This is a genomic window from Streptomyces sp. BK239, assembly GCF_004217285.1.
Taxonomy (GTDB): Bacteria; Actinomycetota; Actinomycetes; order Streptomycetales; family Streptomycetaceae; genus Streptomyces.
This window is the reverse complement of the sequence record NZ_SHKS01000003.1, coordinates 113,937-159,160: the sequence shown is the minus strand read 5'-3', so window position 1 is coordinate 159,160 and position 45,224 is coordinate 113,937. Positions and strand designations below refer to the sequence as shown.

The 45,224-nt window shown below is 71.4% G+C and carries 37 protein-coding genes, 1 tRNA gene and 1 pseudogene; 23 read left to right on the top strand and 16 right to left on the bottom strand.

The window, feature by feature from the left end; all coding sequences use genetic code 11:
- Positions 1–654 precede the first annotated feature (654 nt).
- Positions 655–2,202, top strand: coding sequence for a serine protease (locus EV567_RS10625; RefSeq protein WP_242620749.1), 1,548 nt, complete (start codon positions 655–657; stop codon positions 2,200–2,202).
- 235 nt (positions 2,203–2,437) lie between these two features.
- Positions 2,438–4,198 (top strand): S8 family serine peptidase, encoded by a 1,761-nt coding sequence (locus EV567_RS10620; protein WP_130439507.1) that lies wholly within the window; start codon positions 2,438–2,440, stop codon positions 4,196–4,198.
- Between the two features lie 295 nt (positions 4,199–4,493).
- Here the strand turns inward: EV567_RS10620 and EV567_RS10615 are convergent.
- Positions 4,494–4,567, bottom strand: a tRNA-Pro gene (locus tag EV567_RS10615).
- Positions 4,568–4,713: 146 nt separating this feature from the next.
- Positions 4,714–5,640, bottom strand: a complete 927-nt coding sequence (locus EV567_RS10610; RefSeq protein WP_130438558.1) for a metallophosphoesterase — start codon at positions 5,638–5,640, stop codon at positions 4,714–4,716.
- A 142-nt stretch (positions 5,641–5,782) separates the two neighbouring features.
- On the opposite strand from EV567_RS10610, the gene EV567_RS10605 reads away from it, so the two are divergent.
- Positions 5,783–6,247, top strand: coding sequence for a GatB/YqeY domain-containing protein (locus tag EV567_RS10605; protein WP_130438556.1), 465 nt, complete (start codon positions 5,783–5,785; stop codon positions 6,245–6,247).
- 191 nt (positions 6,248–6,438) lie between these two features.
- On the opposite strand, the gene EV567_RS10600 is transcribed toward EV567_RS10605, so the two are convergent.
- The gene (locus EV567_RS10600) at positions 6,439–8,739 is read right to left on the bottom strand and encodes a transglycosylase domain-containing protein (protein ID WP_130438554.1); all 2,301 of its coding nucleotides are present in this window, start codon (positions 8,737–8,739) and stop codon (positions 6,439–6,441) included.
- A gap of 409 nt (positions 8,740–9,148) precedes the next feature.
- Here EV567_RS10600 and wblA point away from each other — a divergent pair, with 409 nt between their 5' ends.
- A complete protein-coding gene (gene wblA / locus EV567_RS10590) occupies positions 9,149–9,487 on the top strand; it encodes a transcriptional regulator WblA (protein WP_207228732.1) in 339 nt (112 codons plus the stop codon).
- Positions 9,488–9,503: 16 nt separating this feature from the next.
- Here the strand turns inward: wblA and EV567_RS10585 are convergent, their stop codons facing one another.
- Both EV567_RS10585 and EV567_RS10580 read right to left on the bottom strand, forming a co-directional pair.
- Positions 9,504–10,916 (bottom strand): ArsA family ATPase, encoded by a 1,413-nt coding sequence (locus EV567_RS10585; protein WP_130438552.1) that lies wholly within the window; start codon positions 10,914–10,916, stop codon positions 9,504–9,506.
- A complete protein-coding gene (locus tag EV567_RS10580) occupies positions 10,913–11,890 on the bottom strand; it encodes an ArsA-related P-loop ATPase (RefSeq protein ID WP_130438550.1) in 978 nt (325 codons plus the stop codon). Before EV567_RS10580 ends, EV567_RS10585 begins: the two co-directional genes overlap by 4 nt.
- A 173-nt stretch (positions 11,891–12,063) precedes the next feature.
- Between EV567_RS10580 and EV567_RS10575 the strand changes: the two genes are divergently transcribed.
- The 4 genes from EV567_RS10575 (at position 12,064) to EV567_RS10560 (ending at position 14,491) form a co-directional block, all read left to right on the top strand.
- Positions 12,064–12,222: a DUF4177 domain-containing protein gene (locus tag EV567_RS10575; RefSeq protein WP_003967454.1), complete on the top strand. Its 159-nt coding sequence runs from the start codon at positions 12,064–12,066 to the stop codon at positions 12,220–12,222.
- Complete coding sequence (locus tag EV567_RS10570; protein WP_130438548.1) at positions 12,219–12,686, top strand: RidA family protein; 468 nt, start codon at positions 12,219–12,221, stop codon at positions 12,684–12,686. The genes EV567_RS10575 and EV567_RS10570 overlap by 4 nt, the downstream gene beginning before the upstream one ends.
- A gap of 84 nt (positions 12,687–12,770) precedes the next feature.
- On the top strand, positions 12,771–13,664 hold the full coding sequence (locus EV567_RS10565) for an NUDIX domain-containing protein (RefSeq protein WP_130438546.1): 894 nt from the start codon (positions 12,771–12,773) through the stop codon (positions 13,662–13,664).
- Positions 13,661–14,491 (top strand): MBL fold metallo-hydrolase, encoded by an 831-nt coding sequence (locus EV567_RS10560; RefSeq protein ID WP_130438544.1) that lies wholly within the window; start codon positions 13,661–13,663, stop codon positions 14,489–14,491. The genes EV567_RS10565 and EV567_RS10560 overlap by 4 nt, the downstream gene beginning before the upstream one ends.
- Positions 14,492–14,509: 18 nt before the next feature.
- Here EV567_RS10560 and EV567_RS10555 read toward each other — a convergent pair whose 3' ends face one another.
- Both EV567_RS10555 and EV567_RS10550 read right to left on the bottom strand, forming a co-directional pair.
- Positions 14,510–15,337, bottom strand: coding sequence for a nucleotidyltransferase domain-containing protein (locus EV567_RS10555; RefSeq protein ID WP_130438542.1), 828 nt, complete (start codon positions 15,335–15,337; stop codon positions 14,510–14,512).
- A 122-nt stretch (positions 15,338–15,459) separates the two neighbouring features.
- Complete coding sequence (locus tag EV567_RS10550) at positions 15,460–16,134, bottom strand: Crp/Fnr family transcriptional regulator (RefSeq protein ID WP_010031945.1); 675 nt, start codon at positions 16,132–16,134, stop codon at positions 15,460–15,462.
- 275 nt (positions 16,135–16,409) lie between these two features.
- Between EV567_RS10550 and nth the strand changes: the two genes are divergently transcribed.
- From nth to EV567_RS10535, 3 genes are all read left to right on the top strand, one after another.
- Positions 16,410–17,270, top strand: a complete 861-nt coding sequence (gene nth / locus EV567_RS10545) for an endonuclease III (RefSeq protein WP_242620748.1) — start codon at positions 16,410–16,412, stop codon at positions 17,268–17,270.
- Between the two features lie 139 nt (positions 17,271–17,409).
- Positions 17,410–18,105: a CoA pyrophosphatase gene (locus EV567_RS10540; RefSeq protein ID WP_130438538.1), complete on the top strand. Its 696-nt coding sequence runs from the start codon at positions 17,410–17,412 to the stop codon at positions 18,103–18,105.
- A gap of 93 nt (positions 18,106–18,198) precedes the next feature.
- Entirely contained in the window at positions 18,199–19,398 is a 1,200-nt protein-coding gene (locus EV567_RS10535; RefSeq protein ID WP_130438536.1) for a MarP family serine protease, read from the top strand.
- Positions 19,399–19,490: 92 nt separating this feature from the next.
- On the opposite strand, the gene EV567_RS28090 is transcribed toward EV567_RS10535, so the two are convergent.
- From EV567_RS28090 to EV567_RS10505, 6 genes are all read right to left on the bottom strand, one after another.
- Positions 19,491–19,670: a hypothetical protein gene (locus EV567_RS28090; protein ID WP_130438534.1), complete on the bottom strand. Its 180-nt coding sequence runs from the start codon at positions 19,668–19,670 to the stop codon at positions 19,491–19,493.
- A 127-nt stretch (positions 19,671–19,797) separates the two neighbouring features.
- Complete coding sequence (locus tag EV567_RS10525; protein WP_130438532.1) at positions 19,798–20,748, bottom strand: alpha/beta fold hydrolase; 951 nt, start codon at positions 20,746–20,748, stop codon at positions 19,798–19,800.
- Positions 20,745–21,233, bottom strand: coding sequence for a phage holin family protein (locus tag EV567_RS10520; RefSeq protein WP_130438530.1), 489 nt, complete (start codon positions 21,231–21,233; stop codon positions 20,745–20,747). The genes EV567_RS10525 and EV567_RS10520 overlap by 4 nt, the downstream gene beginning before the upstream one ends.
- Before the next feature lie 111 nt (positions 21,234–21,344).
- Positions 21,345–22,778 (bottom strand): Na+/H+ antiporter NhaA, encoded by a 1,434-nt coding sequence (gene nhaA, locus EV567_RS10515; protein ID WP_130438528.1) that lies wholly within the window; start codon positions 22,776–22,778, stop codon positions 21,345–21,347.
- A 187-nt stretch (positions 22,779–22,965) separates the two neighbouring features.
- Positions 22,966–24,921 (bottom strand): acetate--CoA ligase, encoded by a 1,956-nt coding sequence (acs, locus tag EV567_RS10510; protein WP_130438526.1) that lies wholly within the window; start codon positions 24,919–24,921, stop codon positions 22,966–22,968.
- A 282-nt stretch (positions 24,922–25,203) separates the two neighbouring features.
- Positions 25,204–27,915 carry a SulP family inorganic anion transporter gene (locus tag EV567_RS10505; RefSeq protein WP_130438524.1) on the bottom strand — a complete coding sequence of 904 codons (2,712 nt, stop codon included), beginning with the start codon at positions 27,913–27,915 and terminating at the stop codon, positions 25,204–25,206.
- Positions 27,916–28,250: 335 nt separating this feature from the next.
- Between EV567_RS10505 and EV567_RS10500 the strand changes: the two genes are divergently transcribed.
- Entirely contained in the window at positions 28,251–29,558 is a 1,308-nt protein-coding gene (locus EV567_RS10500; RefSeq protein WP_130438522.1) for a hypothetical protein, read from the top strand.
- 66 nt (positions 29,559–29,624) lie between these two features.
- Here EV567_RS10500 and EV567_RS10495 read toward each other — a convergent pair whose 3' ends face one another.
- Positions 29,625–30,605, bottom strand: a complete 981-nt coding sequence (locus tag EV567_RS10495; protein ID WP_130438520.1) for an ATP-binding protein — start codon at positions 30,603–30,605, stop codon at positions 29,625–29,627.
- 101 nt (positions 30,606–30,706) lie between these two features.
- Between EV567_RS10495 and EV567_RS10490 the strand changes: the two genes are divergently transcribed.
- On the top strand, positions 30,707–31,531 hold the full coding sequence (locus tag EV567_RS10490) for a Fic family protein (protein WP_130438518.1): 825 nt from the start codon (positions 30,707–30,709) through the stop codon (positions 31,529–31,531).
- A gap of 410 nt (positions 31,532–31,941) precedes the next feature.
- Here the strand turns inward: EV567_RS10490 and EV567_RS10485 are convergent, their stop codons facing one another.
- The gene (locus EV567_RS10485) at positions 31,942–32,775 is read right to left on the bottom strand and encodes an HAD family phosphatase (RefSeq protein WP_130438516.1); all 834 of its coding nucleotides are present in this window, start codon (positions 32,773–32,775) and stop codon (positions 31,942–31,944) included.
- Between the two features lie 579 nt (positions 32,776–33,354).
- On the opposite strand from EV567_RS10485, the gene ssd reads away from it, so the two are divergent.
- The 7 genes and pseudogenes from ssd to EV567_RS10450 all read left to right on the top strand — a co-directional run bounded on the left by ssd (position 33,355) and on the right by EV567_RS10450 (position 38,872).
- Entirely contained in the window at positions 33,355–34,458 is a 1,104-nt protein-coding gene (gene ssd, locus EV567_RS10480) for a septum site-determining protein Ssd (RefSeq protein WP_130438514.1), read from the top strand.
- The gene (locus EV567_RS10475; RefSeq protein WP_130438512.1) at positions 34,455–35,681 is read left to right on the top strand and encodes a TadA family conjugal transfer-associated ATPase; all 1,227 of its coding nucleotides are present in this window, start codon (positions 34,455–34,457) and stop codon (positions 35,679–35,681) included. Before ssd ends, EV567_RS10475 begins: the two co-directional genes overlap by 4 nt.
- Positions 35,665–36,534, top strand: coding sequence for a type II secretion system F family protein (locus EV567_RS10470; protein ID WP_407071580.1), 870 nt, complete (start codon positions 35,665–35,667; stop codon positions 36,532–36,534). The genes EV567_RS10475 and EV567_RS10470 overlap by 17 nt, the downstream gene beginning before the upstream one ends.
- Before the next feature lie 183 nt (positions 36,535–36,717).
- Complete coding sequence (locus tag EV567_RS10465) at positions 36,718–37,515, top strand: type II secretion system F family protein (protein ID WP_130438510.1); 798 nt, start codon at positions 36,718–36,720, stop codon at positions 37,513–37,515.
- A gap of 202 nt (positions 37,516–37,717) precedes the next feature.
- Entirely contained in the window at positions 37,718–37,927 is a 210-nt protein-coding gene (locus tag EV567_RS10460) for a DUF4244 domain-containing protein (protein WP_130439498.1), read from the top strand.
- Positions 37,914–38,285 (top strand): annotated as a pseudogene (locus EV567_RS10455) (TadE family type IV pilus minor pilin); the annotation flags it as partial. The gene EV567_RS10460 and the pseudogene EV567_RS10455, both read left to right, overlap by 14 nt.
- A 41-nt stretch (positions 38,286–38,326) precedes the next feature.
- Positions 38,327–38,872, top strand: a complete 546-nt coding sequence (locus EV567_RS10450) for an Rv3654c family TadE-like protein (protein WP_407071579.1) — start codon at positions 38,327–38,329, stop codon at positions 38,870–38,872.
- Positions 38,873–39,076: 204 nt separating this feature from the next.
- Here the strand turns inward: EV567_RS10450 and EV567_RS10445 are convergent, their stop codons facing one another.
- Complete coding sequence (locus EV567_RS10445) at positions 39,077–41,554, bottom strand: DEAD/DEAH box helicase (RefSeq protein ID WP_165430343.1); 2,478 nt, start codon at positions 41,552–41,554, stop codon at positions 39,077–39,079.
- Positions 41,555–41,635: 81 nt separating this feature from the next.
- Between EV567_RS10445 and bldG the strand changes: the two genes are divergently transcribed.
- The 3 genes from bldG (at position 41,636) to EV567_RS10430 (ending at position 45,208) form a co-directional block, all read left to right on the top strand.
- Positions 41,636–41,977, top strand: a complete 342-nt coding sequence (bldG, locus tag EV567_RS10440) for an anti-sigma factor antagonist BldG (protein WP_009189842.1) — start codon at positions 41,636–41,638, stop codon at positions 41,975–41,977.
- 115 nt (positions 41,978–42,092) lie between these two features.
- Positions 42,093–42,521, top strand: coding sequence for an ATP-binding protein (locus EV567_RS10435; RefSeq protein WP_130438502.1), 429 nt, complete (start codon positions 42,093–42,095; stop codon positions 42,519–42,521).
- 284 nt (positions 42,522–42,805) lie between these two features.
- Positions 42,806–45,208 carry a sodium-translocating pyrophosphatase gene (locus EV567_RS10430; protein WP_130438500.1) on the top strand — a complete coding sequence of 801 codons (2,403 nt, stop codon included), beginning with the start codon at positions 42,806–42,808 and terminating at the stop codon, positions 45,206–45,208.
- The last annotated feature ends 16 nt before the right edge of the window (positions 45,209–45,224 follow it).

The following is a 45,224-nucleotide window of genomic DNA, read 5'->3' as shown; positions in this document are numbered from 1 at the left end:
GTGGGGGGGGGGGGGGGGGGGGGGGGGGGGCGGGGGGGGGGGGGGGGGGGGGGGGGGCGGGGGGGGGGGGCGGCGGCGCCCGCCCCCCCCCCCCCCCCCCCCCCCCACGCCGTGCCCCTCCGGCTGCGGCCGCCGCCGGAGTCAGTCGCCTCACGCCCCGGAAAGGGCCCCTTGCTCTCCTTACGCAGACGCCGAAGAACCTCACGCCTCATGGCCCTCGCCGCCGGAACCGCCCTTGCCCTGGGAGCAGGGCAGAGCCTGGCCGGAGCCCAGCCTCAGGATGCCACGCCGGCACCCAGCCCCTCCCTCGCGACGGTGGCGTCCGGTGAACCCTCACCCGGAACCGAGCCGACTCTCTCCGCCGGTCCCGCGCCCTCCGGCGACGCGGAAAGGCCCTCGGCCTCCGCGTCGGCATCACCGAGCGCGAGCGGAACCTCGTCCTCCGCACCGGCTCCGACTGCGGCCCCGGGCGCGAGCGGGTCCCCCGGCACGGAAGCCGGGGAGGACGATTGGTCGGACGCGGACGCGCTCCGCTTCTGGACGCCCGCACGGATGGCCTCGGCCACCGACCCCGCCCCGCTCCCGCAGACGGCCGCTCCGAGCGCCGGCTCCGGGCCGCCGCGGGCCGCCGCAGCCGGTTCCGCGGCGGCCGACATGCCTACCGCGGAGCACGTCCTCGGGCTGAAGTCCGTAGGAACGATCTTCACCTACACGACGGAACCGGACACCGACCGGATGCACGCCCACAAGTGCTCCGCCAGCGTGGTGGAGAGCCCGGGCCGCAATCTGATCCTGACCGCCGCGCACTGCTCCGGCGGGAAGGCCGTCTTCGTCCCGATGTACGCCGCGGAACTCACGCTGGACAAGCAACCGTTCGGCTTCCACCGGATCTCCGACTGGTTCGTCGACAACCGGTACGTGCACAACAGCAAGAAACCTGTCTCCGACCTCGACTTCGCCTTCGGCCGGCTCGAGCCCTCGAAGGGCGGCAGGCAGGCGCAGGACGTCGTGGGCGCGAACAAGCTGGTGCGCACGCCGGGTTATCTGAACAAGGTGACCATGGTCGGCTACCCCTCCAGCCACAACCCCGAGGACCACGCGGTGCGCTGCCCGACGCGGACGGAGGCGCTGCCCGGCTTCTACCAGATCCAGGCCAAGTGCCGCGGGATGTGGGGCGGTGTCTCCGGCGGCCCCTGGTTCTCCCAGGTCGACTGGGCGAAGGGCACCGGTGAGATCATCGGGAACGTCGGCGGCTACAACGGCGGCGGCAACGACGAGCAAGCGGACTGGCTCACCTACAGCCCCATGCACGGCGACTGGTTCTTCCGCCTGTACGACGAGGCGAAGAACGATCAGCACGTCTCGCACGGCGCCTCCTACGACCAGCCGCGGCTGCCGTACTCCATGGGGAGTGGTGAAACCTGGTCCCACGCCAAGTTGCTGGCCTCGGGTGAGTACACCGGTGACGGCAAGGGCGACCTGATCGTGGTGTGGACCGACGGCGAGGTCACCCTCTACACGGGCGGCGGCGACGGCGGTTTCGTCGGCGAGCGCCGGCTGGCCGCGCCGGACGGTGTCTGGAAGGGCGTCAAAACCCTCACAGGCGGGGATTTCTCCGGTGGAAACGGCTCGGACCTGCTGGTGGTGTTCGAGTCCGGGGAGGTCAGAATACTTCCCGACGTCGGAACCAAGGGCCTGGGCGACGGGATCAGGCTGGCTGAAGCCGGTTCCATCTGGAGCCACGCCGACCAGGTCGTCGGGGGCGGCTTCGGGACCGCGAAGTACGTCACCGACCTGCTGGTGCGCTGGAGCGACGGCGAGGTGACCGACTACACCGCCGTCGGCGACAAGGGGTTCGGGACCGAACACCAGTTGCTGAAGCCGAACGAAGACTGGGAGAAAGCCACTTTGGTGACCGCGGGCGACTTCACCGGGGGCGCCAACTGGGACACCCTGGTGCGCTGGTCCGACGGCAGGGTCGTCCAGTACCAGGAGACCGGCCCCGGCGGCCTCGGCCAGGAGGTCAGGATGGCCGCGGCCGACAGCATCTGGTCCCACGACGCGGCGATGACGGCAGGCAGCTACGACACCAACGGCTGGCCGGACGACCTCGTCGTCCGCTGGTCCGACGGTGAGACGAGCATGTACCTGCACACGGGCGCGACGTTCGGCGAGGAACGCATGCTCGTCGCCCCGAAGTAGCCCCCTGGGAGACCTCTCGGTGGATCCCGATCCCCGATGCCCGGACTACGTCTGCTTTCAGCCATGCCTCTATGACGCTCCTGCGCGGAAAGGTACTTCCCCGCAAGAGCATGCACCTGACATCTTGCATCCACCACTCGTTTCGTACGGCCCGGCCGGTGCCCTCAGCACGGCCGGGCCGTCTCCGGAGGACGCATTGATACCCCACATATCCAGCCGCCCCAGACGCACGCTGGTGCTGGCGGCCACGCTCGGTGCCGCCCTCGCCTTCGGCGCCCCGGGAGCCCTCGCGGGCACGCTCCCCGTCGTCCCCTCCACCGCGCCGGCCGCCAAGGCCCACGCTCCTGCCGCCGTGCCGGCATCCCGGAGTGCGACCTGGGTGGCCGGGACGCGTGCCTACCTCGTGATCACCGCCCCCGGTGACAGTTCGGCGGTCCGCTCGGCGATCACGGCCAACGGCGGCACCGTCTTCTCGAACTTCGACGCCATCGGCGTGATCGTCGCCCACTCGGCGTCCAGCACCTTCGCCGGCACCATGCGCGGCGTCGCCGGCGTGCAACAGGTAGGCGCCACGCGTACCTCGGACGTCCCGGCCGACGCCTACAACCCGGCGCTCCCGGCCAATCCGGCCCAGTCCTCGACCCCGGCCGGAGAACCGGTCCGGGCCGACATGAGCCAGATCAAGGCCGACCAGGCCTGGGCCGTGAACCCGGGCTCCGCCTCCGTCACGGTCGGCATCCTGGACACCGGTGTGGACGACCAGCACCAGGACCTGGCGCCCAACTTCGACGCGGCCGACTCGGTCTCCTGCGCCTACGGCAAGCCCGACACCCGTACCGGCGCGTGGCGGGACGTCGACACGCACGGCACGCACGTGGCGGGCACCGTCGCCGCGGCCAAGAACGGCAAGGGCGTCGTCGGCGTGGCCCCCGGGGTGAAGATCGCCGCGGTCCGGGTCGCCGAGCCGGGCAACTCCTTCTTCTTCGCCGAGAACACCATCTGCGGCTTCGTCTGGGCCGGTGACCACGGCTTCAAGGTCACCAACAACAGCTATTACACGGACCCGTGGCAGTTCAACTGCCCGGACAACGTCGACCAGGCCGCCATCATCGAGGGCGTCAAGCGCGCCCAGGAGTACGCCGAGGGCAAGGGCTCCCTCCAGATCGCCGCCGCGGGCAACGAGAACTACGACCTCGCCCACAAGACGACCGACTCCGCGAGCCCGAACGACTCGACGCCGGTCACCCGCACCATCACCAACGCCTGCCTCGACATCCCGACCGAGCTGCCGGGCGTGGTCACGGTCGCGGCCAACGGCACGGGCGTCACCAAGGCCTCGTTCTCCAACTACGGTCAGGGCGTCATCGACGTCGCGGCGCCGGGCAGCAACGTGTACTCCACCGTCCCCGGCGGCGGCTACGGCAGCAAGAGCGGCACCTCGATGGCCACCCCGCACGTGGTCGGCGTCGCGGCACTCCTCGCCAGCGCCAACCCGGGCATCACCCCGGCGCAGATCCGCGCCAAGCTGGCCGGGCAGGCCAACGACATCGCCTGCTCCTCGGACAGCCGCTGCACGGGCACGACGGCCAGCAACTCGTTCTTCGGCGAAGGACAGGTGGACGCCCTCAAGGCCGTCGGGACCACCCCGCCGCCCGGCAAGTACTTCGAGAACCTCGCGGACTTCGCCGTCAACGACAACGCGACCGTGGAGAGCCCGATCGCCGTGACCGGTGTGACCGGCAACGCCCCGGCCACCCTCAAGGTGGGTGTGGACATCAAGCACACCTACATCGGTGACCTGAAGGTCGACCTGGTGGCACCGGACGGCACCGTCTACACACTGCACAACCGCGCCGGCGGCGGCGCCGACAACATCGCCCAGACCTACACCGTGAACGCCTCCTCGGAGGTCGCGAACGGCACCTGGAAGCTGCGCGTCAACGACAACGCCGCTTCCGACACAGGCAAGATCGACGCCTGGAACCTGACCTTCTAGCGCAGGGCCGGGCAACGCCCGCGTACAGCACGCACAGCGCCACGACAGCTCCCCGCCCGCGGCGAACAAGGCGGGCTGCGGTCTGTTCGCCCAGGGCTGCGAACTGCGGGGCGGGCAGAGGGCACACGGGCCCCGGCGGCGGTGCACACCGCGGACGGGGCCCGTGTGCCGAACGCCGTGAGCTGCTCCAGGGCCTGGCGTGCGAGGGGAAGCGGGCGCGCACCAGATAGTCACGCGGCAACGTCAGAGGGCCCTTACCGATCCGGTAAGGGCCCTCTGACCTGCTACTCAGCTGTCGGGGTGGCGGGATTTGAACCCACGACCTCTTCGTCCCGAACGAAGCGCGCTGCCAAGCTGCGCTACACCCCGATGTCACTGCTGTCGCGGTGACGTCGTTTACTTTAGCCCACTGGTGGCCGGAGACGAAATCCGGTTTTGCGGTGGTGCCGCAGGGGGCCGGGGACGTTGCCGGCGAGCCGGGGGCGGGGCGCTCTGCGTCCCGGTCGGGGCCTCCGCTACTCCTTTTCGATCAGCGTCAGCAGCGTCGCCTCCGGCGGGCAGGCGAAACGTACCGGCGTGTAGCGGCTCGTGCCGCAGCCGGCCGAGACGTGCAGGTACGACGTGCGGCCCTCCACCGTGTGCGTGGACAGCCCCTTCACGCGGTCGGTGTCCAGGTCGCAGTTGGTGACGAGGGCGCCGTAGAAGGGGATGCACAGCTGGCCGCCGTGGGTGTGGCCGGCGAGGATCAGCGGGTAGTCGTCCGCCGTGAACGCGTCCAGCGTCCGCAGGTACGGAGCGTGCACCACGCCCATCGAGAAGTCCACGCCGTTCGACGGGCCGCCGGCCACCCGCGCGTACCGGTCCCGCTTGATGTGCGGGTCGTCCAGTCCCGTCAGCTCCACCGACGCGCCCTCGGTCTTCAGCGTGCCGCGCGCGTTCGTCAGGTTCAGCCAGCCCGCGCCGTCGAAGGCGTCGCGCAGGTCCTCCCACGGGTTGTGCACGACGTCGACGGCGGGCGGGTTGCCGTTCAGGCCGTGACGGCCCTGGGCCTTCTCCAGCAGGTACCGGGCGGGGTTGCGCAGCTTCGGGCCGTAGTAGTCGTTGGAGCCGAAGACGTACGCGCCGGGGAACTCCATCAGCGGGCCCAGCGCGTCCAGGACCTCCGGGACGCCCTCGGGGTCGGACAGGTTGTCGCCCGTGTTGATCACGAAGTCGGGGCGCAGGCCGGCCAGCGAACGCAGCCAGCGCTGCTTCTTGCGCTGCCCGCTCACCATGTGGATGTCCGAGACCTGCAACACGCGCAGGGGGCGCATCCCGGCGGGCAGGACGGGGACCGTCACCCTCCGCAAGCGGAAGGAGCGGGCCTCGAAACCCGCCGCGTACACCAGACCGGCGGCGCCTGCCGCCGCGAGGGACAGTGGTACTCCGTATCGCGCGCGCATACGTCCATCGTGTCAGACGGAGGGCGTGGTTCCGACCTCGCGGCCTCCTGAGACGTCCCTCGGTCGCCCCCCAAGTGCCCCTGAGCCGCCGCCCCTTAAATGTACGGGCGCCGCGCCGTGCGCACCTGCGACAATCTCACCCATGACCACGCTCAAGTCGAAGCTGCAGGAAGACCTCAACGCCGCGATCAAGGAGCGCGACGAGCTCCGCTCCTCGACGCTCCGGCTGACGCTCGCCGCGATCACCAAGGAGGAGGTCGCGGGCAAGGAGAAGCGCGAGCTCTCCGACGACGAGGTGCAGAAAGTGATCACCCGCGAGGCGAAGAAGCGGCGGGAGGCCGCCGAGGCCTTCGCGCAGGGTGGTCGCGCCGAGTCGGCCGAGCGGGAGAAGGCGGAGGGCGAGGTCCTCGCCGAGTACCTGCCCAAGCAGCTCAGCGACGAGGAGCTGGACGGCATCGTCGCCCAGGCCGTCCAGGAGGCGAAGGCCGCCGGGGCCGAAGGGCCGCGGGCCATGGGCGCCGTCATGAAGATCGTGAACCCGAAGGTGGCCGGCCTGGCCGAGGGCGGTCGTGTCGCCGCCGCGGTCAAGAAGCTTCTCGCCGGCTGACGGCGTCTCTCTGAGTGGCGACGAGGGCCAGTCCCCTCTGCCCCGCCCCCCCAACGTCCCGCCGCCCCCGCCCGCCCCGCCCGAACCGACGGCCCCCGCCTCCCGTACGGGAAGCAGGGGCCGTTCGTCACGCGGGAGCAGGTCGGCGGCTCAGGAGCCGCCCGCCCGGTCGGCCGGGCGCGGCGGTGTCCTCACCGGCGTCCGCCGGAGCCGTTGCGTCCGTTGTTCCCGCCGTTGCCCTGTCCCTGGAACAGGTTGTCCGGGAGGGTGATGCCGCCGTTGGCACCGCCGTTCGACGCGCCGCCGTTGAAGAGGCCTCCGATGAAGCCCTCGTTGCCGTTACCGCCGTTGTTCCCCTTGTTCCCGTCATCGCCGCGGCCGTCGCCGTTCCCGTCGTCCTTCCGCTCGGGAGCGGGCTTCGGGAGGTCGACCATGTGGAACGGCGTGGCCTCCTTGCCCTCCAGCGCGCCGGTCATGGCGTCCCGCCAGATGGGGCCGGGGGTGTCTCCGCCGAAGACCTGGCCGTGGTAGCGGCCGCCGATGGTGATGCGGTTCATCTTGACCTTCTGGGTGGCGCTGCCGACCCAGACGGCGCCCGAGAGGTTCGGGGTGTAGCCGACGAACCAGGCGTTCTTGCGCTCGTCCGTCGTACCCGTCTTGCCGGCGTTGTCGCGGCCGGACAGACCGGCCTGACGGCCCGTGCCGGAGTCCGTCACACCGCTCAGCAGCGTGTTGATGCTGTCCGCGGTCTTCTCGCTCATCGCGCGCGAGCAGGTCGACTTCGGGACCTCGAGCGACTTCTTCTGGCCGCCCACGGTCTGGGTGATGGACTCGATGGCGATCGGCGTGCAGTACATGCCGCGCGCGGCGAAGGCGGCGTACGCGCTCGCCATCGTCAGCGGCGAGAGGCCGGTCGAACCGAGCGTCATCGACGACGGCACCTCGGGCACCTTGTCTCCGTTGCCCTGGACCACGCCGAGAGCGTTGGTCATCTTCACCACCGGGCACATGCCGATGTCGGCGAGCATCTGCACGAAGTAGGTGTTGACCGAGAGCTCCATCGCCTTCTTGAGCTCGTACGGGCCCACCTCGGACTCCGACTCGTTCTCCAGCTTGTACTTCGGCCTGCCGTCGTTGACCCACGGCCTGCCGCTGCACGTCTGGACCGTCTCCGGGTACGGCATCTCGAACGGCGCCGGGTAGGCCTGGTTGATGGGCCGGCCCTGCTCCAGCGCGGCCGCGGCCACGAACGGCTTGAACGTCGAACCCGTCGGGAAGCCGAAGTTCGAACCGCCCATCGCCTTGTTGACCGAGTAGTTGTACTCGGTCTCGTTCTTGCCGTAGCCGTACGGCTTCGACTGGCCCATGCCGAGGATCTTGCCGGTGCCCGGCTCGACCATGGTGGCGGCCGCGGCGACCTTGTCCGTCTTGTAGACGTGGTCCTTCAGCGACTCCTGGACGGACTTCTGGGTCTGCGGGTCGAGCGTCGTGCGGATGGTCAGGCCACCCTGGTTCCAGACCTTGGAGCGCTCCTCCTTCGTCTTGCCGAAGACCGGGTCGCTGAGGAAGACCCGCTCCACGTACTTGCAGAAGAAGCTGGCGCCCTGGACGGCCGTGATGCAGCCGTTCTTCGGCTTGGTGACCTTCAGACCCAGCGGGGCCTTCTGGGCCTTGGCCGCGTCGGCCGCCGAGACGTCGCCGACCTCGGCCATGCGCTGGAGCACGGTGTTGCGGCGCTTGGTGGCCTCGGCCTCGTCGTTGACCGGGTCGTAGCGGCTCGGCGACTGGACGATGCCGGCCAGCAGGGCCGCCTCCGGGAGGGTCAGGTCCTTGGCGCGCTTGGAGAAGTACCGCTGGGAGGCGGCCTCCACGCCGTAGGCCTGCTGCCCGAAGAACGTGATGTTCAGGTAGTTCTCGAGGATCTTCTTCTTGCCGAGCTCCTCCTCGACCTGGATCGCGTACTTCAGCTCGCGGATCTTGCGGCCGATGGTCTGCTGGATGGCCTGCGCGACCTTCGTCGGGTCGTCGCCGGCCTCCTCGACGAAGACGTTCTTCACGTACTGCTGGGTGAGCGTGGACGCGCCCTGGGCCACCTCGCCGCTGCGCGCGTTCTTGTTGAGCGCGCGCAGGACGCCCTTGAGGTCCACCGCGCCGTGCTCGTAGAAGCGGGAGTCCTCGATGGCGACGATCGCCTTCTGCATGTACGGCGAGATGTTCGCGAGGTCGACGACCGTGCGGTCACGGGAGTAGACCGTGGCGATCGGCTTGCCCTGGGCGTCGAGGATCGAGGTGCGCTGGCTCAGCGGCGGTGTCTTGAGGTTGGCCGGGAGCTCGTCGAAGGACTCCACGGTCCCCTTGGCGGCCAGGCCCAGCGCGCCGAACGCCGGCAGCGCGATGCCGGCCAGCACGGCTCCCGAGAGCACACTGACACCGAGGAACTTGGCGGCCTGCTGCGTCGCCGTCAGGCCACCACCCGAGCGCTTTTTTGGCATGGGGGCAGCCTACGTTCTCATTCGCCGGACACGCGTATAGGCGTTGGCCTAAGCTGCTCTCAACTGTCACAGCAGCAGGGCTACGTATCAATACGTCCGGCGACCCCGAATCGTTCCGGAAGTTCCCCGGTTTTTTTGACGGGGGCGTGTCCGAATTCGCCTTGTGTGTCACCAGGCATCCGTTGTGACTCGATAGAACTGTCCCGTTTGCTTCGGGATAGTCCTGTATGTCGCAGGCTCACTCCCCCGGGTGATCTGCCGCTTACCCATAGTCCGTTCGGGCCATTCAAGATTGGGCCCGAAGGGGGTGTTGCGCTGTGCCCGCCTTCCGTAACGTCCTCAACTGGCGGCGGTGAATATGCCGCTGCCGCCGTGGGGGAGCCTCGATTCGGGAGAGGACGGCGCCGGTATGGGCTGGGTTACCGACTGGAGTGCGCAGGCCGCCTGCCGCACTACCGATCCGGATGAACTGTTCGTTCAGGGAGCAGCGCAGAACAGGGCCAAGGCGGTGTGCACCGGATGCCCGGTGCGGACCGAGTGCCTGGCCGACGCGCTCGACAACCGCGTCGAGTTCGGCGTGTGGGGAGGCATGACGGAGCGCGAGCGCCGCGCACTGCTGCGCCGGCGGCCGACGGTGACCTCCTGGCGCCGGCTCCTGGAGACGGCGCGCTCGGAGTACGAGCGCGGAGCGGGCATCGTGCCGCTCGACGACGACCAGGTGTACGCGCACTACGCGGCCGTGAGCTGAGGGCGACGCCCCCCGCTCAGGCGTCGGGCAGCTCCGTGCGCCCGGCCGCGAGGCGGCCGCCGATGTCCCGCAGTCCCGCGAGGTCGTGGACGTCGCCGGGCAGCGCGGCCACTTCGGCCACCGCCACCTCGGGGTGGCGCGCGATGAAGCGGTCCCGCGTGCGCTGCTCGCGGGAGAGCAGATGCATACGGTCGGCGTGCAGTCTCAGCAGGCCCGCGGTGAGCTGATCGGCGCTCTGGTCCGTGCTGTGATCTGCGTCGGTCGTGTGGGTCCCGTCCGGCTGGGCGCCGGGTGTGGGGGATGCTGCGGAAGCTTCTGAACTGCCGTGCGTGTCGGGAGAGTTACGAAGTTCAGCTTTCCCGCCGTCCTGATCCACAATGCGGGGCTCCTCAAGATTTTCGGCGGCGGCGAGCGCCCGCTCGGCGGACAGCTGGGCGGCCCCGCTGCCATGGACCCGGTTGAGCACCAGACCGGCCAACGGCATCTTCTCGGCGGCCAGTCGCTCCACGAAGTACGCGGCCTCCCGCAGCGCGTCCCGCTCGGGCGCCGCCACCACGAGGAACGCCGTCCCGGGCGCCTGCAGCAGCTTGTACGTCGCGTCCGCGCGCGTGCGGAAGCCGCCGAACGTGGTGTCCATCGCGGCGACGAAGGTCTGGACGTCCTTGAGGAGCTGGCCGCCCAGCAGCTTGCCGAGCGTGCCGGTCATCATCGACATCCCGACGTTGAGGAACTTCATCCCCGCGCGTCCGCCCAGCTTCGCCGGCGCCGTCAGCAGCCGGATCAGCCGGCCGTCCAGGAACGATCCGAGCCGCTTGGGAGCGTCCAGGAAGTCCAGGGCCGAGCGGGACGGCGGGGTGTCGACGACGATCAGGTCCCACTCGTCCTTCGCCCGCAGCTGCCCCAGCTTCTCCATCGCCATGTACTCCTGCGTGCCCGCGAAGCCCGCCGAGAGCGACTGGTAGAAGGGGTTGCCCAGGATGGAGGCCGCCCGCTCCGGGTCGGCGTGCGCCTCGACGACCTCGTCGAAGGTGCGCTTCATGTCGAGCATCATCGCGTGCAGCTCGCCGTCCCCCTCGACGCCCTTGACGCGGCGCGGGGTGTTGTCGAGCGAGTCGATGCCCATGGACTGCGCGAGCCGGCGCGCCGGGTCGATGGTGAGGACGACCACCTTGCGGCCCCGCTCGGCCGCCCTGAGGCCCAGCGCCGCCGCCGTCGTCGTCTTGCCGACCCCGCCCGACCCGCAGCACACCACGATGCGGGTCTTCGGATCGTCGAGCAGGGGATCGACGTCCAGCACACGCGCGTACGCGAGCCGACGGCCGCCGCCCTCCGACACCCGCGCCGAACCGCCTTCCTGCGCCGGTGTCAGGGGCGAGCCCTCCTCCTGCGACGCGCCGCCCTCCTGCGCCTGCGCCTGGTCCGGACTCATGACATCCCCTGCTTCCGCAGTTCCGTGGCGAGTTCGTACAGGCCCGCGAGGTCCATCCCCTCGGCGAGCAGCGGCAGTTCGTGCAGCGGCAGACCCAGCTCGCCGAGGACGGCCCGCTGCTCCTGCTCCAGCGCGTACCGCTCGGCGTACTCCTCTGCCTGCTCCAGCAGCGGGTCCACCAGCCGCTCGGCATGGCCGCCGCGGCGCGCCCCGCCGAGCCCCGCGGCCGACAACGACCGTGCGACAGAGGAACGAGCCACCGTCCGTACGAGTTCCAGCCCGTGCGCGTCCAGCACCTGCGGGCGGACCATGTTGACGACCACGCGCCCCACCGGGAGCTTCGCTGCGCGCAGTTCGGCGATGCCGTCGGCGGTCTCCTGGACGGGCATCTCCTCCAGCAGCGTCACGAGATGCACCTCCGTCTCGGAGGACTTCAGCACCCGCATCACGGCCTGCGCCTGATTGTGTATGGGGCCGATCTTGGCGAGGCCGGCGACCTCGTCGTTGACGTTCAGGAAGCGGGTGATGCGGCCGGTCGGCGGGGCGTCCATCACGACGTGGTCGTAGACGAACCGGCCGCCGCGGTCCTTCCTGCGCACCGCCTCGCACGCCTTGCCGGTGAGGAGCACGTCCCTCAGGCCGGGCGCGACGGTGGTGGCGAAGTCGATCGCGCCGAGTTTCTTCAGCGCCCGCCCCGCGCTCCCGAGCTTGTAGAACATCTGGAGGTAGTCCAGAAGGGCCAGTTCGGGATCGATGGCGAGCGCGTACACCTCACCCCCGCCCGGCGCGACGGCGATCTTCCGTTCCTCATAGGGCAACGCCTCCGTCTCGAAGAGCTGGGCGATGCCCTGCCGACCCTCCACCTCGACGAGAAGCGTCCGCTTCCCCTCCGTGGCGAGGGCCAGCGCGAGGGCGGCGGCGACCGTCGTCTTTCCGGTCCCGCCCTTACCGCTGACGACCTGGAGCCTGCTCACGTCTTCGAGCGTAACCAGTCGGCGGCCGAGCCAACCGGGAGGCTGTGGACAACGGTGCTCCAATCGGCCACATGGCCCGGGACGCGACGCCCCGCCGGATGCGCCGCCGGGCCCCGCCGTGCACAGCGGGCACCTGCGGCGGACCGCGCCCCGACAGCGGATACAGTCGCCCCATGACCAAGTGGGAATACGCAACCGTGCCGCTGCTCGTCCACGCCACGAAGCAGATTCTGGACACCTGGGGCGAGGACGGCTGGGAGCTCGTCCAGGTCGTGCCCGGGCCGAACAACCCCGAGCAGCTCGTCGCCTACCTGAAGCGGGAGAAGGCGTGAGCGCGGTCGAGGCGAAGCTCGCCGAACTGGGTCTGACGCTGCCGGCGGTCGTGCCGCCCCTCGCGGCCTACCAGCCCGCCGTGCAGTCCGGGCCGTACGTGTACACGGCCGGCCAGCTGCCCATGGTGGACGGCAAGCTGCCGGTCACCGGCAAGGTCGGCGCGGAGGTCACCGCCGAGGAGGCCAAGGAGCTGGCCCGCGTCTGCGCCCTGAACGCCCTGGCCGCCGTCAAGTCGGTCGCGGGCGACCTGGACCGAGTCGCGCGCGTGGTGAAGGTCGTCGGCTTCGTCGCCTCGGCCTCGGACTTCACCGGCCAGCCCGGCGTCCTGAACGGCGCCAGCGAACTGCTCGGCGAGGTCCTCGGTGACAAGGGCGTGCACGCGCGCAGCGCGGTGGGCGTCGCGGTGCTGCCGCTGGACGCGCCGGTCGAGGTGGAGATCCAGGTGGAGCTCACCGCTTCGTGACCGTGGCGGCCGCGACCGCTGGGTCCGCGCGCTGACCTCGGGCACCTCTCGAACATTCGCTCCCCACGGGATAGCCTCGCGGCCATGGCGAGTGGGCGCGCGCGTGGGCAGGCGAACGGTCAGTGGTTTCCCCCGGAGTGGCCGGAACGCATCCGTGCGCTCGCGGACGGCGCCCTCACGCCCGTCGCCCCCAGGCGCGCGGCCACGGTCATGCTCCTGAAGGACACCGACCGCGGCCCCTACGTGCACATGCTGCGCAGACGCGCCTCCATGGCCTTCGCCGGAGGCGCGTACGCGTATCCGGGCGGCGGCGTCGACCCACGGGACGACGACCGGCATGTGCGCTGGGCGGGCCCCACGCGCGCGTGGTGGGCCGAGCGGCTCGGCGTCGACGTCACGAGCGCCCAGGCGATCGTCTGCGCGGCCGTGCGCGAGACGTACGAGGAGGCGGGCGTCCTGCTCGCCGGACCGGCCCCCGACTGCGTCGTCGGCGACACCACCGGCGACGACTGGGAAGCCGACCGGGCGGCCCTCGTGGCCCGTGAGACGTCCTTCGCGGAGTTCCTCGACCGGCGGGGCCTGGTCCTGCGCTCCGACCTCCTGGGCGCCTGGACGCGCTGGATCACGCCGGAGTTCGAGGCACGCCGCTACGACACCTGGTTCTTCGTCGCGGCGCTCCCCGAGGGCCAGCGCACCCGCAACGCCTCCACGGAGGCCGACCGCACGGTGTGGATCCGCCCCGAGGACGCGGCGGCCTCCTACGACCGGGGCGAGCTGCTGATGATGCCGCCCACCATCGCGACCCTGCGCCAGCTGACCGGGTGCGCCACGGCCGCCGAGGCGCTCGCCGCGGCTCCCGGCCGCGACATGACCCCCGTGCTGGCGCGGGCCCGGCTGGAGGACGGGGCGGTCGTGCTGTCCTGGCCCGGCCACGACGAGTTCACCAAGCACATCCCCACAGGTGGAGCCACCGCATGACGGACGCAGCAGCCCTTCCCGGCCAGCCCCGGGGCGGTGTCCTGAGCGGATCCGCCACCGCGCGCGCGGTCAACGTCCTCGCGCCCAACCCCTCCGCGATGACCCTGGACGGCACCAACACCTGGATCGTCTCCGAGCCGGACTCTGACCTGGCCGTCGTCATCGACCCGGGCCCGCTGGACGACGGCCATCTGCGCAGGGTCGTCGACACCGCCGCGGAGGCCGGCAAGCGCGTCGCCCTCACCCTGCTCACGCACGGCCACCCCGACCACGCCGAGGGCGCCGCCCGCTTCGCCGGGCTGACCGGCACCAAGGTGCGCGCCCTGGACCCCGCGCTGCGGCTCGGCGACGAGGGCCTGGCCGCCGGCGACGTGATCACCGTCGGCGGACTGGAGCTGCGGGTCGTCCCGACGCCCGGGCACACCGCCGACTCGCTGTGCTTCCACCTCCCGGCCGACCGGGCGGTCCTCACCGGGGACACGATCCTCGGCCGCGGCACGACCGTCGTGGCGCATCCCGACGGGCGTCTGGGCGACTATCTGGACTCCCTGCGCCGTCTGCGGTCCCTCACCGTCGACGACGGCGTCCACACCGTCCTCCCGGGCCACGGGCCCGTCCTGGAGGACGCCCAGGGCGCCGTCGAGTTCTACCTCGCCCACCGCGCGCATCGCCTCGCCCAGGTCGAGACGGCCGTGGAGGACGGCCACCGCGCCGCCGCCGACGTCGTCGCGCACGTGTACGCCGACGTGGACCGCTCCCTGTGGCCGGCGGCGGAGCTGTCGGTGCGGGCGCAGCTGGAGTACCTGACGGAGCACGGGCTGATCTAGGGCGAGGCGGGTTGCGTCCTAGGCCCCGTCCTGTGGCCTCGGGGCCTTCACGCCGTGCACGCGCGTGTACTCCGTCGCGAGCCAGGGCCCGAGGTCGCCGGTGTAGTGGCTCAGGACGTCCCGGTCGCCCGTCGGGTCGTAGCCGAGGACGGCCGCCGCCCTCAGCTGCTCCGCGCGCGTGGGGTAGTACGCGGCGAACGCCTCGGCCATCTCGTGCAGATCGCTGGTCCAGCCGTCCCAGCGGGGCATGACCAGGGTGAACGCGGTGCGCACCAGATGCCGGGACATGAAGCGCACGAGCGGGCGCCGGGCCTCGTCGGAGTCGGCCGCCCCGGCGATCCGCGCGCGCCAGCGGGGGAGCAGCAGCGCCAGGTCGCCGTTGGTCTCCCGGGCGAGGAGGGAGTCGGGACGGTAGCGGGGCATGCGTGCCCCGAGGTCCTCCCCGAGCAGCGGAGTGCACAGGCAGGCCACGAACCAGCCCATGTCGTGCCGCTCCAGTTCGCTGAGCAGCCGTGCCCGGCCGTGGAGGAGCGTGCCGACGCCGTCGATCTGCGGGAACTCGGCGTCGAGCGCGTCGCCCAGCGCGCCGGCCGCGGCCCGGTCGGCGTCGTCCGGCTCCTCGTGCAGGGCGACCAGCAGGTCGAGGTCGCTGCGCCCCACGCGCGCGGTGCCGCGCGGGATCGACCCGTAGAGGTACGCGCTGTGCAGCCGCGCCCCGAAGACGCCCGGCAGGCGGTCGCGCGCCGCGGCCACGACGGGACGGAACGCGTCCGGCACGCGCGCGAGGGACCCTTCGCGCGCGATGTACCCCTGTGGGTCGAGACCTCGGTGAACCGTTGCCGTCATGGGGTCACTGTGCCCGCGCGCCGACCGGACGGGCGCGGCATTTTCGGATGCCGCGACCTTCGCTGGGCGTCACGGGCGAGGACGCGGCATCTGTGTACGCCGCGGGCCTTACCCGGCGGCGGTCACCGGGAGCGCTTGGCGAGCCGCTCCACGTCCAGCAGGATGACCGCCCGTGCTTCAAGGCGCAGCCAGCCGCGCTGCGCGAAGTCCGCCAGCGCCTTGTTGACGGTCTCGCGGGACGCGCCGACCAGCTGGGCCAGCTCCTCCTGCGTGAGGTCGTGGACGACGTGGATGCCCTCCTCCGACTGCACGCCGAAGCGGCGGGAGAGGTCCAGCAGGGCCCGGGCCACACGGCCGGGGACGTCCGAGAAGACCAGGTCGGACATGGCGTCGTTGGTCTTGCGCAGGCGCCGGGCGACGGCGCGCAGGAGCGCGGTGGCCACCTCGGGGCGGGCGTTCAGCCAGGGCTGGAGGTCGCCGTGTCCCAGACCGAGCAGCTTGACCTCGGTGAGCGCGGTGGCGGTCGCTGTACGCGGCCCCGGGTCGAACAGCGACAGTTCGCCGATCAGCTCGCCGGGACCGACCACCGCGAGCATGTTCTCGCGGCCGTCCGGAGACGTGCGGTGGAGCTTGACCTTGCCCTCGGTGACGACGTAGAGCCGGTCGCCTGGGTCTCCCTCGTGGAACAGGGAGTCGCCACGGGCGAGCGTCACCTCGCTCATGGAGGCGCGGAGCTCCGCGGCCTGCTCGTCGTCGAGAGCCGCGAAGAGCGGGTTACGCCGGAGGACGTCGTCCACGAGTTCTCCCTTTGTCGACCTGCTCAGGGGACCTTGATCCCCCGTGTGCCAGGGGACCGTGTTCCCCAGTTTGCCGGACGGTCCAAACAGTGTGATCTGTCACAAGGATGCCGCACACATGTGCTGGGGTAAGCGGCAGGGGTCCAATTGGGGGCCGATCTTCAGGGTCCGGGGCGGATGTCGGTGGCGGGCTTTAGGCTGGCCGGGTGTCCAAATCGCCGGTGAGAGCACAGGCCAAGGGAGCTGGACGGGTGGTTGTACGTCGCGATTCCGCCATGGGCGAACAAGCCTCCGGCGGAGGTGAGAAGGCCGCGAAGGCGACGAAGAAGGTGCCTGTGAAGAAGTCCGCCGCCGGCAGAAAACCAGAGTCCCGGACCGCTCTCGTCCGCCGGGCCCGCCGCATCAACCGCGAACTGGCCGAGGTCTACCCCTACGCCCATCCCGAACTGGACTTCCAGAACCCCTTCCAGCTGCTGGTCGCCACGGTCCTGTCCGCCCAGACCACCGACCTGCGCGTGAACCAGACGACGCCCGGCCTGTTCGCGAAGTACCCGACCCCCGAGGACCTGGCCGCGGCCGATCCCGAGGCGGTCGAGGAGATCCTCCGTCCGTGCGGCTTCTTCCGCGCCAAGACCAGGTCGGTCATAGGGCTCTCGAAGGCCTTGGTGGAGGAGTTCGACGGGGAGGTTCCGGGCCGCCTGGAGGACCTCGTCAAACTGCCAGGCGTCGGCCGAAAGACCGCCTTCGTGGTGCTCGGCAACGCGTTCGGCCGCCCCGGGATCACCGTGGACACGCACTTCCAGCGGCTGGTGCGGCGCTGGCGGTGGACCGAGGAGAGCGAGCCGGACAAGATCGAGGCCGCCGTCGGCGCGCTCTTCCCCAAGAGCGACTGGACGATGCTCTCGCACCGCGTGATCTTCCACGGCCGCCGGATCTGCCATGCCCGGAAGCCCGCCTGCGGCGCCTGCCCCATCGCCCCGCTGTGCCCGGCGTACGGCGAGGGCGAGACGGACCCGGAGAAGGCCAGGAAGCTGCTGAAGTACGAGAAGGGCGGCTTCCCCGGCCAGCGCCTCAACCCGCCGCAGTCCTACCTGGACGCGGGCGGCAAGCCGGCTCCGCCGCTGGGGGCCGGGTGACGGCGGGGCCGAAGGGAGCTTCCCCCAAGGCGCTGGGAGCGGCCCCCGAAGTCACCCGGCGGGCCAGGTCCGCCCGCCTCCTGGAACGATTCACGGCCGCTCGGGCGTTGGACTCGGCAGAACGGGGGGTGGTGCGGCGATGGCACACGTGAGCGACACACAGGGCGGCAGCGTGACGCTCAGCAAGGCCGGGCTGCCCGCCTGGCTGGACCCGGTCGTGCACGCGGCGGAGACGGTCCAGCCGCTCCAGCTGAGCCGCTTCCTGCCCCCGGAGGACGGGGCGGGACGACAGTCGGCGGTCCTGATCCTCTTCGGGGAGGGGGAGCGCGGGCCCGAGCTGCTGCTCATGGAGCGCGCCACCTCCCTGCGCTCCCACGCGGGGCAGCCCTCGTTCCCGGGCGGCGCCCTGGATCCGGAGGACGGCGACCCGCACGGCGACGGACCGCTCAGAGCCGCACTGCGCGAGGCCGAGGAGGAGACCGGACTCGACCCGTCGGGCGTCCAGCTCTTCGGCGTGCTGCCCAAGCTGTACATCCCGGTCAGCGGCTTCGTCGTCACGCCCGTCCTCGGCTGGTGGCGCGAACCCAGCCCGGTCGGCGTGGTCGACCCCAACGAGACCGCCCGCGTCTTCACGGTCCCCGTGGCCGATCTCACGGACCCCGCGCACCGCGCCACCACCCACCACCCCAGCGGCCACAGGGGCCCCGCGTTCCTCGTCGAATCGGCCCTGGTGTGGGGCTTCACCGCCGGCCTCATCGACCGCCTCCTGCACTACGCGGGCTGGGAGCGGCCCTGGGACCGCGACAAGCTGGTCCCGCTCGACTGGCGGTCGTGACAGGGTGTCCCGTGCTGTGTCCACCCGAGGAGCCGGCCCCCGGAGCCCGGCCGGCCCGCCGCGGCCGGGAAGAAAGAGGCGAGGCCTGAAACGGTGAACGTGCTCGACATCCTGCTGCTGATCGCGGCCGTCTGGTTCGCGGTCGTCGGCTACCGCCAAGGCTTCGTCGTCGGCATCCTCTCGGTGATCGGCTTCCTGGGCGGCGGCCTCGTCGCCGTCTACCTGCTGCCCGTGATCTGGGACGCCCTGACCGAGAACTCCGAGGTGAGCACCGCGGCCGCCGTCGTCGCGGTCATCGTGGTGATCGTCTGCGCCTCCGTCGGCCAGGCCGTGACCACGCACCTCGGCAGCAAGCTGCGCCGGTACATCACGTGGTCCCCGGCCCGCGCGCTGGACGCGACCGGCGGCGCGCTCGTCAACGTCGTCGCCATGCTCCTCGTGGCGTGGCTGATCGGCTCCGCCCTGGCCGGGACGACCCTGCCCACACTGGGCAAGGAGGTCCGCAGCTCCACGGTGCTGCAAGGGGTCTCCGAGGCGCTGCCCGACCAGGCCGACACCTGGTTCGCGGACTTCTCCTCGGTCCTCGCGCAGAACGGCTTCCCGCAGGTCTTCAGCCCGTTCGCCAACGAGCCGATCACCGACGTCCGGCCGCCCGACCCGGCCCTCGCGGGCAGCGCCGTGGCCACACGCGCCCAGCGCTCCATCGTCAAGGTGATGGGCACCGCGGAGAGTTGCGGCAAGGTGCTGGAGGGCACCGGCTTCGTCTTCGGCGAGCGCCGGGTGATGACCAACGCGCACGTGGTGGGCGGCGTGGACGAGCCCACCGTCCAGATAGGCGGTGTGGGCCGCAAGTACGACGCGAAGATCGTGCTGTACGACTGGAAGCGCGACATCGCCGTCCTCGACGTGCCCGACCTCGACGCGCCCGTTCTGAGGTTCGCCGCGGAGGACGCGGCGACCGGTGACGGGGCGATCGTCGCCGGGTTCCCCGAGAACGGCGCGTACGACGTGCGTGCCGCGCGCGTACGCGGGCGCATCACGCCCAGCGGCCCGGACATCTACCACCGAGGCACGGTCCGCCGCGAGGTGTACTCGCTGTACGCGACGGTCCGCCAGGGCAACTCCGGCGGCCCGCTGCTCACTCCGCAGGGCGAGGTGTACGGCGTGGTCTTCGCGAAGTCCCTCGACGACGCCCGCACCGGTTACGCGCTCACCGCGCACGAGATCCGGCAGGACATCGCCCGGGGGCGCACCGCCAGCCAGGAAGTGGACAGCGACAACTGCGCGCTGTGACGCGGAGGTGACGGCGCGGCCTGGGGCGCCCGGTGTCCAGGACCTGGGGGAAGCGCCTTAGCGGCCGAAGAATGCCGGGGGTGCGCGTCTCGTCAGCCGCGAGGATGACGCAGACGTACAGAGACCCAGCGGGCCCGACGGCGCAGGATGCGCGGAATGCCCACCCGGAGATCGCTGCCCTCTTGCGGGGCGGCACCTCGCCGGTGGGAGCTCAGGCCGGAGGCCGAGCGGCGGGTGCGTGCTGCGTCACTGTAGTCGTGCGTCCAGCCCATACCGGGACCTCTGCCCCTGCCCCAAGGTCGATAACCGCCTGAGGGACCGCCAATTGGCCTATGCGCGCGGCAATTGGCCGTTCGCAGTACAGCTGTTCCGTACCGGATACCGGGCGCGATCGCCTCATCACCGATCTGGTTCCGGGTCTTTCAGCCAATTGACCAGTTCTGTGGAGAATCCGACCGGATCCTCTTCGTGCGGGAAGTGTCCCAGTCCGTCGAACAGCCGCCAGCGGTACGGAGCTTCGACGTACTCCCCGGAGCCGGCCGCACTGCGCGTACGCATCACCGGATCGAGGGAGCCGTGCAGATGCAGGGTCGGCACCCGTACCGGCCGCTTCATCCGCCGGTAGAACTGGAGGCCGTCGGGTCTGGCCATCGACCGCACCAGCCACCGGTACGGCTCGACCGAGCAGTGGGCGGTGGACGGGATGCACATCGCGCGCCGGTACGTCTCCAGCGCCTCGTCCTCCGCCGGCCGCGGCCCCGACCACTCCCGGATCAGCCGGCCCACCAGCTCCCCGTCGTGGGCCGTGAGCTGCCGCTCCGGGATCCAGGGCCGCTGGAACCCCCAGATGTGCGAGCTCGCGGCGGACTGCCGCACGTCGGCGAGCATCGCCGAGCGCCAGCGACGGGGATGCGGCATGGAGGCCACGGCGAGCCGCCTGACCAGCTTGGGGCGCATCACGGCCGCCGTCCAGGCCAGATAGCCGCCCAGGTCGTGGCCGACCAGCGCGGCGTCCGGCTCACCGAGGGAGCGGATCACACCGGTGATGTCGAGGGCGAGGTTGGCCGGGTCGTAGCCGCGGGGCGTGCGGTCGCTGCCGCCGACGCCCCGCAGGTCCATCGCGACGGCCCGGAAGCCCGCGTCGGCCAGCGCGGTCAGCTGGTGCCGCCACGTCCACCAGAACTGGGGGAAGCCGTGCACCAGCATGACCAGCGGCCCGTCGCCCAGTTCCGCGATGTGGAAGCGGGCGCCGTTGGCGGCGACCTCGCGATGGGTCACCGCCCGGCCGAGCACGGTGTCCGGTCGTACGACCGAGGAAGGCTGCGCCGAAGGAGTGGCGGGGTCCGTCATGACGACGAGCGTGCCACAGCCTCGATGGCCTCCGGCGCACGGCCGTGCGCCACCTCCGGCCGCGGGTGCGGCTTGGCCTTCTGCAGCACGACCGCCGTCTCCTTCACCGACGCGGCGACCTTCTGCGGGCCCTTGCTCTTCTTGGCCTTCTTCGCGAAGGCCACGCCGATCAGCGCGAGCACCGCGGCGACCAGCACGTTCGCCGCGAAGGACAGCAGGAAGCAGACCGCGAGGTTCCAGTCGCTCCACGTGCGGATGGCGTAGGCCAGCGCGAAGTTCAGCATCGGCAGCGAGAACAGCAGGACCGCACCGGCCAGCGAGAACGCGCCGCCGCTCGTCGCGCCGCGCTTGACGTCCTGCTTGAGCTGCGCCTTCGCCAGCGCGATCTCGTCGTGCACCAGCGCGGACATCTCGGTCGTCGCCGAGGCGAACAACTGGCCGATGCTGCGTTCGGCGCCGACCGGGCTGCCGTCGGGTGCGCTCATCGCGGTCTCCCTCGTGTTGTACGGTTCCGTCGTCCTGAGCATGACCGGCTTCCGCCTGACCGGCTTCTGCCCGACTGCGTACGGTCCCGTCTTTTGTACCGTCCCGTCAGATCATGCCGGACGGTCGCCCTGCTCGCCTGCCCCGCCCGGCACTTCCGCAAGCCCGTCGCGCTCGGCGGCCTTCTCCTCGGCGATCCGGCGGTGCTCGGCGGCCTTGGCCTCGTGGATGGCGGCCATGCGCAGGTGGTACGCCGGGTCGTCCTCCGCGTAGACGTCGGGGATGCCGTCGAGGTCCTCGTCGCGCTCCTCGGCCTCCCACAGCCTGCGGTACTTGGCGTTGCGCAGCTTCAGCAGGACGGTCGCCAGGGTCGCCGCGATCACCGAGCCCGTCAGGACGGCCGCCTTGACCTCGCCCGTGAGGGCCGCGTCGCCCGCGAAGGCCAGCTCGCCGATGAGCAGCGACACGGTGAAGCCGATGCCGGCGAGTGAGGCGACGGCGAAGACGTCCGCCCAGGCGAGGTCGTCGCTCAGCGAGGCACGGGTGAAGCGGGCCGTCAGCCAGGTCCCGCCGAAGATGCCGATCGTCTTGCCGACGACGAGCCCGAGGACGACGCCCAGGGTCTCCGGATGGCCGAACACCGCCGCCAGCGCCCCGCCCGACACCGCGACCCCGGCGCTGAACAGGGCGAACATCGGGACGGCGAGGCCTGCGGACAGGGGGCGCACGAGATGTTCGACGCGCTCGCCGGGTGAGCACTCCTCGCCCTCACGGGTGGTGCAGCGCAGCATGAGGCCCATGGCGACGCCGGCGATGGTGGCGTGGACGCCGCTGTTGTACATCAGCGCCCAGATCACGACCCCGAGCGGCACGTACACGTACCAGCCGCGGACGCCGGCGCGCAGCAGGAGGTGGAAGACCACGAGACCGGCCACCGCGCCGCCGAGGGCGGCGAAGTCGATGGCGTTCGTGAAGAACACGGCGATGATCAGGATCGCGAACAGGTCGTCGACGACGGCGAGGGTGAGGAGGAAGGCGCGCAGCGCGCTCGGCAGGGAGGTGCCGATGACGGCGAGCACGGCGAGCGCGAAGGCGATGTCGGTGGCGGTCGGCACGGCCCAGCCGCCCGTGGAGCCGCCGCCGGTGAGGCTGGTGAGCGTGTAGACGAGCGCCGGGACGGCCATGCCGCACAGGGCCGCGACGACGGGCAGCGCGGCGGCCCGGGGGTCCCTGAGATCGCCGGCGACGAGTTCCCGCTTGAGCTCGATCCCGGCGACGAAGAAGAAGACCGCGAGGAGTCCGTCGGCGGCCCAGTGGGCGACCGAGAGGTTCAGGCCGAGGGCCTTCGGGCCCAGGTGGAAGTCGCTGACGCTCTGGTAGCTGTCGCGCAGGGCCGGGACGTTGGCCCAGACCAGGGCCGCGACGGTGGCGAGGAGCAGCAGGACTCCGCCGACGGTCTCGGTGCGCAACGCGTCCGCGACGAAGGTCCGCTCGGGCAGCGACAGGCGTCCGAGGACCTTGCGGGGGGTGGTGCGGGGCGCGGCCACGGGGGAGACCTCCGGTCGGTGGGCAGGACGAAACGCTTGCCGACCAGACTTCCCGGCGCACCTGGTTGTTCAGTTTAGCCACGGTGCGCGGGGAGGATTCCGGCGATCTCCACGTTAGGCGCGAAAGGTGCGCCCGGCGCGCTTGCTCCAGCTCCGGGCGCCCCTGCGGTACCGGGACCGCGGTGCGTCAGTCCTCGCTCGGCGCCGCCGGCAGCTTGGCCTGGATGAGATCCATGACCGTCGAGTCCGTCAGCGTCGTCACATCGCCCAGCTGGCGGTTCTCGGCGACGTCCCGCAGCAGCCGGCGCATGATCTTGCCGGAGCGCGTCTTCGGCAGCTCCGCCACAGGCAGGATCCGCTTCGGCTTGGCGATCGGGCCGAGCGTGGCGCCCACGTGGTTGCGCAGCTCGTCGACGAGGCCCTCCGTCTCCGAGGCCGAACCGCGCAGGATGACGAACGCGACGATCGCCTGCCCGGTCGTCTCGTCCGCGGCGCCGACCACGGCCGCCTCGGCGACCGACGGGTGTGACACGAGCGCCGACTCGACCTCCGTGGTGGAGATGTTGTGGCCGGACACGAGCATCACGTCGTCGACCCGGCCCAGCAGCCAGATGTCGCCGTCGTCGTCCTTCTTCGCGCCGTCGCCGGCGAAGTACCTGTTCTCGAAGCGCGACCAGTACGTGTCGAGGAAGCGCTGGTCGTCGCCCCAGATGGTGCGCAGCATCGACGGCCACGGCTCGGTGAGCACCAGGTAGCCGCCCCCGCCGTCGGGCACCTCGTTCGCCTCGTCGTCGACGACGGTCGCCGAGATGCCGGGCAGCGGCGTCTGCGCGGAACCGGGCTTGGTCGCCGTCACGCCCGGCAGCGGCGAGATCATCATCGCGCCGGTCTCGGTCTGCCACCAGGTGTCGACGACCGGCGTCCGGTCCCCGCCGATGTGCTTGCGGTACCAGATCCAGGCCTCGGGGTTGATCGGCTCCCCGACGGAGCCCAGAACGCGCAGGCTGGACAGGTCGAACTTCGCGGGGATGTCGTCGCCCCACTTCATGAACGTGCGGATCGCGGTCGGCGCCGTGTAGAGGATCGTCACCCCGTACTTCTGCACGATCTCCCAGAACCTGCCCTGGTGCGGGGTGTCGGGCGTGCCCTCGTACATGACCTGCGTCGCGCCGTTCGCCAGCGGCCCGTAGACGATGTACGAGTGTCCGGTGACCCAGCCGACGTCGGCGGTGCACCAGTACACGTCGGTCTCCGGCTTGAGGTCGAAGACGGCGTGGTGGGTGTAGGCGGTCTGGGTGAGGTAGCCACCGGACGTGTGCAGGATGCCCTTCGGCTTCCCCGTCGTGCCGGACGTGTAGAGGATGAACAGCGGGTGCTCGGCCTCGAACGCCTCGGGCGTGTGGTCGGCCGACTGCCGTTCCACGACCTCGTGCCACCACACGTCACGGCTGTCCGTCCACGCGACGTCCTGGCCGGTCCGGCGGACGACGAGCACATGCTCCACGTTGTCGACCTTGGCGACCGCCTCGTCCACGGCCGGCTTCAGCGCGGACGGCTTGCCGCGCCGGTAACCGCCGTCGGACGTGATGACGATCTTCGCGTCGGCGTCCTTGATGCGGGTGGCCAGCGCGTCCGCTGAGAAGCCGCCGAACACGACGGAGTGCGCCGCGCCGATACGGGCTGACGCCAGCATCGCGATCGCCGTCTCCGGGATCATCGGCATGTAGATCGCGACCCGGTCGCCCTTGCGGACGCCCAGCTCCAGCAGGGCGTTCGCGGCCTTGGAGACCTCGTCCTTCAGCTCGGCGTAGGTGATGGCGCGGCTGTCGCCGGGCTCACCCTCGAAGTGGATGGCGACCCGGTCGCCGTGGCCGGCCTCCACATGCCGGTCGACGCAGTTGTACGCGACGTTGAGTTCGCCGTCCTTGAACCACTTCGCGAACGGCGGGTTCGACCAGTCCAGCGTCTCCGTCGGCTCCTTGGCCCAGGTCAGCCGGCGCGCCTGCTCGGCCCAGAAGCCGAGCCTGTCAGCCTTGGCCTGTTCGTACGCCTCCGCCGTGACGTTGGCGTTCGCGGCCAGCTCGGCGGGGGGCGCGAACCGGCGCTCTTCCCGGAGCAGGTTGGCCAGGCTTTCGTTGCTCACGACATCTCCCTTTCGAAGGGTGTCCGTTGTGTCCCAGGCCACACCTCATCAGACCCGGGGGCCCGGTGACAAGAGCCGCCGACCAATTGGTATAGACCTGTCGTGCGCCCTCTGGCTCACGGCCGTCGCCTGGCGTCACTCCTTTCCACGGACGCCGGCGGGGCGGAGTTCAGTGCCCGGCCGGCTTCCGCCCCCACCTACTGCGTCACCCCTGGCCCGGCCTGCGGTGACGACGCCGGTGCGCGACCTCGCCCGACTTGAGGCCGCGCACCGGTGCCATGCTCAGGCCGACACGTCCGGCACCCCTACGTGCGCGAACACCCCGCCTCTCTCCTCTCCGGCCCCGGCGAGCAGATACGCCTGGGCCTCGCCCACGTGGAAGTACATCCCGTGCAACTCCAGTGCCCCCTCCCGCAGGGCCCGGGCCACCGACTCATGGGCGCGCAGGTGCTCCAACTGCTGCACCACGTTGTTCAGGCAGAGCTGTTCGACCGCGTCGGCGGGCGCCCGCCCGGCCAGCCGCGCCCAGGGGCGGCCGTCGTCGGCCAGCCGCTCCAGGCTCGGCAGGCCGTGCCGCAGCCACCGCTTCAGCGGGGTCCGGACCCCGCCGGGCTCGGCGTTCAACAGCGCCTGCATCGCGCCGCACCCCGAGTGCCCGCACACCGTGATGGACCGCACCTCCAGCACGTCCACCGCGTACTCGATGGCGGCCGCCACCGAGTCGTCCCCGCTCTCCTCACCGGGCAGCGGCACGAGATTGCCCACGTTGCGCACCACGAACAGGTCACCGGGACCACTGGAAGTGATCATCGAGGTGACCACCCGTGAGTCGGCACAGGTGAGGAACAGTTGCGACGGCCGCTGTCCCTCCCTGGCCAGCCGTGCCAACTCGCCGCGTACCAGTGGCGCGGTGTTGCGCTGGAACGCGCTGATCCCACGGACCAGTCGCTGCGCGCTGGGCTCGCCCCCGGGGGACGTGGAGCCGGAGGGGGCGACGGGGTGGCCGGGCAGGGAGAGGGCGAGGGCGGGTTCTGGAGCCTCCGTGGGGCTGATGGGCTCGGTGTGGTGAGTGGGGGCGGCGGGATCGGTGGACCTGGTGGGCTCCGCGGGCTCGCGTGACTTGAAGGGTTCGGAGAGTCCGCAGGGTTCGAAGAGTGAGGCGGGCGCGGGGTGCCCGGAGGTCTGGGTGGGTGCGCCATCCGTGCCGCTGGTTCCAGTCGGCCGGGCGGAAGGAGCTGAGGAACTGTCCGGCATCGGTGCGGCTGCCGGGCTTTCGCACTGGTGGTTGCGCCAAGGGGTCCAGGGGCGGCAGCGGCAGTCGGCGATCGCGCTGGGTGCGGTGCCGGGGTGGGAGGTGGTCGTAGGGGTGAGGGCTGATGTCGGGGACGAGGTCGGGTCGCCCGTCGAAGTGGGGGGCGAGGGCTCGGTGGACGTGGACTCGGTGTGCGGGGTGTCGGTGCCGGCGCGGCGGCCGGTCAGTTCGACGGTGCCGCCCTGCGCGGTGTGCGTCTTCTGCCAGTCCTGCAGTGACTCGTACGCCGCGTGGTCCATGAAGGAGCCGTCCAACTCGACCACGACATGAGTGCCATGGGGCACCTGGTGCAGGACGCGGCTGAGCCGCGGGACCGCCAGGAACGTCAACTGTCCGCGAACGTGTACGTGATGCGCTCCTTCCTTTTCGTCGTGCGTGATGCGGGTGCGGGTGAGGCGGTGCAGGGAGACGGCGACGGCGACGGCGATGCCGAGCGCCACACCCTCCAGCACGCCCATGACCACCACGCCGAGGGTGGTGACGGCGTACACGAGCACCTCTCGGTGGCGCGTCACCGTGCGAATGTGGTGCAGGGACACCATCTGGATGCCGACGGCCATCACCAGGGCGGCGAGCGAGGCGAGCGGGATGAGCTCCAGGAGCGGGACCATCAGCAGCGCGGCGACTACTACGAGAACGCCGTGCAGCATCGTGGAGTTCCGGCTGACGGCGCCGGAGTGCACATTCGCCGAACTCCGCACGGCCACGCCCGCGATGGGCAGGCCGCCGAGCGAGCCGGAGACGATGTTGGCGGTGCCCTGCCCGAGGAGTTCCCGGTCCAGGTCGGAGCGGCCGACGCGGGCCGGCAACCCGGGGCGGGAGGCGATCAGCTTGTCCACGGCGACCGCGCCGAGCAGTGACTGCACACTGCACACCAGCGTGGTGGTGAGCACGGCGGCGGCGAGCCCGAGTACAGGTCCCTCGGGCAGTCCGGCCAGCGCGTGGCTGTGCCAGGAGGGCAGCTCGACTCTGGGCTGGGTCAGTCCGGCGAGCGCGGCGGTCGCGGTGGCGCCGGCGACGGCGACGAGCGCCGCGGGGACGGTTCGCAACACCCGCCCTGCTCTGCCGGGCAGGCGGGGCCAGAGCATCAGCAGAGCCAGGGTCAGCAGGCTCACGGCGACGGCGGCCGGCCGTAGGGCGGTCAACTGGGCCGGCAGCGCTCGTAGGTTGTCGAGGACGGAGCTCTGCGGGTTGCCGCCGAGGACGATGTGCAGCTGGGCGACGGCGATGGTGACGCCGATACCGGCGAGCATGCCGTGCACGATGGCGGGGCTGACGGCGAGCGCACTGCGTGCCACTCGCAGGCAGCCGAGGCCGAGTTGGGCCAGCCCGGCGAGAACCGTGATGGCGCAGGTCGTCCGCCAGCCGTAGCGGTGGATGAGGTCGGCGGTGACCACGGTCAGTCCGGCCGCGGGGCCGCTGACCTGGAGTGGGGAGCCGCCGAGCCGCCCGGCCACGATTCCGCCGACGGCGGCGGCGACGAGGCCGGCCTGCAGGGGCGCACCGGTGGCGAGGGCGATGCCGAGAGACAGCGGCAGGGCGATCAGGAAGACGGCGATCGAGGAGGACACGTCGGCGCCCTCGATGCGGAAGCGCCGGCGCCGGGGCGGCGGGCTGTGGGGTGGGTGGACGCGCTCGGTGTGCGTCGGGTCGGGTGTGCGGGTGGGGACGCAGGCTGACATGGTTCCCGTCTCCTCCGGGGCAGCGCGGTCGCGGAACAAGGTGTGCCCCCGTCGACGACGGGAGCGGTCGCGGCCGTGGGTCACGGCGTGCAGTGGCGGGATGAAATCAACGCTCGGTAAACAGATCGTAATGCAGAGTAAAGGCCAAGCATGGATATTCCGGGCAAATAGGTCAACAGATCACTCCCGAGAGTGACGCGAGCCTTTTATCGGCTTGTCGTACTAACTCCTTCTCGGCCTCGTGCGACCTTGGCGGCGCTGTCGGCTCGTCCCGGCACGCCACCCGAGAACGCCCTCCCCGGCGTTGCCCGAGAGAAGGAAGAAGGTGGGCGGAAATGGCCGCCACCCAGAGGATCGCCGCGGGCGCCTTGGCCGCCGCGGCCGCAGCCGCGTCGCTCGCCGGTTGCACAACGGGAACCCGCGCCGCGCACGGTTCCGGCGAGGGGGCCCCGGGCCCGCAGCGGGCGAAGCCGGCGCCGGCCCCCCAGAGCGCGTTCCGCCTGATCGGCGACGGCTCGACCGCGTACACGGGGGACCAGCCGCACCAGCCTCGCCCGGAACGCCTGAAGCCGGGGCAGAGACCCCCGCAGTTCGTCGTCTTCTCCTGGGACGGTGCCGGTGAGGACAGCCAGCGGCTGTTCTCCCACTTCCGCAAGGTGTCCAAGGACAACAACGCCGCCATGACGTACTTCCTCAGCGGCGTGTACCTGCTGCCGGAGGACCGGCGGGACCTCTACAAACCGCCTCAGCACTCCCCGGGCCGCTCCGACATCGGCTTCAACGACGAGCAGGGCGTCGCCGACACCGTGGAGCAGCTGCGCCTGGCGTGGCTCGAGGGCAACGAGATCGGCACCCACTTCAACGGCCACTTCTGCGGCAAGGACGGTGGCGTCGGCGAGTGGTCGGTCAAGGAGTGGAAGGCCGAGATCGCCCAGGCCAAACAGTTCGTGAAGTCCTGGAAGACCAACACCGGGCTGACGGAGGCGGAACCGCTGCCCTTCGACTACGACAAGGAACTCGTCGGCGCCCGCACCCCCTGTCTCGAAGGCCGGGAGAACTTCATGGCGGCCGCCCGCGACCTGGGCTTCCGCTACGACACCAGCGGCGTCAACAACCAGGTCTGGCCAGGGAGGAAGGAGGGCCTGTGGGACCTGTCCATGCAGCTCGTGCCCTTCCCGGGCCACTCCTACGAACAGCTCACCATGGACTACAACTTCATGGTGAACCAGTCCGGCGCCACGACCCAGGGAGACCCCGGCAAGCACGAGTTCTGGGGAAACCAGATGCGGGACGGCCTGCTCGGGGGCTTCCAGCGCGCCTACGACGGCAACCGGGCGCCGTTGATCATCGGCAACCACTTCGAGTCCTGGAACGGCGGCGTCTACATGCGCGCCGTCGAGGAGGTCGTGGAACGCGTCTGCACCAAGGAGGAGGTGCGCTGCGTGTCCTTCCGGCAGCTCGCGGACTGGCTGGACGCCCAGGACCCGCAGGTCCTGGCCAGACTGCGCACCCTGGACGTCGGCGAGGCCCCGAAACAGGGGTGGGCTTCCTTCCTCTCCGGCGCGCCCGTCCCGGCTCCGAAGGGCGCGCCCGGCGTCCCCGCAGCCGGCCGGCAGACCTCCGGTGGGGGTGGGGAAGGCTAGTGCCGCGGCAGGCGGGGCGCGGGTGGCGGGCGCGACCGTGCCACGAGCCGACGCGGTGTCAGGTCGTCACGCGGGCGCGGTGACGCTCTCGCCGAGGACGAAGCCGGGGTCGACCTGCGCGGCCAGGTCGACCCCGGTGCGCTCGTTCCCCCACGACTCGGCGTTCTTCACGTGGAAGTGCACCATCTGGCGCATGTAACGCTCCATGTCACGCTGCTCGTACGCCGAGTCGACGACGGTCCGCATCAGGTCCAGCGCGTGGCGGTTGGCGTCCTCCAGGAGGTCGAACCGGGGCGGCCGGCCCTTCTCCATGGCGCGCACCCAGTCCGAGTGCCCGACCGTCACCAGCAGGTCGTCCCCGACTTCGGCGCGGAGGAAGTCGAGGTCGTCGTGCCCCTGGACCTTGTTGCCGACGACTCTCAGCTCGACGCCGAAGTCACGGGCGTAGTCCTTGTACTGGCGGTAGACGGAAACCCCCCTCCGGGTCGGCTCGGCGACGAGGAACGTGATGTCGAAACGGGTGAACAGGCCGGAGGCGAAGGAGTCCGAGCCGGCCGTCATGTCGACCACGACGTACTCGTCGGGTCCGTCCACGAGGTGGTTCAGGCACAGCTCCACCGCTCCCGTCTTGGAGTGGTAGCAGGCGACTCCCAGGTCGGCGTCCGAGAAGCGGCCCGTGACCATCAAACGGACGGCGCCGCCGTCGAGTTCCACCGTCTTGGCGCAGGCGTCGTAGACCGGATTGCTCTCGCGGACCCGCAGCAGCCGGGAGCCCTCGCCGGGCGGCGTCGTCTTGATCATCGTCTCGGCGGAGGCGATGCGGGGATTGGAGCCGCGCAGGTGATCCTTGATCAGCGGGAGCCGGTCGCCCATCGCGGGCAGCGCGGCGGCCTCCGCGTCATCGAGGCCGAGAGCGGTCCCGAGGTGCTGGTTGATGTCCGCGTCGAAGGCGAGTACTGGGGCGCCCGTCGCTGCGAGGGACCGGATGAACAGGGACGACAGGGTGGTCTTGCCGCTGCCGCCCTTCCCGACGAAAGCAATTTTCATGTTCACCAAGAGTAGTGTCGCGGTGGCTGTACGTGGCAGGGAGGCGTGAAGAAGACCACTCCATCGTGGGATGCGCAGGACGGTTGCGTAGGGTCGTACCCATGAGTACGACAGGCGCGACCGCCGATCCGCTCGCGGCCCTGGGTTCGCTCCCCGGGGTGGCGGAGTCCGTGGAATCCGTGCGCAAGGCCGTGGACCGGGTCTACGGGCACCGTGTCATGCGCCGCCGCAGCACCGCGGTCACCTCCGAGGCCGCTCTGCGCGGAGCCCGGGGCTCGGCGGCGTTGTCCGGCGCGGACTGGGCCCTGGAGGAGGTCCGCAGGCGCAGCGACTTCGGCGCCGACGACCAGGCGCTCGCCGTGGGAGCGGCTCTGCGGCTGACCGCCGAGGCCGGGCAGCTGCTGTCCATCTGGCGGCAGTCACCCCTGCGCGTGCTCGCGCGGCTGCACTTGGTGGCCGCGGCGGACCAGGGGGACGAGGTCGGCCGGCCGCGGCAGGCGGGCGAGTCCGTCGACGAGCCGTTGATCGAGCTGGAGCTGCCGACCGCGGACGAGGTCGCCGGACGCCTGGACGGGCTGGCGCAGTTGATCGTGGCCGGGAGCTCCGCGCCCGCTCTGGTGACGGCCGCCGTGGTCCACGGCGAGCTGCTGGCGCTGCGCCCCTTCGTCTCCCGCAACGGTCTCGTCGCGCGCGCGGCGGAACGCGTCGTCCTCATCGGCAGCGGCCTCGACCCCAAGTCGGTCTGCCCCGCCGAGGTGGGGCACGCTGAGCTCGGTCGGGCGGCGTACCTGGCGGCCCTCGAGGGGTACGTCTCGGGGACCCCGGAAGGCATGGCGGCCTGGATCACCCACTGCGGGCGCGCGATCGAACTCGGCGCCCGGGAGTCGACCGCGGTGTGCGAGGCGCTCCAGCGCGGGGCGGCGTAGCGGAATGGAAAGGGGCCCCGTGCGAGGGGCCTGAAAAGGGTTGCGGCGGTACGAGGATTCGTACCGCCGCTGGCATGCTCACCGGGTTACCAGGCGTCCTCGATATGTCGCCCATCAGGTCGGGAACTTTGCCCGTCACCTGGTGCGGCTGGCCCGTAATCGACGGGTCGACGTCGCGTGGGTGCCCAGTGCTCATGCTTCCGGTCCGTGGGGCCAAATGCGTTATTAAGGTGATCCTTTCGGATGTCCTTGGTCTCGCGGGCCGTTGAGTCCTTTGTACTCCAGGACCCCGGTAAGCGGAACCCCCAGCTGCAGTTCTTTACTTTTACTCTCAAACAGGCGGCAAACGGGCGCTTCACGGAGTCCGCCGACGGCTCGTTCCGGTCGGCGTCCTCGAGTGTGTGAATGCCTCAGACGGTGGCCGCCCGGCGCCGGCTGGCGTACCAGACGAGGCCGGCGGTGGCGGCCGCCGCCCCTATGGCCGCCGCGGCGACCAGTACCGGGCGCGGCGGGACCGAGAGCGAGGGAATGCGCTGCTTGAGCCGCACCGGACGGTGGAAGTCGAGGATCGGCCACCCGCGTGCGACGGCCTCGCGGCGCAGGGCCCGGTCCGGGTTCACGGCGTGCGGGTGGCCCACCGCCTCCAGCATCGGCAGATCGGTCGCCGAGTCGCTGTAGGCGTGGCAGCGGGACAGGTCGTAGCCCTCGGACTCGGCCAGTTCCTTGACCGCCTCCGCCTTGGTCGGGCCGTAGGCGTAGTACTCCACCTCACCGGTGAAGCAGCCGTCCTCGCCCACGACCATGCGGGTGGCCACCACGCGGTCGGCGCCGAGCAGCTCGCCGATCGGCTCGACCACCTCGGCGCCCGACGTGGACACGATCACGACGTCGTGGCCGGAGGTGTGGTGCTCCTCGATGAGGGAAGCCGCCTCGTCGTAGATGAGCGGGTCGATCAGATCGTGGAGGGTCTCGGCCACGATCTCCTTCACCTGCTGGACGTTCCAACCGCGCACGAGCGCCGACAGGTACTCGCGCGTCCGTTCCATCTGGTCGTGGTCCATACCGCCCACGAGGAAGACGAACTGGGCGTATGCGGTACGCAAGGCCGCCCTGCGGTTGATCAGTCCGCCTTGGTAGAAGGACTTGCTGAAGGTGAGCGTGCTCGACTTCGCAATGACCGTCTTGTCCAGGTCAAAGAAGGCCGCTGTGCGGGGCAAGGAGTGGTTTTCCACACCCCAGAGCATAGGGGCAGCCCATTCGGCGTAAGGTGGGCGTGTGGGTTTGCCTGAGAAGGCTCTCGGGTACACCATGGAAGTCACGGATCGTTCGCGACCGTGCTAACCCGGTCCGGCTCCTCCCCCCCCCGAGTCGGCCGTGGAGACGACCCCCGCTCTCCCCCCCGGCGGGGGTCGTCGCATGTCCGGGTGGGTTTTCTCGTTCTTCTCGCGGCCGACGTGCCGTACCGGGGCGGCTACGGCCGCCCGTTTCGCATGCGCGACTTTCGTCACCCTGCGTAAGTATGGGACTCCTCTGTGGAAGTCGTACAGGCACTGACGCACTGGCCACCGGTATGAGTGACGGCGATATTCACAACGCCTCGCACGTCCACAGTTTTCCACCAAGATCCACACGATTTCCCGCTTCGCTGCACCGTGATTCCCATGCGTTCGCTCGGGCCGAGTTCACGACCGGTTCCGTTTGCCGCACGCACAGGCCGGTTTCCGTCGGCCGTTCATAGGGGGACCGGATGCCGGTTCTCCGCCAACACAGGGGAATCGAGGGGCCGCTGGGACTGCGCGCCCCGCAGTGAAGGGGGACGCGGTATGACCGGAGCCGTCACGCACGAATCGACGCCGACCGCCGGAGGACGGCAGGGCAGGCCGCTCATCGTCACCGAGGACGCGGTGCTCCTGGACGACCTGCTGCGGCTCTGCGCCGCTGCCGGCGCCACACCCGAGGTGCACCCGTCGGTGCCCAGGCAACGGGGTGGCTGGGAGTCCGCGCCGCTCGTCCTCGTCGGCGACGACGCCGCGCGGCGGGTGAGCGGTGCCGCCCGCCGGCGCGGGGTGGTCCTCGTCGGCCGCGATCAGGACGACTCCGGGGTGTGGCGCAGGGCCGTCGAGATCGGCGCCGACCACGTCCTGGTGCTGCCCGACGGTGAGCAGTGGCTGGTCGACCGGATCGCCGACGTCGCCGAGGGCGTCGGCCGACCCGCCCTCACCGTCGGTGTCGTCGGCGGCCGCGGCGGGGCCGGAGCGTCCACGCTCGCCTGCGCTCTCGCCGTGACCTCCGCGCGTGAGGGAGTGCGCACCCTCCTCGTGGACGCCGATCCGCTGGGCGGCGGAATCGACGTACTCCTCGGCGGCGAGACCGCCGAGGGCCTGCGCTGGCCGGCGTTCGCCGCCTCACGCGGGCGCGTCGGCGGCGGGGCTCTGGAGGAGTCGCTCCCCAGGCTGCACCACCTGCGGGTGCTCAGCTGGGATCGCGGCGACTGCGTCGCCATCCCGCCCCAGGCCGTGCGCGCGGTACTCGCGGCGGCCCGCCGCCGGGGCGGCACGGTCGTGGTCGACCTGCCGCGCCGTGTGGACGACGGCGTCGCGGAGGTCCTCGCCCAACTGGACGTCGGGCTCCTCGTGGTCCCCGCGGAACTGCGAGCCGTCGCGGCGGCCGGCCGGGTGGCCTCCGCCGTCGGCATGGTCCTGCGCGACCTGAGGGTGGCGGTGCGCGGCCCCTACGCCCCCGGACTCGACGACCGCGAGGTGGCCCGGCTGCTGAACCTGCCGCTGGCCGGCGAGGTGCCCGTCGAGTCGACTCTGTTGCGCCCGGACGGCGGGAAAGCACCGCCCGGAGCGGCCGCGCGAGGGCCCCTCGCCCGCTTCTGCAAGGAGTTCTGGGAGCGGGCGCTGGCCGAAGCGGGTGGCGTATGAGCACGGCTCCCGGACTCGAACGGCCGAAGGGCACCGGAACGCTGCTCGACGGCGTACGGCAGTGGCTCGCGGAGAGCGGCGCCGAACCGACGCCCGCGCGCGTCGCGCAGGCCCTGCGGGAACAGGGGCGGGTCCTCGGAGACGCCGAGATCCTCGGCACGGCCGAGCGGCTGCGGTCCGAGCTGGTGGGCAGTGGACCGCTGGAGCCTCTGCTGACTGATCCGTCGGTGACGGACGTCCTGGTGTCGGCCCCGGACCGGGTCTGGGTGGACCGCGGCGGCGGCCTGGAGCTCAGCGACGTCTCCTTCCCGGACGCGGCGGCCGTACGGCGCCTCGCGCAGCGGCTGGCAGCGGTGGCCGGACGGCGCCTGGACGACGCCCGGCCGTGGGTCGACGCACGGCTGCCCGACGGGACCCGGCTGCACGCGGTGCTGCCCCCGGTCGCCGTCGCCTGCACCTGCCTCTCACTGCGGGTGGTGCGGCCCCGGGCGTTCACGCTCGACGAGCTGGTGGCCGCCGGCACGGTGCCGCCGGGCGGGGACGAGGTGCTGCGGGCCATGCTGCGGGCACGGCTGTCCTTCCTCATCAGCGGGGGCACCGGCAGCGGCAAGACGACCCTGCTCAGCGCCCTGCTGGGGCTGGTCGGCCCCAGAGAGCGGATCGTGCTCGCGGAGGACTCGGCGGAGCTGCGACCGGATCACCCGCACGTCGTCCGGCTCGAGACCAGGCCCGCCAACCAGGAGGGAGCCGGGCTCGTCACGCTCGAGGACCTGGTCCGACAGGCCCTGCGGATGCGGCCCGACCGGCTGGTGGTGGGCGAGGTCCGGGGACGGGAGGTCGTGGATCTGCTGGCCGCCCTCAACACGGGGCACGAGGGCGGCTGCGGGACGGTTCACGCCAACGCCGCCGCGGATGTGCCGGCCCGGCTGGAAGCGCTCGGCACGGCGGCCGGGCTCGACCGGGCCGCGCTGCACAGCCAGGTGGCGGCCGCGCTGTCCGTGGTCCTGCATCTCGTGCGCGATCCGGCCGGACGGCGGCGGATCGCCGAGGTGCACGTGCTGGAACGGGACTCCTCGGGGCTGGTGCGGACCGTGCCGGCGCTGCGCTGGCGGGCGGAGGCCTTCGCATACGAAGGGGGCTGGGAGCGGCTGCGGGAGCTGTTGCGGGGCGAATGGGAAAGGCCGGGCGAGGCAGGGGGACGGGTCGGTGAGCGTGGTGCGTGAGACGCCGGTGGCCGCGGCTTTGGCTTGTGTGGGAGCGGCGATCTGCCTGTGGGGAGGCCCGTATCCGGCAGCCAGGAGGGCGCAGTCGATGCTGGCCGGCGGCGGGGTGGTCGGCGGCGAGCCGAACTCCTGGCGTGAACTGGCCGGTGGGCTGCGCCGGGTGCGCGGCCGGTGGCGGCCGCAGTGGTGGGCGTTGGTCGTCGCCGTGGTGGTGGCCGTGCTGGGCGGCTCGGTCCTTCCGGTCGTCGCGGGGGCGGCGGGAGTGCCCCTCCTGCGCCGGCTGTGCCGGGCGCGCGAGGCGCGGCGGGCGGGGGAGGGGCGGGCGGACGCTGTGATCGCGTTGTGCGCGGCGCTCGCGGGGGAGGTGCGCTCGGGACGACAGCCGGGCGAGGCGTTGCAGCGGGCCGCCCGCGACTCGGGCGGGCTGGGCGAGGCACAGGCGGCGGTGGTGGCGGCGGCACGCTTCGGCGGCGACGTGCCCGACGCGCTCTCCGTCGCGGCGCGGCAACCGGGTGCCGACGGCTTGCTGGGGCTCGCGGCGTGCTGGCGGGTGGCCGTGGACCAGGGAGCGGGCCTCGCCTCCGGACTGGACCGGCTCGAAGCGGCGCTGCGGGCGGAGCGGGACCAGCGGGCGGACCTCCGAGCCCAGTTGGCGGGTGCCCGCTCGACGGCGGTGATGCTGGCCGGCCTGCCGGTACTGGGCCTCCTGCTGGGCACCGCGCTGGGCGCCGACCCGTTGCGCGTCCTGCTGCACACGGGGGCGGGGCTGGGGTGCCTGCTCGTCGGCGGGGTGCTGGAGGGGGTGGGGATGTGGTGGGCGATGCGGATCGTGCGGGGCGCGGAGGAGGTGTGAAGCGCGAGGGGTGGATGCCGGGCTCGGAGGAGGGTGCGAGGCGGGGCCGGGGGCCGCTCTCGCCAGGGAGCGGGAGGTGGGGGATGAGGGCCGGACGCGGAGGTGGTGTGAGTACAGGAGCGGCAGTTGCGGCGGGCGTTGGCGTGAGCCGGACGGGGTTGACGGGAGGAGGAAGGAACGGCGATGGGTGAGGAAGTTGTCCACAGGCTGGGGATGGCGGTGGGGGTCGCCTCGTGTCTCGCGCTCGTGCTGGCGTGGCTGGCGCGATGGCTCGACACCGTGCGGCGGGAGCGGAGGGCGCGGCAGAGGCTGGCCGTCCTGCTCGCCCTGCCGGCGGCGCGGACGCCCTCACGCCGTGGCGTGGGGGAAGCCGTGCGGCGCCGACTCCCCTTGGCCGCGGTGGTGTGCGCCGGGTGGGTGGTGGTCGGAGGCGTCGGTGGGCTGCTCCTCGGGCTGATCGGCGCGGTCGGACTGTGGCGTTGGCGGCGTCGGCAGCAGGCGACCGGTTCCGTGAGTGAGGCGGAGGCGCGGGTCGCCGCCAGGCAACTTCCCCTTGCCGCGGATCTGTTGGCCGCCTGCATCGCCGCCGGCGCGGGGCCTGTGATCGCGGCTCAGGCGGTGGGGGAGGCGCTGGGCGGCCCGGTGGGGGAAGGGCTGGCACGTGGCGCGGCAGAGGTGAGACTCGGCGGCGAACCCGACGTGGCCTGGCGGAGGTTGGCGTCCGCTCCGGGCGCGGTCGCCCTGGCCCGGCTGTTGGAGCGGGCTGACGAGTCGGGCCTCCCGGCGGCAGTGCCGGTCGCCCGCATCGCCGCCGACGCCCGCGCCGACTGGGCTCGTGCCGGCACCGCACGGGCCCGGCGGGCGGCCGTCATGGTCACGGCGCCGGTGGGGCTGTGCTTCCTGCCCGCCTTCATCGCCGTGGGCATCGCGCCCGTCGTGATCGGTCTGGCGGGCGAGGCACTGGGAGGAGGTGGGCCATGACAAGCGGGTGACGGACTACGGTCAACGGCACGACTGCACGGGGGCCGAGGCCGGCCTCGGCGAGGGCGTCGAGCGCGCCGGTGCGGCGGTCGCGGACCCCGCACAGGGCGGCGAGCAGAGCCACGCGACACGACTCGACGACAGTTCGACAACAGCACGCCACAGCAAGCGGACAACAGGAACGAGCCTCACGGGGGTTGAGATGAGCAAGGCGGTACGGGCGCGGTTTCGTGCCCTGGTGCGCAGGACGCGTGCGGTGCGGCGGGACGAAGGGATGGTGACGTCCGAATACGCGATGGGCATCGTCGCGGCGGTGGCGTTCGCGGTGATCCTCTACCAGGTGATCACGAGCGGGACCGTCACCGAGGAGTTGCAGGCGATCGTGAAGCGGGCGCTCAGTGCGCAGACGTGAGTGCGGGCGGTCGCGCGGTACGGACCGGGGGTTCGTGACGGCGGAGTCCGCGGTGGTGCTGCCGGTTCTGGTGGCGTTCGCGATGGCGCTGGTGTGGGGGCTGCTCGTCTTGGCGGCTCAGATCCAGTGCGTGGACGCGGCCAGGGCCGGCGCCCGGGCGGCAGCCCGGCAGGATCCCGAGGGCGCGGTCGTCGCGATGGCCCGCGAGATCGCACCGAGAGGGGCGCGGGTGACGGTCAGCCGGGAGGGCGACCGGGTCCGGGTGACGGTCGCGGCGGAGCCGCCGGTGCTACGGGGGCTGCCGTTCGAGGTGAGAGAGGAGGCGGTGGCGGCGGCCGAGGACGTGGGAACGGGGTCGGGCGCGGAGACGCAGGCGGTGGCGGCGGGACCGAGTGCGGAGTGGGAGAAGGCGGAGTCAGGACGGGGTGCGGGGCCGCAGGAGGCGGGGCCAGGGGTGAGGTCAGGGACCGATTCGGAGCCGGGAGCGGACGGGGAGGGGGAGCCGTGAGATGTCGTCGGGTGCGGGTCGGGCGAGGGCCCGGCGTCGGCAGGCACGGGCACCGCCGCAGCGAGGGTGATCGGGGCTCAGCGACCCTGTGGAGCCTCGGTGCGATCACGGTGTTGTGTGTGGTGTTCGGGGTCGTGCTCGCCCTGGGGCAGGCCGTCGTCGTCCGGCACCGTGCCGCCGGCGGGGCGGATCTGGCGGCGCTCGCCGCAGCGGACCACTGGATGGACGGTGCTGCGGCGGCGTGCGCCCGGGCGGAGCGGGTGGCTCGGGCACAGGGCGCGCGGTTGGTGCGGTGCGCGATCGTGGGCGAGGTGTCCGACGTGACGGCGGCGTCCGGACGGGGGCCGTTCACGGCAGAGGTCAGAGCCCGGGCAGGCCCACCGAGCACGCAGACAGTGGTCCCGGAACCACTGCCCCGGGATTCCGAGGCCCCCTGACACACCCAGTGGCTCCCCCGACCGGGCCTCGCGCCACCCGCCCGGTTCGCTCACAGCCCGGAGCAGGCCCGCTCGCCTGAGCTCTCCAGAGCCACGGCCATACACGCCTGAGCTCTCCGGGCCACGGCCGCACAGCCCTCCCTCACCCCGGACCAGCCGCCCACGCCGCCCACCCCGGGGCTCCCCCTCAGCCGCACGACACCCCTACCCCCCTGCCTGCTCCGCCCCCTTCTCCTCCGGCGCCCCCCGCAGCAGTTCCGTGAGCAGGCGTACCGCGCCCGCCTTGTGCAGTGGGTCGTTGCCGTTGCCGCACTTGGGGGACTGGATGCAGGACGGGCAGCCGGCCTCGCACTCGCAGGAGGCGATGGCCTGGCGGGTGGCCGTCAGCCAGGCGCGGGCCGTGTGGAAAGCGCGCTCGGCGAAGCCCGCGCCGCCGGGATGGCCGTCGTAGACGAAGACCGTGGGGAGAAGGGTGTCGGGGTGGAGCGGGATCGACACGCCGCCGATGTCCCAGCGGTCGCAGGTCGCGAAGAGGGGCAGCATGCCGATGGACGCGTGCTCGGCGGCGTGCAGGGCGCCGCCGAGGATCTCCGGGTTGATCCGGGCGGCGTCCAGCTGGTCCTCGGTGACCGTCCACCACACCGCGCGAGTGCGCAGCGTACGGGGAGGGAGGTCGAGCTTCGACTCGCCCAGCACCTCACCGGTGATGACACGCCGACGCAGGAAGGAGACCACTTGGTTGGTGACCTCGACGGAGCCGTAGCACAGGCGGCCGTCGCCCCAGGGGATCTCGACGTCCGTCTCCAGGACGGAGATCGCCGTGGTGTCGCGGGCGACCGTCGCATACGGCGGGGCGGCCTCCTCGACGAGGGCCACCGAGTCCTCCAGGTCCAGTGACCGCACCAGATAGGTACGGCCCTGGTGCAGATGGACGGCGCCCTCGTGGACGGTGGAGTGGGCGGTGCCCTCGTCGACCGTGCCGAGCAGACGGCCCGTGCCCTCCTCGACGATCTGGACGGGCCGGCCGCCCTCGCCGCGGATGTCGGTGAGGTCGGCGGCCCGCTCCCGGCGGGTCCAGTGCCAGGCCTTCGTCCGGCGGCGCAGCAGTTTCGCGGCCTCCAGCTGCGGCAGCAGCGCCTCGGTCGCTGGGCCGAACAGCTCAAGGTCGTCCTCCGTCAGGGGGATCTCCGCGGCGGCGGCGCACAGGTGGGGGGCGAGCACATAGGGGTTGTCGGGATCGAGCACGGTGGACTCCACCGGGCGGTCGAACAGCGCCTCCGGGTGGTGGACCAGGAACGTGTCCAGAGGGTCGTCGCGGGCGACGAGCACGGCCAGCGCGCCCTGTCCGGCCCGGCCCGCGCGGCCCGCCTGCTGCCACAGGGAGGCGCGGGTGCCCGGGTACCCGGCGATGAGGACGGCGTCCAGGCCGGAGACGTCGATGCCGAGTTCCAGGGCGGTGGTGGCGGCCAGTCCGAGGAGTTCACCGGAGTGCAGGGCTTGTTCCAGGGCGCGGCGTTCCTCGGGGAGGTAGCCGCCGCGGTAGGCCGCGACACGCCGGGCGAGGGAGCGGTCGACCTCGGCGAGCCGCTCCTGGGCGATCACGGAGATCAGCTCCGCGCCACGCCGGGAGCGGACGAAGGCGACCGTGCGGACGCCCTGGACGGTGAGGTCGGTGAGGAGGTCCGCGGTCTCGGCGGTGGCGGTGCGGCGGACGGGCGCGCCCTTCTCGCCCCGCATCTCGGTGAGCGGGGGCTCCCACAGGGCGAACACCAGTTCACCGCGGGGTGAGGCGTCGTCGGCCACCTCGACCACCGGGAGGCCGGTCAGGCGGCCGGCGGCGACCGCGGGTTCGGCGGCCGTGGCGGAGGCCAGCAGGAAGACGGGGGAGGCGCCGTACCGCGCGCACAGCCGGCGCAGCCGGCGCAGCACCTGGGCGACGTGGGAGCCGAACACGCCGCGGTAGGTGTGGCACTCGTCGATGACGACGTACTTGAGCGACTTCAGGAAGGAGGACCAGCGGGGGTGGGACGGGAGGATGCCGCGGTGCAGCATGTCCGGGTTGGTGAGGACGTAGTTGGCGTACTGGCGGATCCATTCGCGTTCCTCGAACGGAGTATCGCCGTCGTACACGGCCGGGCGAACCGCGTTGCCGAGCGGTTGTGAAAGTTTTTTCACCGAACGGCACTGATCGGCCGCGAGGGCCTTCGTCGGGGCCAGGTACAGGGCGGTGGCGCCGCGCCCGTTGGGGGCCTCGGAGCCGTCCAGGAGAGCCGAGAGGACCGGCACCAGGTAGGCCAGGGACTTGCCGGAAGCGGTGCCCGTCGCGACGACCACCGACTCGCCGTCCAGGGCGTGTTCGGCGGCCTGGGCCTGGTGGGCCCAGGGGTGTTCGATGCCGCACGCCTGAAGCGTCGCGATCACTTCCGAGCGAATACGGTCAGGCCAGACGGCATGACGACCCGCGCGCGGGGGCAAGTGCTCCGTATGAGTGATGCGCGACGCCCGGCTCGGTCCCGGGGCGAGCCGGTCCAGGACCGCGCCCGGCGACAGGCGGGGCGCGGGCTGTGCCGGGGGTCGATCGGATCGGTGATTCTTGGCCATCGGCACCGAGTGTGTCACTGGCGTGACGGACAATGGAGCCAAGGCGTCGTGCACGCCTGCCGGTAAGTGATTGAATGCCATCGCGGCTGGCGAACCGTCCCGGGGGCTCCTGCCGAGGTGTCCCGAGGGGCGACCGCTCGATAGCAAGGTGCTGGAGGATCCGTGGACCTGTCCCTGTCGACCCGTACCGTCGGCGATCGTACGGTCGTCGAGGTCGGTGGCGAAATCGACGTATATACCGCGCCCAAGCTGCGCGAGCAGCTGGTCGAGCTGGTGAACGACGGGAATTTCCACCTCGTCGTCGACATGGAGGGCGTGGACTTCCTCGACTCCACCGGGCTCGGCGTGCTGGTCGGCGGTCTGAAGCGTGTGCGTGCCCATGAGGGCTCGTTGCGCCTGGTGTGCAACCAGGAGCGCATTCTGAAGATCTTCCGCATCACCGGTCTCACCAAGGTGTTCCCGATCCACACCTCGGTCGATGAAGCGGTGGCGGCCACCGACTGACCAGCCGGTCCGGGGCATGCCGGCAGGCGGCCCCGGTCGGCACAGTTGAACACCGGGGGACCGGGCCTGGCAGCCCGGCCCCCCGACAGCACGCCCGTAGTTCCGAGGGGGATGCATGGCCACCGTTGAACTCCGCTTCAGTGCGCTGCCGGAGCACGTCAGGACCGCCCGACTGGTGGCGGCGGCGGTGGCGCGCAGGGCCGGAGTGGACGAGGCCGCTCTGGACGAGGTCAGGCTCGCCGTGGGCGAGGCCTGTTCCCGTGCCGTCGGACTGCATCAGAGCGGTGGCATCAGCGCGCCGGTGAAGGTGTCCCTCATCGAGGACGAGAAACAGTTCTCCATCGAGGTGGGCGACGAGGCGAGGCACGCGGTCCCCGGCGACCAGGCGGCGGGCGCGGAGGCCGAAGCCGAGGCCGAGGAGGACGAGATGGGTCTCGCGGTCATCAGCGGTCTCGTGGACGACGTCGAGGTCTCCGCCGGCGAGCACGGCGGGCTGATCCGCATGACATGGCCGGCCGCACTGCCCGCCACGCCGTTGCCCTGAGCGACCTGAGACACCCCTGATCGAAGGGCCCTACCTCGTAGGGCCCTTCGGCATGTGCGCACCCTGTCACCGGCGCTTACAGTGGACCCAAGATTCATTTCGATGGAAGTGAATCTTGCGCAATGAATCATGCCCTGAATTTCGTGAAGCAATTCACGATCATCGGCGACCGTGGACGACTGTATTCGCGCGTGAATTCCGTTTGCCGCGCACTGTTTTGATCAGGTCTCGGTACCTACAATCCGTCCACATCTTGAGCTCAGCCCAAGCGTCAAGGAGGACGAATGGCGGGGCTTTCTACCCCTCATCGGTTGGACCACCCAACCCTCGCAGCCGCAGTGCTGACCGATGGCAACCGCCTGCTCGTGGTGGTCATCGGGATCGTCGCGCTGGCCGCTCTCGTGGTCGCGGGCGTGCTGCTGCGCCAGGTGCTCGCGGCCGGCGAGGGCACCGACAGCATGAAGAAGATCGCGGCGGCGGTCCAGGAAGGCGCCAACGCCTATCTGGCCCGTCAGCTGCGCACCCTCGGTGTGTTCGCCGTCGTGGTGTTCTTCCTGCTCCTGCTGCTGCCCGCGGACGACTGGAATCAGCGCGCCGGGCGATCTGTGTTCTTCTTGATCGGCGCGGCGTTCTCGGCGGCCACCGGCTATATCGGCATGTGGCTCGCCGTTCGCAGCAATGTGCGCGTCGCGGCGGCGGCCCGGGAAGCGACCCCGGCCGCGGGAGAGCCGGAAAAGGATCTCACCGCCGTCTCCCACAAAGCGATGAAGATCGCTTTCCGTACCGGCGGCGTCGTCGGCATGTTCACGGTCGGACTCGGACTGCTCGGCGCCTCCTGCGTGGTCCTGGTGTACACGGCCGACGCGCCGAAGGTCCTGGAGGGCTTCGGCCTCGGCGCGGCACTCATCGCGATGTTCATGAGGGTCGGCGGCGGCATCTTCACCAAAGCCGCCGACGTCGGCGCCGACCTGGTCGGCAAGGTCGAACAGGGCATCCCGGAGGACGATCCGCGCAACGCCGCCACCATCGCCGACAACGTGGGCGACAACGTCGGCGACTGCGCCGGCATGGCGGCCGACCTGTTCGAGTCGTACGCCGTGACCCTGGTCGCCGCGCTCATCCTCGGTACCGCGGCCTTCGGCGACGCCGGCCTCGCCTTCCCGCTGCTCGTGCCCGCGATCGGCGTGATCACCGCGATGATCGGCATCTTCGCCGTGGCTCCGCGCCGCGCGGACCGCAGCGGCATGTCCGCGATCAACCGCGGTTTCTTCATCTCCGCGGTGATCTCGCTCGCGCTGGTCGCGGTGGCCGTCTTCGTCTACCTCCCGGGCTCCTACGGGGAGCTCGACGGAGTCACCGACCCCGCGATCCTCGGCAAGGACGGCGACCCGCGGATCCTCGCCCTCGTCGCGGTGGCCATCGGCATTCTCCTGGCCGCCGTCATCCAGCAGCTGACCGGCTACTTCACCGAAACCACCCGCCGCCCGGTCCGCGACATCGGCAAGACGTCGCTGACCGGTCCCGCCACGGTCGTCCTCGCCGGCATCTCCGTCGGCCTGGAGTCGGCCGTCTACACCGCCCTGCTCATCGGTCTCGGCGTGTACGGCGCGTTCCTGCTCGGCGGCACGTCGATCATGCTGGCGCTGTTCGCGGTGGCGCTGGCGGGGACCGGACTGCTCACCACGGTCGGCGTGATCGTGGCGATGGACACCTTCGGCCCCGTCTCCGACAACGCGCAGGGCATCGCCGAGATGTCCGGCGACGTCGAGGGCGCAGGCGCGCAGGTGCTCACCAACCTCGACGCCGTCGGCAACACCACCAAAGCCATCACCAAGGGCATCGCCATCGCCACGGCCGTCCTCGCGGCCGCCGCGCTCTTCGGGTCGTACCGTGACGCGATCACGACCGGCGCGCAGGACGTGGGCGAGAAGCTCAGCGGGGACGGCGCGCCGATGAGCCTGATGATGGACATCTCGCAGCCGAACAACCTGGTCGGCCTGATCGCGGGCGCTGCCGTCGTCTTCCTCTTCTCCGGACTTGCCATCAACGCGGTCTCGCGTTCGGCGGGCTCCGTGGTCTACGAGGTGCGGCGGCAGTTCCGCGAGAAGCCCGGGATCATGGACTACACCGAGACACCGGAGTACGGCAGGGTCGTCGACATCTGCACCAAGGACGCCCTGCGCGAGCTCGCCACGCCCGGTCTGCTCGCCGTGATGGCGCCGATCTTCATCGGGTTCACGCTCGGCGTCGGCGCGCTCGGCGCGTATCTGGCGGGCGCGATCGGCGCGGGCACGTTGATGGCGGTCTTCCTCGCCAACTCCGGCGGCGCCTGGGACAACGCCAAGAAGCTCGTCGAGGACGGGCATCACGGCGGCAAGGGCAGCGAGGCGCACGCGGCCACCGTGATCGGCGACACCGTCGGCGACCCCTTCAAGGACACCGCCGGCCCCGCGATCAACCCTCTGCTGAAGGTCATGAACCTGGTGGCGCTGCTCATCGCGCCCGCGGTGATCAAGTTCAGCTACGGCGACGACGCGAACGTCGGCGTGCGGATCACGGTCGCGCTCCTCGCGCTTCTCGTGATCGTCGGCGCCGTGTACGTCTCCAAGCGGCGCGGTATCGCCGTGGGTGACGAAGACAACGCCGAGCGCTCGTCCAAGTCGGCCGACCCGGCGGTGGTTTCTTAGCAACCGTCACGTTTCC

Bases quoted from the DNA above. Each gene is read 5' to 3' on its own strand.
- EV567_RS10625 (WP_242620749.1), top strand. From the start codon at position 655: ATGCCTACCGCGGAGCACGTCCTCGGGCTGAAGTCCGTAGGAACGATC.
- EV567_RS10610 (WP_130438558.1), bottom strand. From the start codon at position 5,640: ATGCGCGCGCGATACGGAGTACCACTGTCCCTCGCGGCGGCAGGCGCC.
- EV567_RS10605 (WP_130438556.1), top strand. From the start codon at position 5,783: ATGACCACGCTCAAGTCGAAGCTGCAGGAAGACCTCAACGCCGCGATC.
- EV567_RS10600 (WP_130438554.1), bottom strand. From the start codon at position 8,739: ATGCCAAAAAAGCGCTCGGGTGGTGGCCTGACGGCGACGCAGCAGGCC.
- wblA (WP_207228732.1), top strand. From the start codon at position 9,149: ATGGGCTGGGTTACCGACTGGAGTGCGCAGGCCGCCTGCCGCACTACC.
- EV567_RS10585 (WP_130438552.1), bottom strand. From the start codon at position 10,916: ATGAGTCCGGACCAGGCGCAGGCGCAGGAGGGCGGCGCGTCGCAGGAG.
- EV567_RS10575 (WP_003967454.1), top strand. From the start codon at position 12,064: ATGACCAAGTGGGAATACGCAACCGTGCCGCTGCTCGTCCACGCCACG.
- EV567_RS10565 (WP_130438546.1), top strand. From the start codon at position 12,771: ATGGCGAGTGGGCGCGCGCGTGGGCAGGCGAACGGTCAGTGGTTTCCC.
- EV567_RS10560 (WP_130438544.1), top strand. From the start codon at position 13,661: ATGACGGACGCAGCAGCCCTTCCCGGCCAGCCCCGGGGCGGTGTCCTG.
- EV567_RS10555 (WP_130438542.1), bottom strand. From the start codon at position 15,337: ATGACGGCAACGGTTCACCGAGGTCTCGACCCACAGGGGTACATCGCG.
- nth (WP_242620748.1), top strand. From the start codon at position 16,410: ATGGGCGAACAAGCCTCCGGCGGAGGTGAGAAGGCCGCGAAGGCGACG.
- EV567_RS10540 (WP_130438538.1), top strand. From the start codon at position 17,410: ATGGCACACGTGAGCGACACACAGGGCGGCAGCGTGACGCTCAGCAAG.
- EV567_RS28090 (WP_130438534.1), bottom strand. From the start codon at position 19,670: ATGGGCTGGACGCACGACTACAGTGACGCAGCACGCACCCGCCGCTCG.
- EV567_RS10525 (WP_130438532.1), bottom strand. From the start codon at position 20,748: ATGACGGACCCCGCCACTCCTTCGGCGCAGCCTTCCTCGGTCGTACGA.
- EV567_RS10520 (WP_130438530.1), bottom strand. From the start codon at position 21,233: ATGAGCGCACCCGACGGCAGCCCGGTCGGCGCCGAACGCAGCATCGGC.
- EV567_RS10505 (WP_130438524.1), bottom strand. From the start codon at position 27,915: ATGTCAGCCTGCGTCCCCACCCGCACACCCGACCCGACGCACACCGAG.
- EV567_RS10500 (WP_130438522.1), top strand. From the start codon at position 28,251: ATGGCCGCCACCCAGAGGATCGCCGCGGGCGCCTTGGCCGCCGCGGCC.
- EV567_RS10495 (WP_130438520.1), bottom strand. From the start codon at position 30,605: ATGAAAATTGCTTTCGTCGGGAAGGGCGGCAGCGGCAAGACCACCCTG.
- EV567_RS10490 (WP_130438518.1), top strand. From the start codon at position 30,707: ATGAGTACGACAGGCGCGACCGCCGATCCGCTCGCGGCCCTGGGTTCG.
- EV567_RS10485 (WP_130438516.1), bottom strand. From the start codon at position 32,775: ATGCTCTGGGGTGTGGAAAACCACTCCTTGCCCCGCACAGCGGCCTTC.
- ssd (WP_130438514.1), top strand. From the start codon at position 33,355: ATGACCGGAGCCGTCACGCACGAATCGACGCCGACCGCCGGAGGACGG.
- EV567_RS10475 (WP_130438512.1), top strand. From the start codon at position 34,455: ATGAGCACGGCTCCCGGACTCGAACGGCCGAAGGGCACCGGAACGCTG.
- EV567_RS10465 (WP_130438510.1), top strand. From the start codon at position 36,718: ATGGGTGAGGAAGTTGTCCACAGGCTGGGGATGGCGGTGGGGGTCGCC.
- EV567_RS10460 (WP_130439498.1), top strand. From the start codon at position 37,718: ATGAGCAAGGCGGTACGGGCGCGGTTTCGTGCCCTGGTGCGCAGGACG.
- EV567_RS10445 (WP_165430343.1), bottom strand. From the start codon at position 41,554: ATGGCATTCAATCACTTACCGGCAGGCGTGCACGACGCCTTGGCTCCA.
- EV567_RS10435 (WP_130438502.1), top strand. From the start codon at position 42,093: ATGGCCACCGTTGAACTCCGCTTCAGTGCGCTGCCGGAGCACGTCAGG.
- EV567_RS10430 (WP_130438500.1), top strand. From the start codon at position 42,806: ATGGCGGGGCTTTCTACCCCTCATCGGTTGGACCACCCAACCCTCGCA.